This window comes from Pseudomonas syringae group sp. J309-1, from assembly GCF_032582135.1.
Classification (GTDB): domain Bacteria; phylum Pseudomonadota; class Gammaproteobacteria; order Pseudomonadales; family Pseudomonadaceae; genus Aquipseudomonas; species Aquipseudomonas quasicaspiana.
Genome location: NZ_JAWHNU010000002.1, coordinates 1 through 57,671, shown reverse-complemented (window position 1 = coordinate 57,671; position 57,671 = coordinate 1). Strand labels below are relative to the sequence as shown.

Below are 57,671 nucleotides of genomic sequence, written 5' to 3'. Positions count from 1 at the left end.
GTTGTTGGGTGTGCTTAACGAGCGGCGCTTTCGCCGCGGTCATACGCAAATCCAGTGCCCGCTGCGTGTCTGTGTCGGTGCGGCAAATGGCTTGCCCGACGACGAGGCACTGGCAGCGTTTGGTGACCGTTTCCTGTTGCACCTGTTCGTTGAATCAGTCCCTGACAATCAGTTGGAGGCCATGTTGGCGGGTGGCTGGCAGTCGGAGCAGCGCCCGGTTCAGCAATTATTGGGCTTGAGCCAGCTGGACACCCTTGGACAGGCGCTGAAACAGGTTGACCTGACTCAGGTTCGGCCGTCCCTCGCTCGCGCGATCCGGCGGCTGCGTGAGGCCGGTATTCAGCTTTCGGACCGCCGCATCGTCAAGTCTCAGCGACTCATCGCGGCCGCCGCATTGCTGAGCGGCCGCCTTGAGGCCAGTGACGCAGATTTGTGGCCGCTGCTGTATGTGTTGCCTACCAAGGAAACCCAGCAGCATGGTCGCGAAGTCCTGCGGGACATCTTTGCGCAGTCCAGCAACAGTCACTTGTTCAGTGCAGTGGAGGAGGCAACCCTGCAGCCGATGTCACGGCTCAGCCGTCTGCTGGAAACGGCGGAGGACTACCTGGCCCGTAGCGAACCACCGGCTAGCCCTTTGCTTGAAGGCTTGCTTCGCGAGATAGATGCCAACTTCAATACGCAGACCATACCGGCACGCTTGCAGGAAGTACGTGGGCTATTAGCCCAGATGCTGTCGACATCGGCATGAGTGCTTACGCAAAGACCTGGAGTTGGCGGCCTCGTCTGACTCCGGCCGAGCCGCGGGCTGCCGTAGCATGGGGCGAGGCAGCCCGGCGCCTGCACGCACGGTTATTATTGGTTCCGGCTGAGCAGGCTGTACGTCTGCAAGTCACAGCCAATCGCGATGTGATGGTAGTGTCCGGTGCTGTTGGCGAATTGCCGTGGGTCGATGGGGTGGAATACGCGGCAATGGATGAGCGTGCGCCCGGCCTATGGTTACCCACCAGTTGGGAGCCCGATGTGCCAATCGATCTACTGGGGCAGGCCTTGTCGTCCAGTTTTTCGCGCTCACCCCTGCTGCTGTGGCGTGAGCCGTCTGCCGTGGTGCCCCTCGATCGTCAACTTCCGGTCACGTCGGAGCACTTGCTGATCATCCAGGATTATTGGGCGCAACGCTGATGCAATTACCTGATGGCCTTCAACCCTGGCGCCAGTGGCTCGAATGGTTTGCCCCCGAGCATTTACCCATGTTCGCCGACCTGCTGGGGCGTCTGAATCCACTGCTCGGCCCGTTTCGCGGGCGACAGCAAGGCGGGGTGCCCGAGCCCGACGGCCTGGGTGATCTGCAGCGTCGCGGACCTTATGAGCGTTTACTGTCCAGCGAATGGTTACTGGCCGATGAGGTGCCCGATGAGTTTTTGCGGCGAGCCGCAGCTGGCGAACACCTTTTTGTCGCACCGCAATACCATGCGAGGCAAGCAAACCAGCTGATCGTGGTTTTGTTTGATGCCGGTCCCTTGCAGTTAGGCGCAGCGAGACTGGTTCACCTTGCGCTACTGATATTGCTTGGACGACGCGCCCAGGAAGCGGGCGCCCAATTGCGCTGGGGCATTCTGCAGCAAGCGCCCGAACTCCATGAACTCGATTCGCCTGCACAGCTCAGACGGCTGCTCAACGCCCGTACTTATGAGGTGGCGACTGACGAGCATTGGCAGACATGGGGTGACTGGCTTACCGAACAGCAACATGATTCCGGGGAGTGCTGGGTCGTCGGGCAGCGTTTGCCCAGAACCGACGGTAAGCTCTGTACCCACAGAGCTCAGGTTCACCGCAGTCTGGGCGGGGAGAATCTGTTCTTCGAGCTGCAAAGTTCCAGCACCCGTCGCGTGTCGCTGCCCATCCCGGACGAACAACTGGCACTGCAGCTACTGAAAGGTCAATTCGCCGGGGAAACCATTGAGGCTCCCGTACTCAAAGGTAGCGTGCCGCGTGTATCACTGACCTTGCTGCCGGTCATTGCAAGCGCGGGCACTCACATCGCGATGAAAATGCTCGATGCGCCGGGTGTGGTGTTGATCAAGCTGCCAGCAGCCGGGCAAAAAAAACCGCTCGAAATTCGCCGTCAGCTATGGAACCCGGAATGGACGCCTCTCAGCCTCACATTCATGCACAACAAACTCGGCGGCGTGCTGAGTAACCATCAGCAACTTTCATTCTGGAACATGTCAGGACTGGTTTCTGTCCTTAAACCCGAGCCCGATGAGCTGAAATTACCGCTTGGCACGGCCAGTTTTCTACCCGCCGTCTGGTTGCGGAACAGCACTACAGGCCGTCTGTTTTTACTGGATAACCACGGGCATCTGGCTTTCTGGGCGATAGCAACGTCGCGCTCACCCGCCAAACCCAGGTCAGGTACCACTCACTATCTTGCGGACAAGGTGCTGGGCCTGGCCAAAGTCGACAAGGATCGGGCAGCCTATGTGCGCAGTGACGCCGGGCGTTTATACGCTCACTCGATCAATGCTGAGGGCGAGGTTTCGCCGGCTTACGTGGTGGGCGACGCTAACGGCGTCACTCAGGTACTGTTTGCCGGTGGCAAGCAATGGAAGAGCGGTTTCGGCGGCTGTGCGCTGCTTACCGTTACGCTTGAGGGCGAGCGCTGGCAACTGGTCGCTGCGCCGAATGCTTCGATGCCGACGCAGACCCTTCGTCTGTCCGGTGGCTGGAAAGCTGTCGGTGTATGGCAGCAAGAGGGCGATGATTACTGCTCGATGGTTGTGTACAGTTCCAGGCAGCAATCCGTCACGCTGCGAAGTGGTGATGGGCAATCGCGTGTGTTGTTCACGACCTCTAACCCCATCGCCAAAATCAGCTTTTGCCCTGTAAGCGGCCTTATCGCCGCCTTGACCAGTGCCACCCGGGAATTACTGGTTTATTCGTTGCCACTCAATGCTCTGCGCCTGCAGATATTCTGCAACGAAACATCGGACGAACACGGGGAAGGCACGGATGCTTGAGCATGACTCGACACTGATTCGCCGTCCGGTGCTGGTCGGTCATCAGCACATTGAAGGGGTATGGTTCTCCCACGAAAGGTTTGACGAGCAGGAACGTGCAAGACTGATCCTCGATCAATGGCAAACGGGTTCAAGCGCCTATCGTTTTGCCGACGGCGACTTGCTGCGCTTTCGCCAACCCCTGTCTGTGATGTGTGAAACCCAGGTGGGCTGGCCGCTGATACGTCAGGGCGACGCACTGTGCTCGGCTCTTCTGACCCCGCAGGAAGCGCGCAGCCTGCCCGCAGCCGATGTCTGGCTGGTGCGTGCCAGCCACGTCAGCGCTTTGCAATTGCGCGATGCGACGCTCATTAATCCAGCGCAATGGCTCGATGTGAGTGGCTACACCTTGCTGGAGACCTATGACTGTCGGCGCGCATTGCCGGAGCCGGTCGTTGAGCCGCCTGCTATTGCGTCCGACGTGCGGGAGATCCTCGGCGGTGCTCTGCGGCCTGTCAGCCCTGAGCGGGAAGAGGTGATGAAGGCGCTGCTGGAACGCAAAGGCAGCGCGCCTGAAAAAATCCCTGATCAGGCTGCCGGTAGACCAGCGGATAACCCTTGGAAGAGCCCCGAGGTGGCATCGCTACCCTGGCTGAAGCTCGGTATCAGCGGGATATTGGTTGCCGCTTTTATCTGGATGGCCGTCAACGATAAGAAGGATCAAACCATTTCGCCGTCGGCGGCAGATTCCCCGGATGTCGGCGCAGTGATTCTGGGAATCCTGATCAGCGCAACGTTGTTTACTCTGTTGCTGCTGTGGATTCGCCGTTTTTTTGTTGGCCAGCCCTCCGGGGGGTATGGGGTGCCTCAAGCACAGAGCCAGCCGGGGATTGCACCGCGTGCCACGCCCACGAAGCCCAAGGTCAATCGATGGCGTCGCTGGCTGACACGCCTGACACTTCGCTCACCGCTTTCCGCGCTCTATGGCAAGCGCCAGGCAGAGTACATGCGGCGCATGATGGAAATGTTCGAAGACGGCGATCTGGAAGAAGCCCTGCGCCACGCCATTCCACTGGAGGGTGGCCAGAGCACGGGGGAGCAGGCATTTGGGACTCCGCAACGGCGCCAGGAGCTTGTTGTAGGTGAGCGTTCCGGGCCAGCTAACGCGATGCTTTTTGAAGACGACCTTAAAGACCGCCTCAAGCACTTATACCGGAAGTCGTTTGAAAGGCTGGACCGGGAAGGCCGTGTTGAAGAAGCAGTGTTCGTTCTGGCCGAACTGCTGAAAGAGCGCCAGGAAGCGCTCGACTATCTGGAAAAGCACGAGCGGTATCAACAAGCTGCCGATCTGGCCCTGACGTGGGACATGCCCCCAGCGGTGATCGTGCGCTTGCTGTGCCTGGCGGGTAACTGGCAGCGAGCGGTGCTGGTGGCTCGTCGTGACGACGCATTTGCTGATGCCGTGATGATGCTTGAGCAAAAACAGCCTGAAAGTGCCGGGCGGTTAAGGCTTGAGTGGGCCGAATCGCTGCTCGGCAAAGGGCTGTGGTTACAAGCCGTCGACGCCATCTGGAGTTTGCCCGGCGAGCGCGCCCGGGCGGCTCAATGGTTACTTGATGCGGAGGCCGCTGGTGGACGTCTTGCCATCAGGGCACTGGTCAAACGAGCGATCCTGTTACCTGACACGCTGGCCGCCTATGGGGAATGGGTGGAGCAGCTTCGCGATGATCCTCAGCGCTTCGCCGAGCGCGCTGCCCTGGCGGAGGCATTGTTGCAGCACCAGAGTCACGCAAAAGCGCTGGCATGGCTGACCGGCGCGACGATACACGCGATCATTGCGGATGAAGCGGGCGGGCAGGGGCGCTTGACCCATAATCAGCTGCAAGCGCTGGTCATAATGAGCAAGGACAAACTGCTCCAGGCTGACCTTCCTGGCAAAGCGTTGCCTCGCCGGGGTAAACAGCCTCTGGATAGCGTTGAGGCGACGCTTGAATGGTCGGCACCCGCAATGGGGAGCAGGGTCATACTGGATGCCGTGGCACTGGAAGACTCGCGTTACTTGCTGGCATTGGGCGAGGCGGGGGCAGTGGTCGTCGACGCATCCGGCAAGCGTCTTTTTCACTTTTCAGTACCGGCGCAAGCCATCGTGATGGCCCACAGCCGACAAGTGGCGCTGGTGCTGATTCGCCGAAGCGAAGCCTGGCGGATCAGCAAGCTGGACCTGGTTAACCGTACCGCAACGGATCTGGGCGTACATAAGTTCGACGTATTCGCCAGGATCTTCAACGGTTCGTCCTGGACCATTGGGCAAAACCGGCAACTGCGGGTGGTCGACGTGGATCGAGGGTTTGAAACGCTGTGGCATGTCAGTGATCTGCCAGGCCGCATCCTGGGCCTTAAGGATGATGCCCATGGCGAATACCTCTGGCTTTACGACCCTGAGTCGGGCAGTGAGCTGTGGCATTACCGCCTGCCGGATCGTCGCCTGATGAGCCGCGAACCTGCCTCGAAGACCGTCTTTGATGACGGCCGTCAGTTGTTCAGTGCATCCAGTGACGTCGTCGAAATCCGCATCAAGCGTGAAAGAGAAGATGATCCCGTCCTTGTGATCGAGCAACGTGGCAGCCGCAAGGGCTATCGCTTGCCTGGGTGTATTGAAGGGCCTGAAGACGACCCTGTTGAAGTGCTCCTGCTTGAGCACTGGCTGCTCACTGGTTATCTCGTTTCTGACGATGAAACCCGCTGGCAATTCATCCACCGCAATAGCGACCGCCTTTGCGCGACGCTGCAATGGCCTCGACCCGAAGTGAGGACACGCCTGTCAGGAGCCGACTGGCTCATGTTTGACGATCAAGGGCGGTTGAGTCATATCAATGCGGAAGAGGGCACTCAGCGCAATTTGACGATCAACTAAGATTGGATCGGGTGTTTACAAGGCTTGGGCGGGAGTTCCGGTTAAGCCAGTCTGTGGGCGAAGTAAGCTGGAGTATTGCGGGGCGATAAAGTTTGCCCATTTCCAGTCGATAACGCTGCTAGAGAGGGCTCCAATGCGCGAATCCCTCAACTCTAACAACGACAAGCCTGAGTACTCCCCATGTCCCAGTTCCTCAATCTGAAGCTCAAGTCAAAGCTGCTGTCCGCTTTTGGTCTATGTGCGCTCATCACTGTCGGTGTAGCGGCGCTGGGGTACAGCGGGATCTCGACCATCTACGGGATGTTGCAGGACACGGTCAGCAACAACCTGGTATCGATTCAGAAAACTGATTCGGTTAAAGCCAACGTTATTGCCACCCACCGGGACATGTTCAGAGCTATCAACCTTGGGTTACGCAAAGCCACGCCAGAAGACATTAACGCTGTCGTTTTGTCTTTCAGGGACAACCAGGGCGAGGCGGAACAACAATTCAAAGTCTATCGCGCCACTCCTCTGGAAGCTGACGAGCGCGCTGCAGGTAATGACTTCGAGCGGGACTGGCCCGCGTATGTCGCTGCCGCAGAAAACGTTTTCGCACTGTTGAAAAGTGGCGATGTTGATCAGGCCGCCAAGCTTGCTGATACCGTCGCAACCCCCGCGTATCGCAAGACCATTGGCGAAGTCAAAATCATGATCGAGTCCAATGCCCGGCAAGCGATTGGCGTTGCCACCTCGGGGGAGGATACCAACCAACAAGTGACCTGGGCGCTGATTATCGGCGGACTTGTTGCAGCCGTTGCCGCCATCACCCTGGGCCTGGTGGTCACCCGCATGATTACCCGACCGCTCTATCAGTCCGTGGAAAGTGCTACTCGCATCGCTCAGGGCGACCTGACCAAAGAGATCACCTCGAACAGCGAGGATGAAACCGGACAGCTGCTTAAGGCACTGTCCAACATGCAGAAAGATCTTAAAGGCACGGTGCAGCAGATTGCCGATGCATCCGATCAGTTGGCTTCAGCTGCCGAAGAGCTGACCGCCGTTACTGAAGACAGCACACGTGGCCTGGTTCGTCAGAATGACGAGATTCAGCAAGCCGCGACTGCGGTAAACGAGATGACCGCCGCAGTGGAAGAGGTTGCCCGCAATGCGGTCAGCACTTCACAGGTGTCCAGCCAGACCGCAGAAGATGCGATCAAAGGCCAGCATCAAGTCCAGCAGGCGGTGACAGCGATGAACACCATGGCCGTGGATATCAACGATTCCACGCAGCGTGTGGAAACCCTGGCCGGCCAGATTCGTGACATCACCAAGGTGCTGGACGTGATTCGTGGTATCGCTGAGCAGACCAATCTATTGGCCCTCAACGCTGCCATCGAAGCCGCTCGTGCCGGTGAACAGGGTCGAGGCTTCGCCGTTGTAGCCGACGAAGTCCGTGCCCTGGCCCATCGCACGCAAGCTTCTACTGGCGAAATCGAAGCGATGATCAAGGTCGTACGCGCTGGCGCTGACGAGGCCGTACAGTCGATGAGCAAAAGCCAGTCGATGGCTCAAAGTACGCAGTCGCTGGCAACTGAAGCGGGCCTGGCACTGGAGCGAATCAGCGCCGGAGTCAGCGAGATCAACGAGCGCAACCTGGTGATCGCCAGCGCAGCAGAAGAGCAGGCTCAGGTAGCACGTGAAGTCGACCGCAACCTGGTGAATATCCAGGACCTGTCGACCCAGACATCCGCCGGTGCGAACCAGACCAATGCTTCGAGTCAGGAACTGTCGCGTCTGGCGATTTCGTTCAATACGTTGGTGGGCAAGTTCAAGCTTTGAGGGGTATTAATATCTACACATCTTTTCCATGCAGGGATTCTAGTGTACATATCCGTTATCGCGGTCAGGGCTGATATTGGTTGCGCCCTTACGGCGCGTCACTTTTGAACATCCGGAAGCCGGCCCAGACAAAAGTAACCAAAACGCTCTTGCCCCACCACTCGGCACCTCGCTGTCGCTCGGTGTACCCGCCCGCAGATCCTGAACCGTGGGCCGCCGCAACGGGCCATCCATGGCCCAATGCGGCTAACCCGGCGTCCTGCCCCTCTTCAACTCAAGGGCGTCCCACGCTTCAGAATCTGCGTTCGGCCAGCGTGATTTAACGGGGCGCCTCAGATCAAAATCAAAAGCTTGGCGGCCTGAAAGCCGACCTGATTGTGTGAGCTTGCCTGTCTTCTGTAGGAGCTGCCGTAGGCTGCGAGGCGGCGTTCAGGCACTCTGCGATCGGGCAAGAGCTTTTTAACTTACTTTTGGCTGGGACGGCTTCCGGCTATTTTCAAAAGATAGCTATTCTTTCATGGCTCAGCACCCGGATATCGATGGGAGAGTGAGCCGGCTGCGACCATCAAGTTCTCTCCAAACCTTTGAGTCCCATCAATACAACGTATCAGCAATGCGCCCCGGCAATGCCTTGTCATACGCATCGCCATCGATTTCGGCCGCCGAGATTTCCTTCAATATTTTCCCGGCAGTCGGCAGCGTGCTTCTCTCCACGTGCCGCGTTGCATCCCAAAGTCCCGCCCTGATGACCGCCCGGCTGCACTGGAAATAAACGCTGGTGACGGTGATGCGCAGCACTGATTTGGGCAGTTGGCCGTTCACGGCAAAACGCGCCAGTAATTCGGGGTTCACTGATATCTGTGCTGTCCCGTTGACTCGCAACGTTTCCCCGACCCCGGGGATGAGAAACAGCAGTGCCACCCGGGGATCAGTCACGATATTGCGCAGGGTATCGATCCGGTTGTTGCCGCGTCGATCGGGCAAGTAAAGCGTCTTGCTGTCTTCGATATGAACAAACCCTGCCTGATCGCCACGTGGCGATGCGTCAAGTCCATCGGGGCCTGACGAAGCAAGAATCGCAAAGGGTGCCGACTCGATGAAAGGCCGGTAGACGGCATGAATATGGTCCACCTCTTTGACCATCGAGGGACGGGCGATTGGGCCATACAGCTTTTCCAGCGCCTCTGTTGTGGTCACGTACTCGTTGCTGTCCAGTTCCGTAGTCATTTCTTTCTACCGTCTTGTTCTGGTTGTTATACCTGCACTGATGCGGGTTAGCCGTGTTGAGTTTGAGCTATTTTGATGAAGGAAATGTGCTGCTGACAGTCTTGGGTTTCAGCCGCATGATCACTCAGCCTCAAACCATTGCATGAAATCAACTACCGTAAAACCCTGTATTGGGCGGCAGCATTTGCTGCCCGCATCTGGATTCGAACCTGACGACCCCTTCTTGTATAAACTCCTCCCCACCCTGTCGCACCCGACTGAGAATCTGGATTAGCCCGTCTGCGGAGACCCCATGGATAATTTGCCCCCTCTGCGCGCCTTGCAGATTTTTAACATCGTCGGTCGCTGCGGCGGTATCGCCGAGGCCGCACGACGCCTTGGGATATCGACTGGTGCTGTCAGTCAGCAGATGAAGTTACTGGAAGAAAGCCTCGGAATTACCCTGACGGTCAAAGACGGCAAGCGCATTCGGCTTACCACCGTCGGAGAACGTTATCACCGTAACTGTGCAGCGGCGTTTGAGAGCTTGCAGGTCGGAAGGGCCGAGGTGGAGTTGGCAAAAAATACCAGCAACATGCGAGTCAGCGCGTTTCCTTCACTGATGTCAAAGTGGCTCGCACCGCAGCTTTTTGACTGGCAAGACCGCTATCCCGAAATTGACCTTTTTCTGGAAGCTCGCCATGCCGAGCCTTCTACTGGCGGCTACGACATAGACTTTCGCATTACCTACGGCGACCGGATTCCGGACAGTGGAAATGCTATCGAGTTGTTCCGCGATTGCATCGTTCCAGTGTGCAGCCCTGAGTTGCTCAAAGGCCGGGAGCCCATCACCCGTGCCGAACAGATCCTTGACTACCCGTTGCTTTCAGTCGACTGGCTGCCAAGCTTCGCATCACCACCTTCCTGGCACGACTGGTTCACTGCGCAGGAGGTTGACTGTCCGCAGTTACGGGATGGCCATCGAGTGTTTTCCCTGTCGTCCATGGCCATCCAGGCCGCAATCGAAAATCGCGGCTTTGTCCTGGCGCAGTACTCCATGGTTCGCGCGGACATTGAGGCCGGGTATTTGCTCATGCCGCTGGCACGCCCGCTGTTCCTGTTGTCTTCCTATTATCTGGTCTGGAGCAGCAGTGCCTTTGATAAGGCCTGGGGCCGAGACTTTCATCGGTGGCTGGTTGCCCGTGGCAAAGATCAGCATGACTTGAACCAATGCCTCGGGGTTTAGTTTTTCTAAACCGTGAGCCAGTTTTTCTGGCCTTATCTACGCTCACAGAATCCGTTATGTTGACGCCAAGAGTTACACATAAAAAATAAAAACAGTACTGGCACCATCGCTTTTCCATTGTCTGCCAATCATCTCAGGACTTCAGCAGCGTCTATTTTCCGCTGACAGTCGTCCTGTGCCACGAGTGCCCAGCCGGGAAACGCCTCCATGAAAAAACTCATCGCCATCGTTTTACTCGCAGCCGTTTCATCCACGGCCTTTAGTAAAGACATCACGACCATTCGTTTTGGCGTCGACCCCACGTTCGCTCCCTTTGAATCAAAATCGCCTCAAGGAACACTTGAAGGCTTCGATATTGATCTCGGCAACGCTATCTGTGCGCAGCTCAAAGCAAAATGCGTGTGGGTGGAAACCAGTTTCGACAGCATCATCCCCGCACTCAAGGCGGGTAAGTTTGATGCGATCCTCTCGGCCATGAGCATCAATGAAACCCGAGCCAAGCAGGTGACTTTCAGCGACAAGCTGTACAACTCTCCAACCCGGTTGATTGCCAAAGCCGGAAGCGCCTTGCTGCCAACTGCTGAGTCGTTGACCGGCAAAACTGTCGGCGTCGCACAAGGCTCCACCCAGGAAGCGTATGCAAAAGCCAAATGGGCACCCAATGGCGTGAACGTGGTGAGCTATACGAATCAGGATTTGATCTACCCCGAGTTGATCAACGGCCGTATCGACGCGACCCTGACTGACGCCGTGGTCGGTGACTCCGGTTTCCTGAAGACCCCGCGAGGCAAGGGCTACTCATTCGCTGGCGGACCGATCAGGGACAAAGTGCTGTTGGGCGAGGGCGTGGGTATCGGCATTAACAAATCCAATAAACAGATGATCGACGCGATCAACTCGGCATTGCGTGCCATTCACGAAAATGGCACCTACGACGCTATTCAGAAGAAGTACTTCAGCTTCGATATTTATAACGGCTGACAGCCGGTCTGCGAGCGATCCTCATGCCTAATCTATTTCCGACTCATCCCAGCTATCGAGGCCTGCGCGAGCGTTTTGTGCAGTCCGCCAAACAAGCCGGGGCGATCCTGTCCCGCTACGACCACCCGCTGCCCGGGCCTTTCGGGGAGCCGCTGAGCACAGACGTGGCATTGCTCGGGCAGCCGAATGCCAAGCGCGTGATGGTTATCATCAGCGGTACTCACGGTATCGAGGGTTACTACGGTTCGGATTGCCAACGCCGCTGGCTGGATATGCTTGCCACCCAGCAACTGCCAGCCGACACCGCCATCCTGATGATTCACCTGATCAACCCCTGGGGCACTGCGTGGATGCGCCGGGTCAACGAAGACAATATCGACATCAACCGTAATTATGTCGATTTCACACAGTCACTGCCTGACAACGCGGCGTACGCAGCGATACACGATGTATACACCTGCACTGACCTCGACGGAGCAGAGCGCGCAAAGACCGATGCGCGATTCAACTCGCTGATTGATGAGCATGGCTGGCCCGGGCTCATGGGCATCGTCGGCGCCGGGCAATATCAGTTTCCCGACGGCTTGTTCTTCGGCGGTCACGGCCCGAGTTGGTCGAACAATACGCTTCGCCATATCCTTGCTAATCATCTGGGTAGCGCAGAAGTTGCGATGGCATTTGACCTGCACACGGGCGCCGGAGACTACGGTCACCCTATGCTCATGACCATTGCCCAATCTCAATACCCGGCGCTCCCCGACGCGCAGGCACTGTTTGGCCCGTGGCTTTATACGCTGATTACCGGCGCCAATACCCTGAGCGACACCGGAGTCGCAGCGACTTCCACCGGCTATACATCCCAAGCGATGCTGGATGCCCTGCCTGACGTGCACCTGATGCCCTTTGTCATCGAGTGCGGCACCTGGCCCGGTCCTGATGTTCACGACAGCCTGCGTGCCGATCACTGGCTTCATCTACACGGCGACCCTTGCGACGCAACCGGCGAGACCATCAAGCGGGCATTACTGGAGCAGTTTTATCCTGCCGATTGCGATTGGCGCGAGCTCGTGTGGCTGCGAACCCGACAGATCTGGGAGCGAGCATTGGCTGCATTTCCGACGATCAAAATGTTGTAAATGTACCGGCCTCTTCTCGAATAAATCCGGTCCTGCCAGTTCTCTGTTTCCCTCGAAAAGCGTGGTGTCAGCAACACGCTGGCTCCTAAACAACAGCGCGAAGCCCAAGAGGAGTAACGCATATGTACTTACGCAATGCCTGGTACGTGGCTGCCAGCGACAGCGACATTGGCCATAGCCTGTACCCCACAACTTTACTGGGTGAGCCGGTGGTGCTGTTTCGTAAAACAGATGGCGACCTCGTTGCACTCGAAGACGCTTGTCCTCATCGCAAGCTCCCGCTGTCCATGGGCCGTCTGGACGGTAACCAGATCGAGTGCGGATACCACGGACTCACCTTCGACGGCCAGGGGACCTGCACACGGGCGCCTACCAGCGGGAGAATTCCGTCCCGGGCGCGAGTGCATAGCTATCCCGTTCACGTGCGTTACGGGCTGGTCTGGTTATGGATGGGTGAACCTTCCCTGGCAGACGTCTCAAGCGTGTGCGAGGTGCCGGAGTGGGGCGATCCGCAGTGGGGACTCAGCCGGGGTGCGAGCATGACGGTGCAGTGCAATTACCTGTACATGACCGATAACTTGCTTGATCCCTCCCATGTGGCATGGGTGCATCAGTCTTCTTTCGGCAACGCCGCCTGCGCTTCGGAGCCTGTAACCGCCACTGAAACGGCCAATGGCGTTATTGTCTCGCGGTGGATGCGTAACGTGGAGGTGGCGCCGTTCTATGCACAGTTCGTGACCTTTGACGGGCCATGCGATCGTCTGCAGCATTACGAAGTCCAGTACCCTTGCCAGGCAATCATCAAAGCATTGTTCACGCCGGCAGGTACCGGGCGGGATGAAGGTCCGCTGCATGCCGATGTTTTTCTGATGAACTCTTACAACTTCATGACGCCGGTAGACGAGCATTGCACCCGTTATTACTGGTTCCAGATGCGTAACTTCGAGCCAGGCGATGAGGGGGTATCCCGTCGTTTCGATGAAGATGTTCAACACGCTTTCGCCGAGGATCGCATTGTGCTCGAAGCGGTGCACAAAGGCATGATTAATCCCCGCGTTGCGCCAATCAATCTGCCCAGTGATGCAGGCCCGGTAAAGTTTCGGCGAGAACTGGCCAGGCGAATCAGTGCCGAAAGCGCTGAAAGCGAGCACGCCAGGCCCGCATCTACAGAACATCGGGTGATCGAGACGCTTAGCGTTTCCTCGTGATATGGCAGGCATTGCACTGTTTGGCTAAGCCAAACAGTCATTTAGCGAACTGCCCGTTTATCCGCCACCCGCGCAAACCTACAGTTGCCACCTGCAAAGCCAACTGAAGGAAAGACCCAATGACTGTCCGCGACGTAGTAACCCCGCCTGATCGCCATGCACTTTACGAACTGCATCGCTATTCCCCGGCGATCCGCAGCAACGGCCTGCTGTTCGTATCCGGCCAGGTCGGCAGCAGAACCGATGGCTCGCCTGAGCCAGAACTGGATGCTCAAGTGCGCCTGGCATTTCAGAACCTCAACGCGATTCTTGCTGCGGCGGGCTGTAGCTTCAATGACGTGATCGATGTGACGGTGTTCATGGTCGATCCGCACACCCATTTCGAACGTGCCTGGGCGGTGGTGGCGGAATACTGGGGGGAAGCGCCGTATCCGACGGCTACGGCGGTGGGCGTTACCTGGTTATCGGGTTTTCAGTTTGAGATCAAGGTGATTGCCAGGTTGCCCGAAGGCGCTTGAAAGGAAGTTCTGCGCTGACTTTGCCGCCTCTCCGCAGACCGGACTCACTGATCCGCTTTCAAAAAACGGCGGTCATGGTCTGCGGTTGGGGCGCGGCTGGAGTCGTATCTGCCGAACAATCGATAGCGATTCAGGGCGATTTTGTCGTACATCCAGTCCCGCAGGGCTTGCGGGATAACGCGTGCAACCGTCAGCCAGCGCCAAGGCACGCTCAAGCGCCCGAGGATCTCGAACATTGCCCTTGAGCGTATGAACACCTTGTTGTTCGAGATGAGCACGATGGTATTGAATTTGTCCTGAGGCAGCCCGGCCCACCCCAGCAATGCCTGGCCTTCCGGTGATTGCACCGTGGCTAGCTGAATTCGACGAGCCTGATCATTACGGATAACGAATCGTGCCCAACCGTTGCATAGTTTGCATGTGCCGTCGAACAGCACCACCGTGTCGTCTGGATTCAGGAACGGGGCAGGGGTGCTCGCTTGCATACTCATTGAGCCTGCTGCTTCGCTGTTCGAAGCGTGATGCGGGTCAGCTCTGACGGTATGCCCAATCGCAGGGCAAATCCGGGCCACAGGGCGGTGCCGTTGTTGACATAAAGCTGCATCCCGTCGACGTCATAAAAACCGGAAACAAAGCCCTCATTCGCCAAGGCGATCACTCGCTCAAGCCCCAGAATCATGCCGCCGTGGGTATGACCGGACAGCTGAACAGCCACGCCCTGGCTTGCGGAGAATTCTGCGTTTCTGGGCTGGTGGTCGAGCAGGATGATGGGTGTGTCTTTTGGCGCGCCTTGCAGCGCTTGCTTCAGGTCAGGCGCGGGGAAGCCGGTTTTGGGAGCTGTTACGTCCGTGACGCCGGCCAATACAATCTGTGCGCCGTCACGCTTGATCAGCGTGTGGCTGTTCGCCAGAGGGATCATCCCCAACGAAACGAAATGCTGCATCCAGGCTGCATTGTCGAAGAAGTACTCATGGTTGCCGGGAATGACGTACACGCCGTCAGGAGCGCGAAGATCACGCAGGGCGTCAATGTCTCGTGTCCGGTCACGGATCGAACCGTCAATCAGGTCGCCGGTGACGACGATCAGATCGACACCCAGATTGTTCGAGTCCTTCACCACCGCTCTTGTCCACGGCTCATCGAACAGGCGGCTGATATGCAAGTCCGTCAGTTGCAGAATCTTGTAGCCATCGAATTGTGGGGGAAGGTTGTTGATCGCTATCTCGATATCCTTGACGGGCGGAACCCGTATCGCCTGGTTCACACCGAGTGCTGCCAGCAAGAGCGCCGCAATACCAAATCCATAACGCAGGTTGGCTGGAATAGTCAGCCTTTGCCGCCGGATCAGCATCGTTACCAGCGTAATCAGGTCAACAATGATTTGTCCCACCGCGATGAGCAGAATCGAGCCGAAAGCCCAGTTGAACAGCATCACGACAGTTCGCGGAAATTCCGGGGAGAACACGCTGCCTGAGGAAAACCGGGAGTACAGGTGATATTGCGAGGCGAGCACCAGCAGCAACGCGACGGCGATTCTTGCCTGCAATTTCCAGGGCATTGGCAGGATGAAACGGACGATGACATACAGGCACGGCAGGCTGAACATGACATGAAACATTAAACGCGTTTCCTTTGACGGTGATCGTTGCTGGATGCAGCAGCTATTTTCACAGGCAACGCACCTTATCAGTTCCAGCCGAAAACCGTAGGGCGGTGTTAAAGCTGCAGCCTGCAGCCACTGAATTGAAATGCGTACTCACTGAAACAACACGTAACCATCTAAATTTACGCAGAAACCTGTGGGACCGAATTTATTCGGGAAGAGGTCGGTACATCCGCCACATCATCGTCGTCAGGAATACCGTCTCCCGGATGAATCCGGTCCCACTGGTTCTCTGTTTGCTGCAGGACACCGGGGCGGCTCTGATCAAAAAAACCGTCACTATCTGAATTCGCATAAACCTGTGGGATCGAATTTATTCGGGAAGAAGTCGGTACATCCGCCACATTATCGTCGTCGAGAATGCCGCCTTCCCGGATGAATCCGGTCCCACTGGTTCTCTGTTTGCCGCAGAAAAGCGTTGTGTCAGGGTCATTTGATCGGTTCATACACCTTGCGCGTAGCCTCGTATCGGTAATCAGTCACTATTTCCGGCTGATTACCGGCGGCAGGCACCGTCACTCGCAGCAACGGGAGGTCGCTGCCTTTCTGCGCAATGAACTCGAGCTTACCGGTCGTGTCGCCACAAGGAATGGCTCCGGCCGAGTCGGGCCCGCAATTGGCTTCGTTATTGAAACCGGCTTCGAGGGTTGCCAGGTAAGTCCACCATTTGTCGTCGGTATTCGACAGTTCTTGAGGATGGAACAGCAGTATCTCGATCGTTCGAATCCGCTCCCCGGACACCAGATACCATGTCGGCAGCGCCAGCAGCATGTCGCCTGATGGGGTATTCCACGTCTGCGGTTCACGCGTCGTGTCGACTTCGTTGCCTCGCTCGCTGCCGCCAAATTCGCCGATGTACGGTTCTACGCCTTTTAGCAACCACGGCGACTTGCTGCCGGGTTGGCTGGTGACAAACGTGGCATGCGCCATGGTTACTTTGGTATCCGGCGCAGGAAAGTCATTCTCGAGTTCGGCACCGTATTTGTCCGGTGTCTCCCAGACAAACCCTGTGTAATAGAGCGTTCCGTTCAGTTCGAACTGAAAACCGTACCAGTAATTGATCCAGCTGCCGTTGACCGTCGGGTATGACAAATCACCGTTCCCATCCACCCTGCTGATGTAATACATGATGCTGTCGGGGCGCGGTGGTTTTAACTGTAGAGCCGCTCCTGTGGCAGGATCCCTCGCGATGGGCGCAGGCGCCGCGGGTGCGGCGCCGTCGTCATGTGCCAATGCCGGCCCTGCCGCCAGTGCTGCCAGAGCGAGAATCAGTGGAATGGTTTTGATGAACATTGGATGTCCTTGGCCTGAGAGCGGCTACTGGTTTCAACAGCCTGTTTTTTCAAAAGAAGGTTCATGGCCTGCGTCCGCTGCCAATCATCAAGAGTGAAAGCACAGTCAGGAAGATTACGAGAATTGGTAATGCGAAGCTGAAAGGTGCAGCCTCGGAATAAGCCATAAGCTGCGTAATCATGAGTCCAGGCTCAGCGGTTGGAGGACTGACCCCAGCGCCTAAATAGGACAGTGTTGCTAAAGCCAGAATGGCTGAGGCAGCACCAGATGCGGAGAATGTCATGAGTCTTGATGACAACTCAGGCCATACATGTCGGCGTATTACGTAGAGTGAACCGTGCCCTTGCTGGCGGCTGTCTGCCACGTCCGGCGAAGCCAGCACAGTGCGTGACAGCTTTCGTGTCATACGGAAGCATTCAGTCCATAGCACCAGTGCGATAGCGCCATATACCGCCAGAAGATTTCCCGGAAATATCACGACGATCAGTAGCAACATCAGTAATCGGGGCAGGACCAGAAACACTTCGGCCAGCAGGCTGAGACATTTATCTATGACGCCGCCTGTCCAGCCGGCAAGGATGCCAAGCAGTATTCCGGGTACTGCGGCTGTGATGACACTAAACACAGCGAACCCTAGCGATAAGCCTACAGCTGCGGCTAGCCGCGCTAGCATGTCACGGCCCAGTTCGTCTGTGCCCAGGGGATGCCCCTGCACGGGACCTGACAGCAGCGCTGTGCGATCCATTTCCAGACTGCTTACCCCCCACATCAAGGGCACCAACACGGCAAACAGTATCAGCGTTGCGAGAATGGAGAATCCAATGATGCGAGGCAGGGCATGCGTCCTTGGAGAGTTGCTCTGGATAGCGGCTTCGTGGCTCATGAGTTTCTCCGACGAGAATCGATGGAGTGGTTTACCAGGTCAACAATGGTTTTCAGGAGCACGAACATCAGCCCGATAGCCAAAGCGCTACCCTGCATCATTCGTGAGTCGCGTTCGGCGATAGCGCGCACCAGTTCCATGCCGATTCCAGGCCAGGCAAAAACTGTCTCAACGACGATGATGCCTTCCATCAAATACACGAGTTGAGCGCCGAGAGCGGTGACTATCGGGCCCCTTATATCGCGTAAGCCGTGCTGCCTGAATACTGTGAATGCGCTGAGTCCTTCAAGTCGTCCGGAGGCGTAATGGGGCGCTGAAGTGACTGCTAATGTGGCGTCTCGCGCGGCAAGCGAAGACACTGCAGCCAAACCCAAGGCGAGGGTGACAGTTGGAAGGATTGAGTGAGCGAATGTGGCGTGCCCTTGAGTCGGCAGCAAACCCATGGCCACTGCGAAGATCAATATAAGAATAATCGCCAGCACAAATTGCGGAATTGCGCGTATTGCTGTGCTCAAGAGCAAAAGCGCGCGATCCGCCCATCCACCCCTGTGCAAGCCTGCAATGATCCCAAGCGGTGGCCCGATCAATAGGGAAAGTATCAACGCACCGACGGCCAGGGGGATTGAACTCCCCAGACTTTGAACAACCCTGTCCAGTACGGGCTCCCCCGAGACTATCGAACTGCCAAGATCAAAAGTCAGGACGTCACCCAGCCAGCCCAGAAAAAGCCACGACACCGACTGATCAGGGCTCAACGGCGTACGAAGCTGAAGGATTATGGATATGAACGTCAGTGTCCCAACCAGCATTGCAACCATGAATGCATGCAACAGGCGAAGGCTCAACAAGCGAATCATGCTGCGTACTCCTCGGCTAGTTCAGGTTGCGGATTACCAGTGATATACACCTTGTTTATGGAGCGGAAGATACTGTGCTGGCGCGACGGCTTTGACGGTAAGCCCGCTCCAGTGGCCGTATCTGTCACGGCAGGCGCACGTTCGCCGAGGGGGGTATTAATAAGCATTGGATGTCCATGTCTTGTGAATACGGAAGTCTGCTCGAGCCAGGCTCGTGCAAACCGTGCTTATGGGAATCACGGCTCTGCGCTACCACGAAATTAGGATGCGGGGCAGTGCACCCTTCGCCTGGAAGTCTTATGAGTGCATAAAGTAAATCAACGGCCAATATTTGAAATAGTACACCTGTACTATGTTTGCCTTTCCCGGGAAGTGTTAGGTTCAAACCATTGATCGGTGGCACCGCCTGTTACAAGTTCGCACGGTATTAAGAATCTTGATTTACAACAGGTGTGAAGTTCACGGTAAAACTACTGAAGGGAGTTGTTCGCTCTTGAACGGCATAATGAAAGTCTCGGCGGCAGTTGGTCTGGTCGCCTCCGCAGCGTGCATGACACTGCCCGGTTTGGCTGCGGGCAATAATACTGTTCAACCGAGTGCTGGCGAACTTGAAGCTCTATTGAAAGGCGTGATGAATTCGGCGTATGGCGCTGATAATTACGACGCCTCGCGAAAGTGCTGGAAGCACTCTTTTCAGGCAGTTCAGGACTCTTTGGATTACTGCATGCTGGGTACTGTTTCCAGAGTCGTCAGTGCCGAAAACGGCAGCACCGTTTACGTGCAAGCCCACAGTGATCCCGAAGCTGAAATATATTCCCAGGTTGATTCCGGACTGGAAGGGCTTTTTCTGGCTGGGCTGGACGCTAACCAGAATGTGAAGCTACTGGCCTCCAGGCCGGCAATCGACAAAGGGCAGGCAGGCGATTGCGGTTGCCTTGATGCCAAAGTCATTCAGGTCGGGCCTGACCGATATGGCTGGCTGTCTACCACGGGTGGTATCTGGCAGGGCGTGCAAGTAACTCGTTATTCACTTGAGGTTCCTGTCGGCAATGAAATTCGCGATGTTTCGGGGATTCCGCAGATCAGTGAAAACTCGCCGGATGAAACCCACGAACTTAAGATCAAAAGTGACGGCGGGGTGGTGGCAGGTATGTACCCTTTGGAAGTAGTCAGCAAACGCGGCGATAAAGTGCTCGACACACGGCTGGTGCAGTACGACGAAGCCAAACGGATTTACCCGTGGGCTCAATGAGTCGCAGCCGCTAATAAGCCATGCAGCAAATAATTGCCGCATGCCACAGCGACAGATCAGCTCAATGCAGGCGTCGCGTAACCCACGTCCTGCATCTGGTTCATTTTGAAACTCAGCAGTAATGAGCGAAGTTCAGCGGGGCGCACCGGCTTGGACAGTATCGGGATATCCGGATCGTTGAGCGATTGCTGTACATGCTGTAATTCATGACCGGTAATCACGATAGCGGGTATCCGTCGGCCATGCATTTCGCGCAGATAGGCAATGCTGTCAGCACCGGTCGCGGTCCGGTCAAGGTCGAAGTCGGTGACAACAAGGTCGCAATCCACGCGGGTCTGGGGGATCGCTGATGCGGTCTGCACATCGCAGCCCCATTTTCGCAGCAACATTGCGGTCGCTTGCAGAACGTTGTGGTTATCTTCAATCAGCAACACACGCAAGCCACCGAGCAGGCGTTTGTTCCAGTCGATATCAGGCGCTGGAACCACCACGTTGGCGGGTACGATGGGCAAGCCGTCAATGATCACGGATGTGCCGCACTCAGGCCGTGATTTGATGCTGAGTTGCAGTTTCAACAATCGGGCAATACGGCTGACAATACTCAGCCCCAGGCCGACGCCCTCGATGTCTTGATCTCGCTTCTCACGAACCCTATAAAACTCGTTGCACAAGTGCGGCAAATGTTCAGCCGATATTCCGCGGCCAAGATCGTAAACGCCAATGCTCAACTTGCCTTTATGCTGTCGGCAGCCAATCAGTACCGGTTTGTCTGGCGCATATTTGAACGCGTTTGAGAGTAGATTCTGCACCAGCGTGCGTAATAACGCGGCGTCACAGCGAACATGCTGGCGGCACGGTCGCAGTCGGACTTCAACGCCTGCCCAGTTGGCCGCTTCGCTATTCTGACTGACCAGATTGCTCAGTAAAGCGTCGACATCGATGGTTTCCAGATGCGGCTTCATATCGCCCTGATTGAGGGTGTAGATATCCAGCAACGATCGGAAAAGTTGCTCAACGGCGCTCAAGGCCCGGTCGATGTTGTCGACCAGCCGCCGCTCATCATTGCCCAGTTGCCCGTCGCGCAGGCAGGCGGTGAACAAACTGATGGAGTGAATCGGTTGACGCAGGTCATGACTGGCTTGTGCCAGGAACCGTGACTTGGCCTCATTCGCGGCCTGGGTTTCCTCAAGCGCGATATGCAGACGCGAGAGCAGGAAATAAACGAATAGCGGCAGCACCAGCATCGTCAGGATCATCATCACCGCAACGGCAGGGTGTTGCTGCAGGAAAGGTGTGAACTGGATGATCAGCGCCAGGGAGGCGAGGGCAAATCCGGTGGCCAGCAACAGATACGTGCGCCCGTAGCGCATGCCGTAGCCCACCGTCATGCTCAACATTACCGAATAGACGGGCAGCATCGCTTCGCCCCCGACGGTAATGGTGACAATCCCGGCCATATTGTCGACCACCAGGGCAAACATCCTCCGCGGAGTTGAAGCGCCGGGTTTCTGCGCGATGCGTATGATCAACCCCGTGTTGACGATACCGAAGGCCAGGCAATAAGCCAGAATCACCCACATCCGCGTAGCCGTCATATCGTCCATTGCATAGGCGATGAGCGTGTATAACGAGGAGGTGGCAATCACTGCCATGCGCAATAGAGCCTGAATCATCTCCAGGTCTTTGCATTTGGTGAGTATCGATATCATTGACATCGCAGCGCCTTATCCTGGAATTGGCCGAAAGATTGCCAGGCTGGATCACATAATGCGGTTATAACACCGGACTCTTTTGTCTTCCCTGAAGCGGTCCGTATGTTTTTGGTTGCCCATGCATAAACAGGGCGGGGCACTGGTCGTCTGAAACGTTGAGGCCGACGTGGAGTCAGCCCTGCATTACTTGATGACCAGGCTGGAAAACTGCGCGGCAGCGGCTGAGCGTGTTGGCACGCCCAATACCTTGAGCAGACTGGATACATGGATGCGCACAGTAAAAGGGGAAACACCCAGTTCCTTGGCGATTTCCTTATTGGTTTTTCCAGAGGCTACCAGACTCAGTACCTGTTTCTGGCGAGCCGTCAGGTGGCTGAGTATCTTCACGTCAGCATCGTTAAGGATCGAACCGCCTGGTTTGTATTTGACGACAATCTCACCTTCGCGGATAGCGAGGATGGATTCTGCAATTTCCTGGGGATCGATGTTCTTTCCGATAAAACCGTCCGCGCCATGTGACATGACGAGGGAGATGGTCTCCAGATCATCGACCATGGACACCACAATGATGGACGTGCGTTTGAATTCCGCGCGCAGTTCGGCAATGGCCTGCATCGAACTCAAACCGGGAAAATGCAGATCCAGAAACAACGTATCAACTTCAGTGCCGGACCGGGCCAATGCCAGCACCTCATCGAGATTGCTGGCCTGCTCAATGACCGACCCGGGTAGCAGTCGCTCGATGGTCCGAAACATACCTTCACGAAACAGCGGGTGGTCGTCAGCCACGATAATTCTGCACGACATTCGTCTGTCTCCGTAATTCGAGGGAGCATCATACATACGAGGACGCGGTCTGTATCAAAAGTGATACGCAGTCAGAGTGTGGTTTCGTCGCAAAGTTGCACTGACAAGGGAACTTTTCAGGCGAAAGTTTGTGTGCGGTTTCCCTGACGAGGGAGAAGCGAAGGGAATCTGTTGCTTAGGAAGCAGTGGCGCGGGGACGGATTCGGCAATGCCGGGCACTTAAGGTTCGAGTACAACGATCTCTGAGCATAGAACAGCTAGCCCGGCTGCAGACTAATATTTTTTGAAAACCGGATCAGTGCACGCTGAATAAATAACGCTGCATGGCGCGCCCCCATTTACTTGGCAGTCATTCGTTGCCAGATCAATTGCAATCTCCTCGCTTTCCGCCCCCTGGATATAGCTGATTGTTTTTGACGAAATCATGGCAGCACACTGATTGAAGAATACAAAATCCACTTCGCAATCTTTGGCTTCGCCTTGGGCGCATAGACGCATCGCCGACTCTCGCGCCTCGCGTTCAGAAAACTTGCCGACTGCACCGCCCGACTCGCCCGTCGCATCTGATCCCGCAATAGCGCCCCAGGTTTTGATCCATTCACCTGTAGGCCGGGGAGGAGCACTCTGGTTGTACTGAGGGTCGTCCGGCAGGCATTGCATGCTGCCCGCCTGAGCGCCCATCGGGCAGCGTGTCTGTGCTTCTGCATACATCCCGAATATCAACAATGGCAAGCAGGCGAAAGGCGCGATCTTTTTCATCTAAGGACCCCGGTCTTTGATACTTCACGCTTGAACCAACGCCGTCACGGCTGGTGTGCCTGTGACGGCGTTTAACGTCTTATACCTACTCAGCTTTCAAAGCGTACGTCGGGCCCCACGCCGAATCGCCCTGGACTTCGCGGGCCTTGATCTGGATTGGGCGGTAGGTAAGCCCTTTCAGGGTTTCCGCCAGTTTAGGCATGCCCCAGTCCGCAGGGTTGTCGGCTTTCCTGACTTCTTCGAGTTCCCCAAGCATTTGCACAAGGGCGACTTGTTTGAGCTCGCAACGCATCTGCTCCTGATCCGTCTGCTTGCAGCTTTTCTCTTTGAACGTTGCTGCGGGTGGTTCTGCGAAGAAGCCATCAATCAGAATGACTTCGCCAGCGGCGATATCAAAGGCGGCAAATTCCTTGTCCAGTTCGACCTTTACCGCACGGGCTTCGAGGGTCCGCTGCTCCGTGCTGGACACCCAGCCAGCGGCGGAGGTTTGTTGTTTGACGTCGTAGGATGATTTCCCCCAACTGGTGCATTCATTGTTAACAACGCGCCTTGAGGTGCAGTAATCCTCCTGAACTGTCTGATTGCGGTAGCTTGCGTCCTCCCATTTCTGACCGCGCTCGAACTCGTCGATGGTAAAGGATTTGAGCATCGCATGGCCTAGCGGCGATGGACTGATATTGCGTCCACCAGGGGTTTCGAAACCACGCGTTCGTGGCAAGTTGTAGCTCACGCCGCTGATTGAGTAATGACCAGGATCGACCAGATAAATCATGTACATCGTCCGCCCGAAAACCACCTGGAAGTAAGCGTGTTTCGGGTCGTCCTCGTCGCCGCGGTTTTTGGTGTCGTACCCCACCTTGAACATTGAAGAAGCACGCGAAGTATTCGTCCACTCGGTGGTGCCCGAGCGCATCCTCAGGAAGTTGGCGATGGAGTCATTGTTCTGAAAATCAGTGTGCAGGCTATCCAGGCTTGGGCTGGGAACAACAACGATCGCTTTGCCTGCACTTTTGAACTGCGCAAGCATTTCATCTGTTGCGCTATTTTGGGCAAATCGGGAGGCAGGCTGCGCTGGAACTGCCTGAGTAGTGCCGTATGGCGAGTAAGCAGCGTAGGGCGACGATGTCGCCGGTACGCAGCCGCTTAGCGCTACGCCACATATACTGGCGCTAAACAGCAGGAGGGCGTGAGTCGATAGCGTACTCATTTCAGCAACGTCCGGCAGCTTTCAACAATGCATTACAGTTTGCTGGTGCGGCGGCGGGTGCCGGAGTTTGATTGCCGGTCTGCTTTGCAGAACCCTCGACAGGACCGGAACACAGCGTGTCCGAATCAAGGCCGACGAGGGTAGTGTAGTAGCAGTTGTAAACACCCTTGTTTGTCTGTGCTTTGAACTTCACAGAGTCGAGCTCGCCGCGCTTGTCAAAAATCCGCACTTTCTCAGGCGTGGTATTAAGTGTGACGGCTGCCTTTTCCTGCAGACCGCTATCGCTGACCGTTTTCGACGCGATCATTCCGCAACCTTGCAGTAATAACACTGCGGTAACGGTGCCGAGTGCCTGGATGAGTGTCTTATTGGAGATCATGATGTCGCACCTGTTTAATAATGATTATGTTTATGCTGAGCCTCATGCTCGGCAAGGGAGTCCGGCCAAGAATTTTGCACAACTACGTTGATCTGCCACATAACTCAGGAGAGCTATTGTCTGGACGGTTAGGCCATCTAATGGGCACTGTCAGAACTTCCTGAACACAGGTTCAGTGCAATCGGTGTAAATAACGTGGCAACCGATACCGCCTCTGCTTGAACACGACTCAATAGAGTCTTCTTTGGTCTCGGATAGATCGGGGCCAGAGTTTGTTGAGCTGATGGGTGGCTTTGAATTTGATGTTGCGACTGCGACGCACTGATTCCTGTAGGTAAAGTGGGCGACACAACCTTTGAAACCTGCCTCCTGGCATTGGTCCACTGCGTCTTCCTCGGCCAGCTCTTTGGAAAGCATCCCGGTAGACGCCCATGCTTCGTTGGAGTTATCAGCTGACGCAATAGCCCCCCAGGTTTTAATCCATTCACCTGTGTAGCGAGGGGCAGGCGGCTCACCTCTTGAAGTACCTGAGTCAGCCCCGCATTGCGGGCTGCCCGGCGCGACCCCGGCAGGGCACGCCGTCTGACCAAAAGCGGATTGAGACGCTAGAAATGCAAGTAACCAACACAGTCGGGTACGACTCATTACATAGCCTGTTCGAAGAAAGGTGAGGTAAGCGGCGCATCTACAGCGACGGTTCATTATTCAGTTTTGACGTTAACGCCCAGTCAGTCGCCGGGACAATAGTACACATGTGCTATTGATAAGCGCTGACCAAGTGCCCCACTATTTCTGGAGGAATAATCAGGCCGCAGCACTCAAGTGCGCGGGCCCTTAATTGCAGTATTGGACTGCTAGTGAATAACGTGCTGGTTGAATGAGCATGTTGTGCATCTTGCAAGGACAGGATTGAAATAATGTTCAAGATGACAGTGGCGGCTTTGATGTTTTTAGCTGTTTCAGGTTGCGTTAGCCTTAATCCCGAGCGCGAAATGATCAAACAGCTCATAGGCAAGGATGTCAATGAAGCTAAAGGGTTTCTGTTTTCAACCATGGGCAATCCCGTGTATGAGCCAACTCCCGTACCCAGCATCATTGCCGATTCCATTCCGGGCAGTGTCGGGGGGTTATACCAATGGGAAGCGCTGGCTTATTACGAAGATGTGCCGGAGCAAACAGGGTCGTACCAGGATGTTGACTCAGGTCGGCCCGTCATTGTGCACACCTACGACTATAAACGCGTGAATCACTACTGCACGGTCAATCTCCAGGTCGACACTCGAAATATCATTAGAGAAGCGAAAGCGGTGGGTTCAGGGTGCACTCGGATGTCCAAGAGCTGGTATTTCGGTAGCTGACACAGGTCTCAACTGCTCGCACTGAATGAATGACGCCTCAGTACTTCCTGAAGTACGGTTCGGTGCAATCCGTGCCCCTGACGAAACATTGCGCCCCGGAGTCCTCTTGGCATTCTTGCAATGCAGTTCGTTTCGCAATGTCCGCGGTTTCAGCGGTGATGATCTTCCCGCCTGTACGACCTTTGGCTGCCTGTACGACAGCCACACATTGATTCTTATAAGTCATGTTGACCTTGCAGTCCGAATTCCCAAAGTCCGCACAGATTTTTATTGCTTCAGCTTCGGCGTCGTTTTTTGAAAATTTCCCGGTACTGCTGCCGATATCACCGCTTTCCGAACTAGCGATCGCCCCCCAGGTTTTAATCCATTCACCTGTTGGCCTGGGAGCGGCGTTCACTTCTGCCTGAGGATCATCCGGTATGCATTGGATGTTTCCCGCCTGGACTCCGATTGGGCATCGCGTTTGGCCCATGGCGGTGGTGGAGATAATCGAGCCAAACAGAAATACACACGAGAAAGAACGGAGCATTTAACAAACCTCGAGCTGGTATCTATTGGGCGCATTCAGCCCAGGTTGCTGCCACTTAGAATTTCTCGAAAACAGGGGGCGAGCACTCTGTTAACAGAACAGCGCAGGTGGAGTTTGTGCTGCTTTCACATTCCTTGACTGCGAGATCTGCGGCTTTCTCCCTCGGTCCTGTCACGGTTGCTGATTGCCCTGATTCGGCTCGGGCCACCGAGATGCATTGATTATAGAAATAATGCTTCGCCACACACTTGCCTGCACCAAACGCTTCGCACCGAGCGACCGCCTCTGCGGCAGCGTCGGATTTGGATAACTTGCCTGAGGCCAGTCCAATGTCTCCCGAACTGTTTGCGGAAAGAGCCCCCCAGGTTTTGATCCATTTTCCCGTTGGCTGAGGCGGTGAAGAGTCGCCTCTCGATGTGCTCGAATCAGGTCCGCATTGCGGGCTGCCTGGTGCTACGCCGCCTGGGCAAGCTGTCTGTCCTGACGAGGCAGTTGAGGCAAGCAGTGCGAGCAGTGTAAAAAGTCTGAAACGTCGCATTCTGAATGGCCCGGGATGTTTATCTGGGGAATGACGCAATCGACAGCGCGATAACGTGGGTCAGGTAATGAAAGTCGCTTCACTGATAGTTTTAATGGTTATTGCTATAGAGTCGGGTGCATGGGCCTATCGTGAAGTGACTCAGACCGATAAAACATAGTACATGTGTGCTATTGAAAGCCGGGCTGGCCTCCAAGAATAATGGCTGCAATTGCTCCTGCGCTTTATACCCATGTGGGTGTGAGCACTAATAAGATTTATTCGGCATTCCCGTGCCCCATTGCTCAGGAGAGCTGACGTTGCGCGGTATGGACTTAGCGTTTAATTCGCATAAAAAACAGGGTGCTTTCATGCGCGGGACCAGTGACAAGCTGTATGGAAGCGCGCCGGTGCGTTGCGTGATGGCGCTGGTGTTAACGTTTGCCTCGGTGACTACGGCTTGCGCCGAGTCCTCTTCTGCACTCACGGAACCCGTGGGTGGCTGGCGTTACAACGGCCTTCTTGACCGAAGTGAAGCACCGCGAGTCGCGTATCCCACACCTCCCATCGACCGCGGCGCACAGCGCAGTCGCACCATGATCGAGGGCCAGATCAAAGCCCTTGGCAAACAACGCGGCCCCAATGTCCTCTCGGTCAACGGCAACCCTTTGAACCTTTATACGGATGAGCAGGGGCGCTTTGCCCGGCCATACGCCTTTGGTGCGGGCTCCAACAGTGTCGAGGTGCGCAGCGCCGAAGGCAAATCCCTCAAGCGCGTGCAGTTTTATGAAGCCAACAACCAGCGCACGCCAGCACGCATTCGTGTCGTGCTGGGCTGGGATGATCCAAATGCCGAGCTCGACTTGCACATCGTTACGCCCGACGGCCAGCACGCGTTCTTCGCCCATCCAGTGCTGACCAACGGCGGCGGTCTGGATACCGACAGCGTGGATGGACCTGGCCCGGAGATGTTCACCATGACTGCGCCTTTGCAGGGCACCTACCTGATTTACGTGAATTATTGGGGCAACTACAGCAGTGGCGGCGGTTATAACTTCGATGAAACCAGTAACGAAAAAGAAGTGATTACTTCGCAGATAAACCTGGTGCTCAACGAAAACACTGTCAATGAAAAACGCGAGACATTCATCGTGCCTTTGCGTGGCATCGGTGACCTGCTCTTGGTCAAGACATTCAACTATTGATCATCCCCTCCCACGGATGAATTGGGTTTTGTGAACATGAGCGATAACTCGACTTCAGCGACTTCCGAGCCAACCGGCACGCCCGTCGTAAAACCTGTCCGACGCTGGCCATTGCTGTTGGGCGGACTGTGTGTGGTCGCCGGTGTTGCCGGTGCAATGGGTTGGCTGATGCTCAAACCCAAGGGGCCGATGGTCGAAATTGCCAGTGACAAACTGCACTTGAGCCGTCCGGATGGTTTGCTGGAAACCACTTCCTTGAGCCAGTTGCCCAAGGATTTGCTGGCGGTGCCGTTCCTGAAAGACACACTCACCGAAGATTTCGTTTTCTATTACGAAACCCATACTGATCGCCTTGGATTGATCGGTAGCCTGCGCAGAATCATCTACGAATATGACCTGACATTGCAGGACACCCTCATTGAGCAACTCCTCGATCAACCTGCGGACATCGCACTGTGGCGCGGCAAGGACGGGCGACTCAAAGACTTCCTTATGGTCATGGATCGAGGTGGCATGGCCAAGATGCTGGAACAGTTGCTCAAAGTGCTCTACGACCCGCAGCTGAGTGAAATCGGTGTGGTGAAGATCGGTTCCGATGAGGTGCCGCTCTATCTTTTGAATTACAACGCCAGCAAGTCGCTGGCGTTCGCCTCCTATGGCGACAAGCTGGTGGTGGTGTCAAATCCGAACAAAATCGCGGGGCGTGATTCGTCCACCTATGAAAGGGAACCCTCCACCCTGAGTCAGCCTTTGGGCCAGGAACTCGGAAAGTCCGCCCCGGAGTCGGGCAGCATTTCGCCCGAAGCCCTGGCCGCATTACTCAGTGGCGAAAAATTGTTCACCGAAGCATTTGGGCTGCAGCCACGCGCGCCGCAGGTCAAGCAACGGCTGTCGGTCAACGCCAGTGTTCTTGCCATGGGGTATCAGCGCTTCATTCCGAACTTCGCTGGCCTGCGTTTCGAAATGGACGAGAAGGGCTGGCACAGCTTTCTGGCGATGAACGAAACCGAACATCAGCCAGGCTTTGATTTCAAGCCGATCTGGCAGGCGATGCCCATCGGTGCCAGCGCATGTGTGGCTTTGCCCCTTGCGGCCGCGCAACAAAAACCATTGCTGGTAAAACTTGGAGCAGAAGAGCCGGTTGCGCAGGCACTGACTGCGCACATCTCTGATGCAGCGGGTCTTTGCTGGTATGCCGATTCGCGCTTGTACACGCCGTTGCTGGTTGCCCATCTGACCGACAAGAACAGCGCCAGACTGGACGGTGATTTGGGCAAACTGTTCGGTTCCATGGTCGGCTCCTACGAGGCGAATGCCGAGGGGCATGTGTTCCCGGTAGTGGAGAAGCAGCAGGGCGAAACTCATCAGTGGCAGCGACAAGTCAGCACCCGTTTTGGTCCGTATCTGGCCAGAGAGGCGGAAAACCCTGACGCGGTCAGCGGCAATGCGTTCATGAAGGTCAGTCTGGCGCGGCACGGTTCGACGCTGCTGTTCTCCCTGGACGACCAACTCCTGGACAAAGCCGTGGGCACCCTCGACAAACGTTTCCCGCCGCTGGCCGACGTGCTGCCCGGCGATCAACTGGTCCCGATGTATTTCAACCCGGGTGCAATCGCGCAACTTCTGCAGCAAGAAACCCTGGGCAGTCTGCCCAAGGACATGGAACCGGTTTTTTACAACGCCGCGCAGACGCATCTGATCCCGAAATTGCAGAAACTCGGTGGGTACGGCAAGTACGCGCTGACACTGCCGCAAGGTACTGAACCCGATGGTCAATGGCAGTGGTTGCCATTGGAGTGGAAGCCGCTGTGATTGCTCTGGGTCGAGGCCTTGCTCTGCTGGCGATCTTGCTCGGCAGCCCTGCATTTGCCAGTCAGATTCCAGCGCTCGACGCGCAGCAGTCTCAGGTATTTCGTGCCTGGTTCGTACGTATTGCTCAAGAGCAACTGGCCCAAGGGCCTAGCCCACGCTGGTATCAGCAGGATTGCGCGGGCCTGGTGCGCTTTGCCAGCAATGAAGCACTGAAGGTTCACGATGAAAAATGGCTGCGCAGCAATGGCTTGTCCAATCGTTACCTGCCGCCGGAGATGCAACTGAGCGACGCTCAGCGAGGGCTCGCCCAGCAATGGCAGCAAGGCGACGGACAAACCGGCCCCTACGTGAATGCGATCAAACTGATTCAGTTCAACAGTCACCTGGTCGGGCGCGACATGGCTCAGGCCCGACCCGGTGATCTGATGTTTTTCGATCAGGGCGATGACCAGCACCTGATGATCTGGATGGGCCGCTACATCGCCTATCACACTGGCACCACGACACCCACTGACAACGGCATGCGCTCGGCAAGCCTGCAGCAACTCATGACATGGAAGGACACCCGATGGATACCCGACGCTGCCAACCCGAATTTCATCGGCGTCTATCGACTCAACTTTCTCTCCCAATGATCGGTGCCCGCATGCCGCGTATTTGCTCTCTGATTACATTGTCGCTGGCACTGTTGCTGCCTATGACCAGCGTCAACGCCGACGACAGCGTCGAGCCAAGCGGCTACAGCGCAGTACCGGGAGAAAGCTTTTTTCTACTGGCGGACAGCAGTTTTTCCAGCGATGAGCAGGCCAAAGTACGCCTGGAAGCTCCGGGCCGTGACTATCGCCGGTTCCGCATGCAGCCTTACGGCGGCGCGGATATCCGCGTGTATCGCATCGACAAACCCATGGACTTCCTCAAGCGCCAGAAAAACCTGCACCGCGTGGTCAGTGACGGACAGTTCAGGGGCGAAGGGCTTTCCAACACCCTCGCGTATCTCTGGGACAGCTGGTATCGCCAGTCCCGACGCGTCATGCAGCGTGCGTTTTCCTATGAGTCCCGCAAGCAGGTCACCGAGGAAGTGCCTGAGCTGAAGATGGGTAACGCCATGGCTGCGCCTACACCCTACGAGGCCCAAGCGCAGTTCGCACTGATCCCCGGCTTGCCAGTGGTGAGTCAGTTCCGTTACCCGATCTGGGAAGCAAAACCGATCCAGCCACCGGTTGGTGTTGACCTGAACGGCTCGTCCAGCAAGTTCATCAAAGTCGTGCCCGGTAACGTCTACATCCCGCTAGGCAAGTTAAAGCCCGGGCTGTATCTCGTGGAGGCGCTGATCGGCAAGTACCGCGCCACGACCATGGTGTTCGTCTCCAATACCGTTGCGGTGAGCAAAGTTGCCGGTGATGAGCTTCTGGTGTGGGCTGCCCGCAAAAACGAAGGCAGCCCGGCCGAGAAGGTCAATGTGCTCTGGACCGACGGCCTTGGCGTGATGAGCAGTGGGGCGACTGATGCCCAGGGTTTGCTCAGACTGAAACACGTCAGCCCCGAACGCTCATTCGTGATCGGTGAAGACCAGGAGGGCGGTGTTTTCGTTGCAGAGAATTTCTATTACGACAGCGAGATCTACGACACCAAACTCTTCGCGTTCACCGACCGGCCGTTATACCGGCCCGGAGACTGGGTCTCGTTGAAGATCGTCGGGCGGGAGTTCAAGAATGCTCGCGATTCCGTGGCGCCAGCCGCTGCCGATGTTGACGTGACCATCCTCGATGCCACCGGTACTGCGCTGCAGTCGCTGGCCCTGAAGCTTGATTCGAAGGCGGGCACCCAAGGCCGTTTTCAGCTTCCGGACAATGCCGTTGCCGGTGGTTACGAAGTGCGTTTCAGGTACAAGGATCAGGCCTACAGCAGCGCGTTTCGCGTAGCGGAGTACATCAAGCCGCACTTTGAGATAGCCCTGAACCTCGCCAAACAAGACTACAGCATCAACGAGCCGGTGAAAGGCAACCTGACCTTGCTCTATCCGGATGGCAAGCCGGTGGCAAATGCAAAGTTGACCATGAGCTTGCGCGCCCAGCAGCTTTCGACTGTCGATAATGAGCTGCAATACCTTGGGCAGTTTCCGGTGGAATTGAAGAGCGCCGAACTCACCACTGACGCGAAGGGTAACGCGACGCTGGACCTGCCGCCGGCGTTCAGCCCTAGCCGCTACATGCTCACCGTGTTTGCCAGTGACGGTGCGGCGTATCGTGTCCGGACCACGAAAGAAATCCTGATTGACCGGGGCGCCGCCAGCTACCGGATTACCACCCCGCAACGGTTCAGTGCTGTGGGTGAAAAGGTTGTCTTCGGCTATTCGAACGAAGGTGGCAGCGAGCAAACCCGGTCCGTCACACCCGCCAGCTATAAATGGGTGCGACTGGAGGACCAGACCAGTGGCGGTGACAAACTCGTCGCGGGGAATGAAGGTTTCAGCGTTACCTTTCAGCAACCAGGCACTTACAACCTGACGTTGATGGATGAAAGCGGTCGTTTGCTGGGGGCCACCGGCCATTCGGTAAGCGGTGACGGCGTGAAGGCGGTAGCGGGTACTGTTGAAGTCATTTTCGACAAGCCCGAGTACACCGTCGGCGACGAAGCTACTGCGCTGATCACCTTCCCTGAGCCCGTCAGCGATGCGTTGCTGTCTCTGGAACGCGACAAGGTTGAAGCCACGGCGTTGCTGTCCAAGGGCGGCGACTGGTTGAAGCTGGAAAAGCTCAACGATACCCAGTACCGGGCGCGAATTGCCGTGAAGGACAACTTCGCCCCGAACCTGACCTTTTCGGTGCTGTACACCAAAGGCGGGCAGTACAGCTTCCAGAACGCCGGGATCAAGGTCGTTGCACCGCAGATCGACGTAGTCATCGCCACCGACAAAGACGCTTATCGGCCGGGCGACACTGTGTCCGTGGACCTGACGACCCAGTTCGCAGGCAAGCCGATTCCCGCGCATCTGACGGTCAGCGTGGTCGACGAGATGATCTATGCGCTGCAGCCGGAAATTGCGCCTGCCATCGACCAGTTCTTCCACCACCCGCGCCGCAACAATGTGCGCACCAGTGCCAGCTTGTCCTTCATCAGCTACGACGTCGCGTTGCCCGGCAGCCCGACCGCGCCCGGCAAGGCCAATCGCAGCGATCGCAGCGTAAAAGTGCTGGAGCGGCCACGCCGTGAGGACGTTGACACCGCTGCGTGGGAGCCTGAACTGGTGACCGATGCAAACGGCAAAGTGCGCTTCACTTTCAAAATGCCGGACTCGCTGACTCGCTGGCGCATCACTGCCAGGGCCATCGATCAAACAGGGCAGGTCGGTCAGAAAAAGCAATTCGTGCGCTCGGAAAAACCGTTGTACCTGAAATGGAGCGGGCCAACCCGATTCCGCGCCGGAGATAAACCGGATCTCGGCGTGTTCGCGTTCAGCCAGGCCGACCAGCCGGTCAAGTCAGAACTCGTGACCCACTACGCGGGAGCCGAGCAGCGCATACCGGTGACCTTGAACAAAGGCATCAACTACATCGCATTGCCTGCATTCTCCCTCGCAAGCGGCGAGTGGAAGGCCGAGTTGGTGCAGGACGGTAAAACTGCTGATGCGCTGGCCGTAAGCCTGACCGCCACTGGTGAGGGCTGGCAGGTCACGCAGAGCCAGAGTCTGGACGCGGTCAGTGGCGATACACCGCTGACCTTGCCAGCCGATGCCACCGCCATTCGACTGCGTCTGGATGACAGCTCACAAGCGTTGTTCCGCTCGGCACTGGATGATCTGCTGAGCTACCCCTATGGCGGTGTCGAGCAGATAGCCAGCCGTTTGCTGCCACTGGGCATGGCGTATCCAGTACTGTCATCTGATCCGCAAATCAGAGACCGCTTGCGCTTGATCATGCAAAACAGCCGTTTACGTCTGGTGCATCTGGCGGGGCCGTCGGCAAGCTTTAACTGGTGGGGCTACGGCGGTGAGCCGGACGCGTTCCTCACGGCTTACGCTTACTATGCCGACTGGCACGCGAGCAAGGCGCTGGAATTGTCGCTGCCGCCCGAGCACTGGCAACGCGTGCTGAATGTCTATGCGAAGCAGGCCGGTAAAACGCCGCTGTTGCAACGCGCGCTGATCCTCTCGTTTGCCAGACAAATGCAATTGCCGGTCAATACGCTGCTCAGTGGCTTGATGGATGACCTGGCTAAAGCCGGCGAGGGTGCTCAGGCCAATGTGATGGACATGGATGAGGGCAGCATCGTCATGAATGCTCCGGATTCTGCTTTGGGCCTCGCAGCCGCGCGGGTCATGACGGCTTCGCTGGCCAGGCAGAACAAGGTGATCATGCCAGAGGCGTTCAGTCGCCAGTTGCCGGGTGCCCAGCAGCGTCTAGATGTCAGTTCCGAGCCATTCGCCGAAGCCTTGAACCTGTCGCTCAAAGCTTTTGATCAAGAGCGTGCGCGTGCGTTGTTGCAGCGTTTGCTGCCTCAGCAATCAACCCTTGAGCGTGCTCTGGCGTTGAGCTGGTTGCAGCGCAGCATCGAGCAGGCGTCGCCGACTATCGCGCTGGCGCCAGGCGAAGGCTGGAAGAAGCGCTACGGTGCCAGCGGTGAAATGTACTGGACATGGGAAGGTGCCACTCCCGTCCCTTCATCGTTGTCATTGGCCGGAGCCCAGGAACGCCCTCTGCGTGCATTGCTCAGCTACCAGACCCGACAGCCTGCGGTGGAGCCAATGCCTGTGACCGTCACTCGCCGACTTTCTCGTCTTGTGCCGGGCACTGAAGCGTTCACTTTCAGCCTCGAAGCCGTCGACGGCAAACCGCTGTCCAGTGACAGCCTCTATCTGGATGAAGTCATCATCACCAGTAAGGCTGCCAAGCCACTGCGCTACGGCATGATCGAAGTGCCATTGCCGCCCGGCGCTGATATCGAGCAAACGACCTGGGGTATCAAACTCCAGGGCAAGGCGGGCACGGAAGCGGCGGCGCTTGAGAAAGCGCGTTTCGAGCCGGGCCAGCTGGGCTACGCGATTCCGGTGGATGCCTTGAGCGGTGAGTTGCGCATGCGGCATCTGGTGCGTTTCTCGCAAAAAGGCCAGTTCAATCTGCCGCCAGTGCGCTTCACCCAGGTCTACGCACCGCAGCATCAGGCCCTTGAGCAGAAACCAGCATACGGCCAGATCAAGGTCAATTGACGTGCGTTCACGCTGGCTCTGGCTGGTGCTGTTTCTACTCCCTGCGCTGGCCTCGGCGCAGGAGGACCCGATTCAGGTCGCGTTGAAGGGAGAGCTGTTGTCCCTAAACCGCACCGGGCTGGTTTCGCGAGCACCGTTGCCCGATGATTTACAGGCCCCGCTGGGCAGTCTGTGGAAGTTGTTTGTCTACGCCTGGTTGGTAGACACCGGCGCCACCGAGCCCGCCTATGAGTGCCGAGGGCAGTCCAAGGAAGAAGTTTATTGCTGCACGGCCGGTGGCAGCATCGGTCGCGATCAGGCATTGGTGAAATCCTGTGGCTTGTATTTTGAGCCTCAGCGTCTCGGCATCTCCGAGTCGGACTGGCGAGCTTATTGGCAAGCGCGCAAAGCACCGCCATGGCTGCTCAGCACTTCCACACTGCAGCCGCAGACCCAGGTTCCCGTGGCGCAATTGCTGGAAACTCTTGGCACGCTTCCGGCACAGGATCAGGCGCGACGGGTGCTGCTTGATGTGGTGCTGGGTGCGGCGGACAGCAATGTCGTTGGCACGTTGGCTGGCCTTCTGCGGATCAAAACCTGGAGCTGGTTTGCCGATGACGCCGCTGCGCAACGGGAGGGCGGCTTTGCCGGCTGGACCGTGGATGGCACGCCCATCTGGGCGCAGGGGCGCGGCACCAGCCAGACGGTCTTGCGCAATTACAGCGAGGCCCTGGCGTCGGTCCTGCCCGCAGGCTGGCCAGCCGATCCGGGACGTTGCGTGGAGGTCGACCTGTTTTCACGTTACCCGATCGGGTACGTGCTCAAGGCGGGCCGCGCCGTTGAGTCAGGCCCCTTGCTGGGCGACTATCGCGTCGAGTTTTTGAATGGCAACCAACTGGACATCCACAGCGACGGCGAACTCTTTCTGGTGAAGGACAAACTCGTCGCCCGGCTGGACCGCGAAGAATATGTGGCGCGTGTGCTGCAACGCGAAGCCAGGGCAGAGCCCGCCGAGGCCGCCAAGGCGCTGGCCGTCGCGATTCGCACTTACCTCCTGCAAAACGCCGGCCGCACGGGTGAATGTCTGACTATCGATGACAGCAGCAACCGACAGCGCGTAGCGCCGCGCCCGGCGAATGCCGAATCACGCGGTATAGCCGCGTTGACCAGCGACCTGATCCTCGTGGGCACTAATGTCACCTATCACTTGACGCAACCGGATGCCGACAAATTGTCCTGGGAGCAAGCGGTAGAACAAGCCAACGCGGGCCAGCGTTACGACGCCATCCTGTCCCACGCCTATCCACGCGCAAGCCTCAGTCGCTGGGACAATCCGGTCGCGTCCTGCACAGCATTGCCCGACGCTCAGGAGTGGCTGCAAAAACAGCGCCGGGTCTGGCGTCAACGGCTCGAAGGGGAGGTGGGTTACAACGAAGTCAGTACGTTTGCCGTATGCCGTGTGGCCTTCGGTAATCCCCATGTCGACCGCGAACGCAACCGGATCTACGTACGCGGCGTGCTGTCGCTTCAAGACCGTCTCGACCTGACCCACGAGTATCTGCACCTGGCGTTCGAGGCGCATCCCAATGGTCAGGATGAAGCGTATATCGAAGGGCTTGCCCGGCGTCTTTTGCTGGAGTAGTACCCGTTAACTTACTGGCAATGGCAACACAAACTATCCCGCTCTGATTACTGGGCGTTGGCCACGACGAGTAAGCGGATAGTACACCTGTACTATCGAAAAACTTCAGAGCGTCGAATATGATTTTTTCACGATTCCACCCATTCCAGTAATTTTGAACGAGACGGTGTATGACAAGCATGATGAATGAAAGGTCTGAGCCGATGGTAGAGCTTTCCGCCCAGCCAGCCGCTTTCAGAGTTTTAAAAAGCGCAGCCACAAAACATGCGCTTGTCGCCGCGCTGCTGTCTTCATTGGTGGGGTGTACTTCGATCCCTAGTCAGGAGCTCAGTAGTGTAAAAGATGCCCAGGGTAAAGATGTCAATGAGGCCATCGCAAAACTTGCGCCTCTGATGGGCGAGCCTAGCGCTGTACAGCCTGACCGTAAAAATCCGGATAACACCGCTTATTACTGGAGTCGGTATAAGGGTACGTTTTCAGAAAACAAGTACATGGGGTCTACTCATGACCGGAGCGCAGGGTATCTTCAGATTACAGATCAATACCAACAGAATACGTGGACGGAACACTGCTACGTCAAGGTCGTGGCTGACCCTCAAGACATCGTAGTGGATTACGAAGTGGAGAACTGTGGTTTCATGGACCCTTTTTTTGGAAGTGGTGAACTCAAAAAAGATTGTCTTGTGTGTAAGCTGGCTGAGTAATAGTTAGTTCAGGGTTGAGGTCTCAGGCCCGCGAATACTGCACTGTAAAATAGCTCTATGTGTCATACAGTTTTTCACTGATTCATTTATTCGACGTGCTGTTCAATTTTTCTTTCATCTCGTTTGCTACCGCTGTAAGGACACTGAATGAATAACGTGCAACGCTGTGTGTTACTGTCGTCAATCGCGCTGCTCGTTGCATGTGGGCCTGACTCCGATACTTCAGGATCGAAATCCGGAGAGTGGGTCAGTACCTGGGGCGCGGTCATGACCTCGGACCAACTCGACAAGGTCTGGACGACCACTAAACAGCAAAGCGCGGACTACGCCAAACAGGATGTTCTTGGCAGGTGCGAATCAGCGGGCGCTACGGATTGCTTTCTCGTCGCGACCTATTCCGATCAGTGCGTGGCAGCGGTCCAGTCAGAAGACGGGAACGTAAATGCTGTTTTCACCGCTGACGATCCCTTGACGGCGCAAGAGAAGTCGATGGGCTACTGTAAGCGCAATGCCAAAAAATCAGAATGTAATCTGGTATTCACGGAATGTACTCAGCCGAGGTACAAAAAAAATTAAATGTTGCGCTTGATTGAATCTGGAGTAGCACCGTGAAGAAGACTACCCTGTTTTTACTCGCATCGTCTGTCCTGCTGACAGCCTGCGGGCCCGACAAAATCGTTTACGATCTTCCTTCACCCAATGGCAAATATCACGCCCAGGTTCGAAGCTGTCCTGAGACCGGATCCATTACGTGGGGCGAGCAACTGGAGGTCAGCATTCTCGAAGTGGGCGTAGGGGAAGAATGCCATTCAGCGGTGAAGTCCCTCACAGGATTCAAAGCGGGCCCGCCCGGATTGGCAGTCGAACAGTTGCAACTTGAATGGCTATCGGACACACAGTTCAGGGCGTGGTACCCGGGTTTGAAACCGAACGTGGATCCCACGGGGTCGTACACAAAACCCAACACGCCGGTCCAGATAATATATCTGCCGAAGCCGTGACATTTGATGATTGCTTCCGCTTTGAAAACTGCAGCTCTCAGGGCAGCGACTGCTTTGCTGCTGACAGGTGCGCTGAACGCACCACTGGCTACGGCAGCCGAAATAACAGAGCTGTGCGACCTGACATTCACCGGAAACATCAAGCTTGCTGGCGTACCGGTCGCGCGTACCTGGCCGCAGCAATCCAAAGGGCTGTCTTATCTCGATGATGTGGGCCCCGGGATGCTGTTTGCCTACGACTCAGCGGGAACACTCTCATTCTGGATGCGCAATACATGGGTGCCTTTGTCCGTCGCTTACATTGGCGAGGATCGAAGGGTGTTCAAGATGGAGGACATGGAGCCGGATTCTGCGGACTATCACTTGTCCGGGCAGCCTGCCAAATATGCGCTGGAGGTCATGCAGGGGCAGTTTGAGCGAAAGGGGATTGCGGTGGGTTCAAGGCTTGAAAACATAGAGTGTCGAGCCAAGCGTCAAGCCGGATAGCGCAGCTATTAGGACACGAAGAACCATAATTCGTTAAGCAAATAACAGTGGAGATCAACTATGTTTGCGGGCGTCCCCGGCACTGCACGGCGCAGAACAGCGTGTGTCTTGACTCTATGGCTAAGCAGCGCACTTGCTCCGGCTATGGCGCTGACGCCCGTAGAGCAGCCCATTGATCCCATGGCAGCACTGGAGGATTTCCGCTCAGAGGATCTTGCGTGGACATCGCGTAAAATGCGCGACTTCATGGAGCTGTGGTTCGACGTCACCGAACTGGACGAGCTGCCTTGTGCACCCGCTGACATCAAGTTATCGCCGATCACGACTGTCTGCGAATATAAACCAGACAACCAGGCTGATCATTCAAAGCCGCCACGGTTATTGGTTGGCCTTGTCGGCAAAGACGCGAATACCGCCCGCGTTGTCAGTGTCGTAAGTGAGCGGGCGCTCAGCGAAGCCACCTGGAAGTGCCGTCCTTCGCAACTGAATACGTTTGTGTGCTCGCCTGTTGGTGGTGGCAGTGCTGAGGATGACCGGTTATTTACCCAATGGGGTAAATGGCTGCCCCCCACGGAACGTGAGTGGTTTGCCTGGCACGCGACAGATCCGGAAATGAGGTACATCCAGAGTGCAGTCGCGTCAGGCGGAACAATGCCGGCTGATGTTCAGCGATTGCTCTCGTGGAAAAACTGGCAGGGCGAAGCCACGAACGCTGTACGGATCGAGCGATTGGTCATGATCGGTCAGTTATGTCGGGTGCTGGATCAGGCTGACGCTGACACCATAACTCGCAATGCTCACGCGCAATTGAACTATAACCGGTACGCATTGGCTGATCAGGACAAGCGCCGTGCCAAAGAATGGTTGAAAGCGCTGCGTATCGGTGCAACCCAGTCAGCGAGGTTGTCTGACGCGACCGATGAGGCATCCTGCAAGCGTTTTGCTGCGCCCTATGGAACGCTCTCAAAACTGCTGACCTGGACAGACAAACCGCAGGAGGCGAGTCCGGGCGTACGAGCAAGTCCCAGGACTTTTCCCTGAGAAACGGGAGACTCTTGCAGAGTCTACGTTTGGTGCGCGAGCGCGCGGCGTCTTGGCGACTCTAATGAAGGGAAAGCAGTTTTTCAGTTGGAGCGTGGTTTGCCCGCGAACCAGTCGACTCGGTAGGTCAGAAGCACCACATTATCGTTCTTCGCGGGCAAGCCTCGCTCCTACAGATCCAATGTTTGCTCCACGTTATTGTGGGGCCTCGGCTACTGTGGGACGCCTGCTGGGATAAGCGGTTTTTCTGTCGCAGCGATAGACGCCGGGATCTTCAGGACAGCCGTTATTCAGAACAACCCTGCCTTTATCTTCTGCTCAATGATCTGACCTAACTCACGCCCAGGGGATTGATAAAGCAATGAAGAGTGCGGGCAGTGTGGTGCATGTTTGAACGGGTGTGGATCAATCAGATGTTGTGAATAACCACAATGCTGGCAGTACACCGACTCGCCCCTGAGTCTCCAGTGCTTGTTCCATGCCTGCAGTGGGAGATAAGGTATGGTCATCAGGGCCTACCGTATATTGAAAGGTGAGTCGTATGCGTTTAACTGAGTTCATACGGTTGGCCGTCTCCTCAATGTCGACATCACGTGTGGCCGGTATTTAGCTCCGCCGTCAATGTCTGCATAGAAGACGCCATCAGGACTGTATCAATTTGCTGCTGATCAAACGGAAACAATTCGTTTGTTTATGACTGTCAGGTTAAGTTTCATCTCATCAGTCGCGCAATAGTACGGATGTACTATGCGCTATTACACTGATGCAATCTTGAATAGGGCGGTATAGGTAATTTCCCAAAGACCCGCCAAGGATATCGATTACAGCGACTCATCCTGAATGCGGTAAAGCGTCCAGCATGCTTCTCGCTTGAAGAACAATGAGAGTTGATAGCCCGTGTCGGCTTTGGTCAGTTTGATCACTGCCTGATCCGTCCCTTTGAGCCGCTTGGCAAGCGTCAAACCTTGCTCGTGCTGCTGCTGATCGCTGGGCATCAGTGGAAACTGCAGTTGGGACTTGTCCAGTCGCTCAGAGACAGGACGAGGTTCCGGTTGAGCCTCAGGATCGATGTACTCGCTCTGCAGAGGCGTACTAACGAAGGCTTTCTGTACCTCAATGTCGTTGGCGAAGCGCTTCAGGAAACCATCGAAATCCTGAGCCGGACACGCCGCCGTGCTCGCCTGCGCAGGTGGTTGAGTGTTTGCGGCGAGTGAGGGCGCGCTGTAAAACGTGGCGGCCGAGATCACCGACATTGCCAGCAGAACGGCTCTGCGGGTTCCCCGATAAGCAAGCGTATTCATCAAAGCGCCTCCGACCATTCTTTGTGGATTGCCGCGATGCGTGCTGCGTAGGCCACGGAGAGGCAGACGGCATCCTTGCACGCGCGGGCCAGGGCATCGCGCCACTCTTTCTGTTGCGCGCCCATGGGGTCCAGCGCCTTACCGGTCTCACCATCGACCCCTTTGGTTTCTGCCCTCACGTCGTCGACCAGATTCAGCATTTTGGTTTCCTGGGCTCGCAGGCTGTCACTGGAACAGGCGATATCCTCGAGCGTGGTCAACTTTGCACTTTCATCGTCGCAGCGCTCGGCAAACCCAAAGTCGGAATAGCCGGGCGGAATATCGTCGGCTCCGGCATTTGCGTGCAGGGTCAAGACAAGGAGAAGGGCGCTTGTCACGCACAGGCCAATCCTTTTTTTCATCTGTCTGCCTCTTTCTATAGTGATCGACACAATAAAGGGGCTTTCGACGCATTAGAAATACTACACCTGTACTATTGAAAAGCCTTGGGCTTTGGGAAAAGCTTGATTGCTGAAACCTCTCATTGAACCGGATTTAAATCATGATGCGATGCCTGGCTGTATTGTGCGCCGTTGTATTCTCCCTGCATGCATCTGCGGAGGACAAATACTCTGCGGAATATGATGCGTGCGTCGAGAAGTCTGAAGGTATTACCTCCAATCTGAATGACTGCAATAACAAGGAGCTGGCGTTACAGAATGCCCGCCTGAATGAGTCCTACAAAGCCGCGATGGGTGCACTCTCGGACGAGCAAAAAACACAACTGCGCGATGCGCAACGGTTATGGGTCAAATACCGAGACGCCAATTGCTTCATGTATTACAACTTTTCGGGCGGCACCATGGACCAGATCAACGGCGCTGGCTGCATGTTGACCATGACCATCGACAGAACCGGGGAACTCAAGTGGTTTGCTGAAACTGGCGAGTGAACTGAAATGCCCTGATGGCGTGTCGAAACGGGTGCGAAGGCCCCATTCGGGGTGGGGCCGATGTTCATCAAAGAGAAGACAGCTCTTTCGGCACTGGATAGTGGCTGCCGTCATATTCCAGCGTGAAACGGGTAATCACCGGTTTGGCTGAGATCCTTTCACACTCTTCGCCCTTGGGCCGGTTCTGGGTGTCGATGACTTTCTGCTCGATTTCCAGGGCCGCGAGACCTTTATTGCTTTTGTCCGAGATGGAGATCGTGCGCTGCGTCTCGGTAAATTCGCCAGCACAACGAGTGTCCCATTCACCGTTGCTTCTTTTGACCTCCAGCCCACTCACCACCGGCTTCAATTGAGCGCCTGGCAGCGCTGCGTACAAGGTCAGGACTTTACTTTCGAACGGATTGGGACGCGACGAGCCGCCGTAGGTCACTCGCACACCAAACGCTCGCAGCTTCGGTGCCAACTGATAACGGGCAGTATCCAGTTCCAGTCCGGAAAAATAGATGGCGTCTGAGCTGATCGCGGCTGCTTGATAGTGCTGCGAGATGATCTTGCCATTGCTGGCGTTCGCGACGATTACACCGAGGCCATAGTCGCCCTGGCCATCCTCGGTGACATTTTCGGCGAAGGGCAGAGCGGCCAGAACCTGGCTGGAGTTGGCCGGATTGATTTTGCACACCGCGTGCTCGCTGTCGAGCTTCAAGTCCGGGCGCAGCGTCTCGGCCCATCCCCGAATGTTGTCTACACACCTGGCCGATGCAAACACTGGTAACGCAAGCAATGGGAAGAAAAACAGGGGTAAGACGGTAAGTTTACGCATCGAGCTGTAGTCCGTTAGTAAGGGGACGAAAAATGAGTGCCAGCGGAGAATGTCCCGTTAGTGCTCACATCTTGAAGTTGCTCGGACCTACCGATAAGGCATTCTTGTCTGTGTACCCGCTATCAGCGTAAACAGGCGGAATGACACCACCACGACCAGTATTTTCAAAACAAAGCTCTCGCTCCATAACATAATCATGCTGGGTGCCGCTCCATGTTGGGGGGCTAAAATATCTTCATGGAGCAAACTGACATAAAGGCCGGGCCACTGAAGCATAATAAAATAGGTGGCCAGTAGATACGGAATGAATACCCACAGGATACAGCCCACCACTCGCCAGAACTCCCCCTTCATCAGGAGAAAACTCTCACGTATCGCGGCGACACAGTTACGACCCCTCAGCAATACCAGGCAATGGCAGAGGGTCAGTCTGATCATCAGCCAGATTGCGAAAGGGTAAGGCAAATATCTGACTGTTTGCCAGAACTGGGTAGGCAGGTAGTCAAAGGTATTGAACATGAGCTGCCTCCACTCGTGCTCCCCCATGAACGGCAAATCACCGAGTATGTACAGCAACTCATTGAGCGCTGAAAGCGCCGCCAGATAGGGCCAACGGCGTAGCGCGATGGACAGTAACTCGGCCTTGCCTAACTGTTCGTCGCGGCTGCGGGCTTCCAGAGTGAGAATCACAAATGCCGCGTAGAGCGGTATAACGCCTGTATTGATCAGCGCGCTCCATGCCCACGCAGTGTCGTCCCCCAGTTGGCTTCTAATGAGCTGTCTTAAAAGCATCTCCACTAACAGCACTGGCAGGCATAACACGGCGATGCTCAGGGCATTTTGCCGTATCAGGCCAAATGAAGATTTTATAATGTCCAAAGGCGCCATACGGATCACTCCTTATTGACTGGTCGTTCGGCGACCACTGTGAAAAAGCGAAATACCACAATGGTCGTAAACAGCCGGATAAAACCCGCGAATATCGAATAGGCCGTGACGCTAGCTGGGCTGTCTTGCTGAAGAGCAATCATGACGTCTGCCGCCCAGTCGGGCTGCGGAATGAATACGATAAGAATAGCCAGCAACACCGGGGCCAGTAGTAACGCAAGGCAAGCCACTACCGGCCATAGCAGCCCTCTGGACAGGATGATACTTTCGCGTATTGATGCTTTTATCGAGAGTCCTCGAAATATCACCAGGCACTGATTAAACATCAGTCGCATCATTGCCCACAGTGCCAGGAAAAACACTGCCCACTTGAATGCCGCCCATACCCCGGGAGGGATGAACTGAACGGTGGCAAGGATGATCTTTAGCCACGTATCAGCCGAAACGAACGCCAGACCGGCAATGACGATCAGTATCTGGTCGAGCGCAGACAGCACAGCCAGCGCTGGCCACAGGCGTATTACTTTGGACAGTAAGCCGGCTTTGGCCAGTGGCTCGTCCCGGCCGCGCGCATCGAGAATGAGCAGCAGCAATCCGGTGTAGAGCGGCGGGATGACTGTGCCGATTATCGCCTGCCATGCCCAGTCGTTATCGATACCCAATAAGCTTCTACTGATATCTCTTATGAACATCTCTACGACCAGAAGTGGAACGCACAGCAATGCGATACTTCCGGCGTTACGGAATAGCAGGCGAAATGACGCTGTCAGGATCTTGAGCGGATTCATTCAAATTTCTTCACAGAGGATAAAAGCTCTATCCGGTTATTTTTCTGCGGTGAATAACGCCTAGGGCGTTGTAACAGCGCGACTGCATTAACTGATCCACTGAACCAGGAACCGGGTTACGGCCCCCAGCGATCGAACACGGTATTTTGTATCGCAGGGTCATACACTATCTTAACGTTCTCGGTCTCACTAACCGCCTTTGCCAGCGCAAGGAATATCGTGTTGCATGTGTGATGACCCACTCTTAACTGGCCGAATTCAGGCTCTGCCCCCAGTGTCCACATATGGCCACGAACTTCATTGTCATGGCTCAATTCTGACCAGACAAAAACCGATGCTTCCGGTTTGCCATTCACATTGAGGTAGACGTTACTACCCACGCGCGCGCCCTCAAATCGCGCCTGATAATAACCCTCAAGAGCTTCCCATTCACCCCATGGCGCTCTTGTGAACAGCAGAGGAGGGGATTCATCGCCAGCAGTGCCTGCTCTGGCCTTTGACGGCGAAGCGCGCAGCGTACTGAATGCCATCCAGCCGAGCAGCATCACGCCCAGAACCAGCACTGACCAGAGCCCGACACGTTTCCAGTCAATCCCTGATCCGTCATCCGGTGACATCGGGATCAGTTTGACCTGCGTATTGTCGGCGTCAGCGCGGCCCAGGCTGTTCATTTTCTGAGGGGTGAAGTCCGGGATCAGCGTCGCAATCGGCAGATCGGCGGGTTTTGCTGCAGCGTTGCCAATAGCCAGGGTAAACGGGCCGTCGCCCCGGGCCAGGAACACTACTTGCGGCGCGCGTAACCCGAAACGCAAGGTGGGCGACGAAGAGCCGAGTCCGCCGCCGCGCTCGTCGAGTTCGAGTTTGACCTGACGCACGATTGTGCCGTTGGTCTCTACTTCATTCTGGACAACGTCCTTACCGTCTTGCGTCAGCCGGTAAAGCAGGCCATTGCCGATGGCCTGCCAGGGTGCCTTGCTGTCCGTTCGACCGTAAAAGCGGCCCGGGGCGACGCTGTTAGGCTGAGCGATGTCGACTTGCAGGCGCTCGACGGGCAGGCCATTCGGTAATTGCCAGATATAGCTGCCTGCTTTTTCAACGCTGCCAGTCAAGGGTTCCGACCAGGCAAGCGGTAACGGTGGGGTGTCGGTATTCACCGTCACCAACTGCGCCGACGTGAGCATTGGTGCTTCGGCCGAGGAGCTCCATATCAGGCGCAGATAACGTGCGGTGCGACCGGGCAGGGTGACTTCGCGCTGTTCTACAGTTTGGTCGTCGAATGACAGACGAGCTACCTGGCTCGTGCCCCATGGACTCCAGTTCTGCAAATCATCGCTGGATTCGATGCTGAAACGCTGAAAGCCGTCTTGAGCGCTATCCCAGTCAAGAATCAGTTTTTGCAGAGGTTGTTTGATGGTGCTGGTGTCCAGCAGCCAGCCTCGCAAGACCTGCTCATCCGGGGATGCGCCATCCTGAGGTTGAACCTCCACGAGCGTACCCGTGGCGCTGCGCTCGACCTTGATCCTGGGCGCTCTGTCGAGCTCGTCCGCCCGGTTGTAAAGAGGGAACCACTTCACCATCGTCGGCGCTTGTGACTGCTTCGCCTGAGGCGGATTACGGTCGAGGGCATAGGCCTGAGCCTGTCCTTGGGCATTGAAAATGCGCAGATCACCCAGATCCTGCTGTCGAGAATTGAGCTGCACATTCATGGGCAGCTCAATGCGATACCACGGGCCGTTACCGCTTAGTTTCAAGGGGGTCTGGCTGGCGAAATCTGCCTGGTTGTCATCTGCGCTGGCAAGTGTCGAGCCAAGCAATGCGACACCACACAGGGCTAGCCGGAACAGCTGCTTATAACTCAAGAGTGTGCTCCTCATAGTGACAGGTCCGGTTTGCCGGCAACTGAATCAGCTTTTTGCGTGTTGGTCTTTTTTGGCGGCAGAGGGGCGAAGTAGCCCACCACCAATAGCAGGATGCCGACCCCGATGAAGGAGATGACCCGCGCCATACCGCCACGGTCGCTCAGCTCTACCAGGAACAGCTTGGCAACCACGACCCCGATCAGCACTGCGCCGGTAATCCATACTTCACGCTGCCTGCGAAGGTGGCCGCTAATCATTAGCGCCAGTGCTATCAGCGTCCAGACGATAGAGAGTGCCGCTTGCAGGAGCGTGGGATCGATGGGACTGCGAAACACCATCCCGGTGATCAGGGCGAACAACGAAGCACCGCCTGTAATGATCGCCAGTCTTTCGGCATGTTTAGCCTCAATGCCAATCAGCGGCAGGTTATGACGGATCCAGTTCACGATCCCCAGCAGGGCAAACAACAGGCCCAGATCCAGAGGGTTGAGCAGTGGTATGTAAGGCAGCGGGTCGGCTTTGACGTTGCTGTAGTAGTTCATCATCCAGAACCACCCCAGCGACCAAAGGACAAAGGGAACGGCGGCCCAAACGCGATAAGCCTTTGGATACGCGTCAACCGGCCATGGCCAGCGACGGCTCGCGGCCATGGCAATCAGGTAAAGGCTGGGGATCAGCGAGCCCGCAAGGGAAAACCAGGTGCTGTAATCAGCATTGGAATCGAAAAGGTTATCCAAGCCGTATCTCAGCTCAAGGCTGAGCAGCACTATGTATAACAACGCCCCCAGAATGTGGGCGCCAGTCACTGCCCTGCGAGGCAGCAAGTCAGCCAGGCGATGCAACGAGAGCATGTGCACCATCAGCAATGCGGTCCATCCCACCCACGCCCAGTGTGCAAACGGGTGTGTGTACTCGGTCAACGAGAAGACAAGTACAAGCCAACTGACCGGTGTCAGCCCCAGGCATAGCGCAGCCAGGCCGGGCCAACGCCAATGTCTCGCCCCAAAAGTCCACAGACCGACACTGATCGCGACTGACAGCAGTAGCAGCGAAGCGAAAAGGGTATGAGGTGCCAGGTGCATGTTCGCTACGAGTAACGACGTTCCCCACCATGCACCGCCCCAGACCAGAAATATCGCGGAAAGTGCTTTCTCGTTCATGTAGCGCAAAGTCTTGATGCGGTGCACCTGCAGGGCGCTGAACAAGCCGGAGAGGGCGATGATCATTGGCGTCCAGAAATCCCCCCCTTTTGTTGAGGGGAAGTACCAGGTGGTCATCACGCCGATGAATGCCAGACCTGCAGCTATTTGCAGCAGCACCCCAAAGCCACGAGCCAGCAGACGTTGCTGACGCATACCTAGCCAGAAGATTGCCGCACCTTCGATGGCCCAGGCGCTGGTGGTCCACTTCGCGCCCAGTCCCAGCGGAATGGCGAGGGTGGCAAACACGATGCCGAGTGCCAGGCATGTTTCAACCAGCAGCAAGGCACGTCCCGGTACCCGGCCAGAAAGCAGGCGGGCGATTCCCATGTAAAGCAGGCCCAACGCCAGGGCGCTGAACGCCGAGCCGAATTCGAGATCGGCTGTCAGTGCGTATTGCAAACCGAAGCCCACGAGCGGCGTACCCAACAGCAGCGTGCCGTCGACGTAGTCACCCTGACGTCGGGACCATTGCAGCATCGCCTCGCGGCCGGTGTCTGTCGGGGCATCGCTGAGCTCCTGCAGTTTGCGTCGGGCAAACAGAAGTCCGATGGCCAGATACATCAGGAAGAACAGAATCAGGAACGGCTCGACGCTCCAGAACAGATCCGGGGTGTAGGAGCGCAACCCCCATGCCACGCCAATCCCGAACGTGCCAAAAAAACCGATCAGATTGAGCAGACGCCAGGTCTTGAACCAGGCGATAGCGAAAATCCCGACGTTGAGCAAAGCGAAATAGCTGAACAGCGTGACATGACTGCCCTGGCCCGTGGAGGAGAGAATCGGCGCGGCAAAACCGCCCAGTGTCGCCGCACAGGCCAGCGCCAGGGAGTTCTGAGTAATCGCGAGCATGGCGGAGAACAGCATGATGACCACCAACAGCGCAAAGCCCAGCGTCGGGTCCAGTAACTCATGCACGCGAATGGCACCGCTGACGGTCAGGTACAACACGCCGACGCCGGTGCCTTGCATCATCAGCGCGAAGGCTGGTTTACGATGGCGCAGCCACCAGCCCAGGCCGAGCAACGCGATTGCGCTGCCAGCAACCCCTGCGTATCGGGTTTCGATTGGCACCACAACGCCTTCGGTGGCGTAACGCAACAGAAAGGCGAGCCCCAAAAAGAGCACCACAGCCCCTATTCGCAGCACAGTATTGCCACCCAATAACCAGTCACGCGCAGCCATGAAAGCGACGTTTACAACGTTCGGCATGGCGGGTTTTGGTGGGGCAGGTCGAGTGGGCGGCTGGCTGGTGAAGGGCGACGCTGCGGGCTTTATGGGTAAGTCCGGGGTTTGCGAAGGAAGCTCCCAGACGAGCTCCATCTCAGGCGCCTGGCTGACAGAAATGGAAGTAGTGTCGGAAAGCGGCGCAGATGCTGCGGCTTGCCCTGGCGAATCCGATGCCTGCACAGGCATCGACTCCAGCAGAGAGAGGCGTGCTTGCAAGGTTCCAATCTGCTGCTGCGCTTGCGCCAGCTGTTCGCTTTGCCGGGCAGAATCCAGGCGCAGCGTCGTTACTCGCTGATTGAGCCAGACGCCCAGGCCCAGCAGTAGCAGAGGAGCGCCAATGACCCAGATATAAGCCGGATTATCATTGAGAAAATCGGCTATCCCCAGACCCATTTCCAGAAGAAGAGACAGCACTCAATAACATCCTTTTTGATCAGCAACAGGGGCGCATTGATCGCTCACTATTAAGCGTCAGTGCGTGACGAGGCAGTCAAAAATCTGCCAGCCGTCGCCTGAAAGTTATGAATAAGTCTGAAGTTTGAAATCTGCACTTATTTTCAATAACTTAAAGTGTTTCGAGCGCGTAAAAAATAGTACACCTGTACTATACCGCCGTGCGGTAATCACCCCGTATAAGTGTCAATACAATGATCTTCTCTAAACGGAATTTGAATGCACACTTCACCGCTGGCTTTGCCCCCAAGGCGTGTGACCATTCTCGGTTCCGGCCATGCGCTGCCGGACAGAATAGTCACCAGTACCGCCCTCGATCATGAGTTGGGCCTGGCGGCGGGCAGCGTCGAGCAGATCAGCGGGGTTGTTCATAGGCATGTTGCGTCCAGCGCGGAAACGGCTGCAAGCCTGGGCGCGGCTGCCGCGCGAAATGCCCTGGCGGCCGCCGGCATCAAGCTGGACCAGATCGACTTGATCGCCTGCGCCAGTGGCACTATGGATCAGGGCATGCCCTGCAACGCCGCATTGTTGCAACGAGAGTTGGGCATGGGTCACTCAGGCATTCCCGCCATGGACATCAATGCCAGTTGCCTGGGGTTCATTGCCGCCGTCGACACCTTGTCATGGCCCCTCGTTGCGGGCCGCTACCGGCGCGTTCTGCTGGTATGCTCCGATATCGCCTCCTGCGGGTTGGACTGGCAGCAAGTCGAGGTCAGCGGCATTTTTGGTGATGGCGCAGCGGCTGTTGTTCTGTGCGCCAGCGAAGGCGGGGCAAAAATTATCGCCTCGAACCTCAAGACGTTTTCCGAAGGTGCGCATTTATGCCAGATCCCGGCCGGTGGATCGCGCTTTCACCCGCGGCGTATCGATATCCCGTTCGAACCTCTGACCAGTTTTTCCATGCAGGGCAAAGGCGTATTCCGTCTTGCCGCGAAGCACCTGCCCACGCTGGTGAACGATCTGCTGGATCAGGCTGGCCTGAATCAGGATCAGATCGACTGGGTAATCCCTCATCAAGCCAGCCAGCAAGCGATGCAGCATGCGGCCAGACGTTTGGGTTTTGCCCCGGAAAAAGTCATCAATGTATTTGCTCACCACGGCAACCAGGTGGCCGCATCGCTGCCGACAGCGCTGGACATTGCGATTCGTGATAAGCGCATTCAGCGCGGGCAGATTCTGATGTTGATCGGAACCGGTGCCGGGTTATCGATCGGCGGCATGATCCTGGAGTATTGATGAAAGTTCTCGTGACCGGTGGCACAGGTTTCATTGGTCGGCATATCGCCTGGCGACTTGCCTCCCAAGGCTGTGAAGTGCTGTTCAGCGGCCGCAACCCGGTAGCAGCGGCGGATGTCATTCGCCATAGCCCTGGCGCGATTCAGTGGCTTGCGCTTGAGCACGGTTCTCCAGCCGGGGCGAGCGCGCTGGTTGAGGCGACGCATGGCTGTGCGGCAGTCGTCCATTGCGCGGCGTTGTCCTCGCCCTGGGGAACAACAGAAGCGTTTGCCCGGGCCAATCTGCTGGCCACCGAAGAGGTCCTGAACGCCTGCCGCGTCAATCAGGTGAAGCGCCTTGTACACCTCTCGACGCCCAGCCTGTACTTTGCCTTTCGCGACCGGCTCGACATCCATGAAAGCGAACCTTTGCCTGCGCCGGTCAACGAGTACGCGCGCACCAAAGCGCTGGCCGAAACCATGGTGAAGGAAGCGGGTCTTGCCGAGGCGGTGATTTTGCGCCCGCGCGCGGTATTCGGCCCGTGGGACGGTACGTTATTGCCGCGCCTGTTGCGTGTCATGCAGCGTGGACACATACCGCTGATGCGCGGAGGCAGGGCTCAACTGGACCTGACCTGCATCGACAATCTGGTACACGCCGTGGAACTGAGCCTCAATCAACCGTTGCCGCGCCCGGTCTGCACCTACAACGTGAGCAACGGTACGCCGCTGGCCGTTGAAGATCTGCTGCAACGCATTGCCGAACAATTTCAGCTGACGCTGCGAACCCGACGCCTGCCATGGCGGGTCGTGGATGCCGTAGCGCTGGCGTTCGAAACCAGCGCTCGCCTGCGGCAAAGTGGCGAACCTTTACTGACTCGCTATGGTGCTGGAGTGCTTGCATTCAGCCAGACCCTTAATCTGGACGCGATACGCAACGAGTTGGGTTACCGCACGGTGATCACTCAGGAGGAGGGCATTCGCCAACACGCTCAGTGGTGGCTTGCGCAACAGGGCATCAAACAATGAGCCGGACGGTCAGCCTCAACGTTTTGCGTGCCGGTTGGTGCCGACATCTGGCATGCATGGCAGATCGCAGCGCTCGTTGGGCGCCGACGCGTTTCCCGTCATTGTGCGGGCTGATTCGCCATCCCGTCGCTGGCTGGATCCTGTACGACACGGGCTACGCCGAACATTTCTTCAAGGCTACCCAGGACCTGCCAGAGCGTTTGTATCGCACCGCGGTGCCGGTGCAGTTGCCCGTTCAGGAGCAATTGCTCGCCCAACTGAAGGGCTTTGGCATTCAGCCGGAGGATATCCGCACAGTGATCATTTCGCATTTTCACGGCGATCATGTCGCCGGGTTGCGAGACTTCAATCAGGCTTCATTCATTGCTCTTGATGCTGATCGGCAGCACATTGAAAGCCTGCGCGGCTCGCGTTGGCGGGCCACCCTTGGCGGCCATTTGCCTGGATTGTTGCCGGATGATTTCGCCAGTCGGCTGACCCTTGCCGATCAATGCAGGCAAGCAACCTTACCGGAATGGATGGCCCCCTTCACCCATGGCCTCGACCTGTTAGGTGACGGCAGCCTGATCGGTGTGCCGCTACCGGGACACAGCCATGGCCAACTGGGTCTGTTTATCCCTGATGCGCAAGGGCGTCCGGTGTTTCTGGTGGCCGACGCTTGCTGGTCGGTGCCCGCGTGTCGCGCAGAACGACTGCCAGCGGCGCCCGCGCTGTGGTTTGCCGGTCACGACGCCAGACAATACCGACAGACCTACGCCAGCCTTGGCACGCTGATCCGGCGAGAACCCGCCGTGGCAATGCTGCCTTCGCACTGCACGCATGCCTGGGAGGCGTTCAGCAATGAGCAATGAACGCTTGATCGGCAAGCTGCGCAGCGCACTGAGTTTTCTCAACAGTCGCTATCGCTTGCGGTTCACTCGACGAGAGCAACTGGAGGCGTGGCAAGCTCAACAGTTGAAGCATTTCCTGAAAGATGTGTTGCCGACAGCCGAGCGCTTCAAAGACCATCAGTACACGCATCTGGCGGACTTTCCGCTGATGGACAAAGCGACAATGATGAGCGACTTTGCTGCTTACAACACTCGCGGTCTTGGTCTGGATCAGGTCTTGCCAGTTGCGCGGCGGGCAGAAGAATCGCGCGACTTCAGCCCCACGCTGGGCGATATAACTGTGGGGCTTTCAAGTGGCACGTCCGGTAACCAGGGCGTGTTTCTGGTCAGCTCCCTTGAGCGTCAGCGTTGGGCAGGGATTCTCCTGGCGCGGACCTTGCCGGGCCGCTTCCTTCCTCGTCTGCTGTGCTTCTGGCAAGCGCCTCTGCGGATCGCTTTTTTTCTGCGTGCCAACAGCCGCTTGTACACCACGTTGAGCAGTCGCCGTATCGACTTCGCCTTTCACGACCTGACACTCGGGCTCGACGCATCACTTGAACGTCTGCAGGCACAGAATCCCGATGTGCTGGTGGCCCCGGCGACCGTGTTGCGGGGTCTGGCTGAAGCCTCATTGAACGGGCGTTTATCGATACGACCCACGCATATTCTGTCGGTGGCCGAGGTGCTTGAAAGCACGGATGCAGATGCTGTGCTCAAAGCCTTCGGGGTGATGCCGCAGCAAATTTATCAGGCCAGCGAAGGCTTTCTCGGTTACACCTGCGAGCAAGGGACTTTGCACCTCAATGAAAGCCATCTGCACATTGAGCCGGAGTGGCTGGACGCCGAACACACCCGTTTTCAGCCCATCATTACCGACTTTTCAAGACGCACGCAGATGATCGTGAGGTATCGCCTCAACGACGTGCTGCGCATCAGTGAAGCCCCTTGTGCTTGCGGACGGGTCGAACGGGCGATTGCCACTATCGAGGGGCGTGCCGACGACATTCTCTGGCTGCCTGATGTGGCGGGACGTCAGTTGCGGGCGCTGTATCCGGATGTCCTGCGCCGTACCTTGCTAATGCATGGCGCTAAGCTGCAGGAATATGAGATCCATCAGACCAGGCTGAACTGGCAAATCAACATTCAGGCCTACGGCGATCATGACGCGCTGTGCAAGGCGATCAGCGAAACCCTTCACCAGTTATGTGCCGGGCAGGGCATGCGTCCACCGGAGTTCATCTTCGGGCACTGGCAAGCGCCGCCCCCGCACGTCAAACGCCGACGTTTGAAACTCCTGCAATTGCCTGAGGGGCTGCCATGCGCGTACTGATTCTGGGGGCTCGTGCACCGGCCTGCCTGGAGTGGGCGAGGGCCTTCAACGAGGCCGGCTGGACCGTGAGCGTGGGGGACTCGCTGGGTCAGCCGCTGAGCCGTTTCAGTCGTTCAGTACATTACTTCGTTCGTTTACCCGAGCCCAGACTCGACCCCGCAGGCTGGATCGAAGCGCTGGCCAGCGTGATCAAGGCAGAACGTATCGACGTGTTGCTGCCAACCTGCGAAGAAGTGTTCTATCTGGCCCATGGCCTGGAGCGCCTCAGGCCATTGTGCCGGGTGCTGACCAGTGATTTTGCGCTGCTGCATCGGCTGCATCACAAGGGCCAGTTTGCGGCCATGATACAGGGCTGGACGTTGTCGACACCCGAAACCCGGCTGCTGACGGATTACCCGTCTGTGTTGGCGTTGAGCGCGGAGACTGAGGAGTGGGTGTTCAAACCGGCTTATTCGCGTTTCGCTTCGCAAACCCTGATTCAGCCAAACGTGACGCAGTTGAGTAAAGTCCAGCCCAGTATTGAAGCGCCCTGGGTTGCGCAGCGGTTTATTCAGGGGCGGGAGTTTTGCAGCTTCAGCGTGTTGATCGATGGCCAGTTGCGCGCTCATAGCGTTTACCAGCCGCGCTACCGTGTGGGCCGGGGTTCGGGGATCTATCTTTCCCCTGCGACGCCGGAACCTGTGCGTCGATTCCTGGAGCAGTTCGGCCGTGAAACCGGCTATACCGGACAGGTCGGCTTTGACTTTATCGAAGATCAAGCAGGCCGTTTCCATGTGCTGGAGTGCAACCCGCGGGCCACCAGTGGCGTGCACCTGTTCGACAATCAGCGTCAGGCGCTGGTGAACAGCCTTGGCGAAGCATCCAGCGGCATGATTGAGCCTACCCAGGAACCGCGCATGATCGCACTGGCGATGCTTTTACTGGCTGCGCCTTCACGGTCGTTGAGCAGGACGTTCTGGCGTGATTACCGTATAGCCCGCGACGTGATCGTTCAGCAAGGTGATGTCCTGCCGCTGGCCGCCCAATGGTTGAGCCTTGGGGAAATCATCTATCGCGCTGCCTCCCGCCGCTGCGGGGTGCTGGCCGCATCCACCGCGGACATCGAGTGGAACGGGCAGGCATTAGGGGAGCCGCCCCAGTGAAGCTGTTGTTTCGGGAGCAACTCCTTCAGGAGCCGGTGACCCCCAATGACAGTCCAGCCCGACAATACGTCCGCGGCTGGACCGAGGCAGGACTGATCGCCAATGTCAGCACTCGGATGGCACTGCTGGACACCGGGACGCAGCAGCTTGCGGTGAGCATCAATGATGGACACGACCCTGAAGACAACTGCTATGTGGTGTCGCCCCGTACCGCCTACAGCGGTTACGCCCGCGAAGAACTCAACCGCATTGGCCGTCCGTGGCTGACCCGACCACTGAGCGCCCTGACCCAAGGCGTGGACGCCTTGTTGAGCGCAGCCAAAGTCGACAAGCTGGTTCATGTCAACAACTGGCTGCTGTCGACCAATCTGTATCCCGCTGACTGGGATCTGAACGAGCTGCCGCAGATCAGCGCTTTTTTGCAGCGAACATTTCCCGATCACGCTCTTTGTTTCCGCTCGATCAATGCGTTCAGCAACCGCGAACTGAAACAGCGTTTGAGAGGGCTCGGCTTCCTGAGTATCCCTAGCCGACAGGTGTATGTATTCGACGGCCGGAGCGGGGCAGATGCTCCGTTCCTCCGGCATCACAACACCCGACTCGACCGCACTCTGTTGCGACGCAGCGCCTATGAAGTGGTGCCTGGCTCGGCCCTGAGCGACAGCGATTTTGTGCGGGTAGAGCAGCTGTATAACCTGCTGTATCTGGACAAATATTGCAGGCTCAACCCGCATTACAGCGCCCGCTGGATACAGCGTGGTCAACGTGAAGGCTGGCTGGAGATACGCGTTCTGCGCACCCCGGATGGCCGTATCGATGGCGCGTTGGGCTGGTTTGCCAATGACGCTACCATCAGCACCCCGATTGTGGGATACGACACTGCATTGCCACAGAAAACCGGCTTGTACCGGCAATTGACCTGTCTGTGCCTGCTGGAAGCCGCCGAGCGCCGCACCGTGCTGAATTTCAGCTCCGGCGCTGCCGGTTTCAAACGCTTGCGCGGGGGCCAGCCGCAGATCGAGTACAGTCTGATCAAGGTTGCACATTTGCCCTGGCGGCGTCGCTGGATATGGCGATTGCTCAGCGTTCTGCTGCATGGAATAGGTGTGCCCCTCATGAGAACACTCAAACTGTGAATCGCCTCGCTCAATGGTGGCCGGTAGCGCTGAGCCACGAACTGAAAAAAGACCCGATGGCGTGTCAGGTTCACGACATGCCACTGGTGCTGTTCCGCGCCGATGATGGACGCGCCGCCGCATTGCCGGATCGTTGTCCCCATCGTTTTGCGCCATTGAGTCAGGGCAAGGTTCGCGATGGACATATCGAATGCCCTTATCACGGTTGGCGGTTTGCCGCAGACGGCCGTTGCACCCGGGTACCCGGCACTGATCAGTGCCCCTCCAGCAAAGCATTGCTTAACAGCCTGGCCTGCTGCGAAGCCCACGGCCTGGTGTGGGTCTGCCTGAATGACCAGCGTCCAGCTGAGGCGCCGGTTGCCCCGGCCCAGCAGGGGCAGAAACTCGATACGTTCTGGATGACGGATCAAGTGCAGTGCTCATTGCAGGACGCAGCGGAGAATTTCCTGGACGGATTTCATACTCATTTTGTTCATGCGGGCTGGATTCGCCACGATAAGCAGCGCCAACGCATCTCGGCCCGGGTTCGTCCGCTCGATGACGGTATCGAAGCGATTTACAGCGAGGAGGGCAAACAGTCAGGGCTTATCTCACGGTTGTTCGAAGGGCAGCGGGGCGAGAGCATGGGGCGTTTTCGTCTTCCCGGGCTTTCGGAAATCGAGTACCGCGATGGCAACGATCACCTCAATCTGCTGGTCAGCGCCTGGATGACTCCGTGTGCTGACGGGCAGTTGCGGGTCTTTGCGCGAATCGCGACTGCGCGGGGCAAAATTCCCGCCGTACTGAAACGTGCCGTATTGCGGCAGGCGTTCAAGGTCATCCTGCGCCAGGACCGACAGATTCTGGAACAGGTCAGTGCCAACAGACGACGCTTCCAGCAATACCCGGCCACGCCCCTGGACGGTCCGCAAGACTTGCTGGGGCCTGGCATCCGGCATCTGCTTGAGCAGGGGCAGCCGCTGGTTTTTGACGAGCGCTCGTTTGATATCTCGCTGTGAAGCAACCCAATCTTCGCGAATGAATTCGCTCCCACGGATTTGCGCACAGCTTCAGGTTCATGAAGAGCCTGTGGGTCCGAATTCATTCGGGAAGGCAGTATTCCTGACGATACAAAGGCTGCGGATGTACCGGCCCCTTCGCGAATGAATTCGCGCAGATAACCGT

At 56.8% G+C, this 57,671-nt stretch carries 50 protein-coding genes and 2 pseudogenes (1 of these 52 running past the window's edge); 31 read left to right on the top strand and 21 right to left on the bottom strand.

Annotation, left to right across the window (positions count from 1 at the left end; all coding sequences use genetic code 11):
• From RX972_RS01435 to RX972_RS29365, 6 genes and pseudogenes are all read left to right on the top strand, one after another.
• A protein-coding gene (locus RX972_RS01435) for an AAA family ATPase (protein WP_316872273.1) crosses the window boundary here: on the top strand, positions 1 to 748 show its 3' portion. 374 nt of this gene lie to the left of the window's left edge; the window shows 748 of its 1,122 coding nt (coding positions 375–1,122); its start codon lies off the left edge, out of view; it ends in the stop codon at positions 746 to 748.
• Positions 745 to 1,179 (top strand): hypothetical protein, encoded by a 435-nt coding sequence (locus RX972_RS01430; RefSeq protein ID WP_027899610.1) that lies wholly within the window; start codon positions 745 to 747, stop codon positions 1,177 to 1,179. The genes RX972_RS01435 and RX972_RS01430 overlap by 4 nt, the downstream gene beginning before the upstream one ends.
• A complete protein-coding gene (locus RX972_RS01425; RefSeq protein ID WP_316872272.1) occupies positions 1,179 to 3,017 on the top strand; it encodes a hypothetical protein in 1,839 nt (612 codons plus the stop codon). Before RX972_RS01430 ends, RX972_RS01425 begins: the two co-directional genes overlap by 1 nt.
• Entirely contained in the window at positions 3,010 to 5,910 is a 2,901-nt protein-coding gene (locus tag RX972_RS01420) for a bpX6 domain-containing protein (protein ID WP_316872270.1), read from the top strand. The genes RX972_RS01425 and RX972_RS01420 overlap by 8 nt, the downstream gene beginning before the upstream one ends.
• A 180-nt stretch (positions 5,911 to 6,090) precedes the next feature.
• Positions 6,091 to 6,873: pseudogene (locus RX972_RS29370) on the top strand (MCP four helix bundle domain-containing protein); the annotation flags it as partial.
• On the top strand, positions 6,868 to 7,731 hold the full coding sequence (locus tag RX972_RS29365) for a methyl-accepting chemotaxis protein (RefSeq protein WP_406643937.1): 864 nt from the start codon (positions 6,868 to 6,870) through the stop codon (positions 7,729 to 7,731). The pseudogene RX972_RS29370 and the gene RX972_RS29365, both read left to right, overlap by 6 nt.
• A 594-nt stretch (positions 7,732 to 8,325) precedes the next feature.
• Here RX972_RS29365 and RX972_RS01410 read toward each other — a convergent pair.
• Positions 8,326 to 8,958 carry a pyridoxamine 5'-phosphate oxidase family protein gene (locus tag RX972_RS01410; RefSeq protein ID WP_316872269.1) on the bottom strand — a complete coding sequence of 211 codons (633 nt, stop codon included), beginning with the start codon at positions 8,956 to 8,958 and terminating at the stop codon, positions 8,326 to 8,328.
• Between the two features lie 292 nt (positions 8,959 to 9,250).
• On the opposite strand from RX972_RS01410, the gene RX972_RS01405 reads away from it, so the two are divergent.
• From RX972_RS01405 to RX972_RS01385, 5 genes are all read left to right on the top strand, one after another.
• A complete protein-coding gene (locus RX972_RS01405) occupies positions 9,251 to 10,183 on the top strand; it encodes a LysR substrate-binding domain-containing protein (RefSeq protein WP_027898240.1) in 933 nt (310 codons plus the stop codon).
• Between the two features lie 207 nt (positions 10,184 to 10,390).
• Complete coding sequence (locus RX972_RS01400; RefSeq protein ID WP_316872268.1) at positions 10,391 to 11,164, top strand: ABC transporter substrate-binding protein; 774 nt, start codon at positions 10,391 to 10,393, stop codon at positions 11,162 to 11,164.
• Between the two features lie 23 nt (positions 11,165 to 11,187).
• Positions 11,188 to 12,300, top strand: a complete 1,113-nt coding sequence (locus RX972_RS01395) for a DUF2817 domain-containing protein (RefSeq protein WP_316872267.1) — start codon at positions 11,188 to 11,190, stop codon at positions 12,298 to 12,300.
• A gap of 122 nt (positions 12,301 to 12,422) precedes the next feature.
• Positions 12,423 to 13,508 carry an aromatic ring-hydroxylating dioxygenase subunit alpha gene (locus RX972_RS01390; RefSeq protein ID WP_316872266.1) on the top strand — a complete coding sequence of 362 codons (1,086 nt, stop codon included), beginning with the start codon at positions 12,423 to 12,425 and terminating at the stop codon, positions 13,506 to 13,508.
• 119 nt (positions 13,509 to 13,627) lie between these two features.
• The gene (locus RX972_RS01385) at positions 13,628 to 14,026 is read left to right on the top strand and encodes a RidA family protein (protein WP_255877230.1); all 399 of its coding nucleotides are present in this window, start codon (positions 13,628 to 13,630) and stop codon (positions 14,024 to 14,026) included.
• A 44-nt stretch (positions 14,027 to 14,070) separates the two neighbouring features.
• Here the strand turns inward: RX972_RS01385 and RX972_RS01380 are convergent, their stop codons facing one another.
• The 5 genes from RX972_RS01380 to RX972_RS01360 form a co-directional block, all read right to left on the bottom strand.
• Entirely contained in the window at positions 14,071 to 14,511 is a 441-nt protein-coding gene (locus RX972_RS01380) for a thiol-disulfide oxidoreductase DCC family protein (protein ID WP_316872411.1), read from the bottom strand.
• A gap of 2 nt (positions 14,512 to 14,513) precedes the next feature.
• A complete protein-coding gene (locus RX972_RS01375; protein ID WP_316872265.1) occupies positions 14,514 to 15,644 on the bottom strand; it encodes a metallophosphoesterase in 1,131 nt (376 codons plus the stop codon).
• Positions 15,645 to 16,118: 474 nt separating this feature from the next.
• Complete coding sequence (locus tag RX972_RS01370) at positions 16,119 to 16,982, bottom strand: hypothetical protein (RefSeq protein ID WP_316872264.1); 864 nt, start codon at positions 16,980 to 16,982, stop codon at positions 16,119 to 16,121.
• A 61-nt stretch (positions 16,983 to 17,043) separates the two neighbouring features.
• A complete protein-coding gene (locus tag RX972_RS01365) occupies positions 17,044 to 17,865 on the bottom strand; it encodes an ABC transporter permease (protein WP_122808126.1) in 822 nt (273 codons plus the stop codon).
• Positions 17,862 to 18,683 (bottom strand): ABC transporter permease, encoded by an 822-nt coding sequence (locus tag RX972_RS01360; protein WP_316872263.1) that lies wholly within the window; start codon positions 18,681 to 18,683, stop codon positions 17,862 to 17,864. The genes RX972_RS01365 and RX972_RS01360 overlap by 4 nt, the downstream gene beginning before the upstream one ends.
• 532 nt (positions 18,684 to 19,215) lie before the next feature.
• Here RX972_RS01360 and RX972_RS01355 point away from each other — a divergent pair.
• Positions 19,216 to 19,974, top strand: coding sequence for a hypothetical protein (locus RX972_RS01355; RefSeq protein WP_316872262.1), 759 nt, complete (start codon positions 19,216 to 19,218; stop codon positions 19,972 to 19,974).
• 56 nt (positions 19,975 to 20,030) lie between these two features.
• On the opposite strand, the gene RX972_RS01350 is transcribed toward RX972_RS01355, so the two are convergent.
• From RX972_RS01350 to RX972_RS29360, 6 genes are all read right to left on the bottom strand, one after another.
• The gene (locus RX972_RS01350; RefSeq protein WP_316872410.1) at positions 20,031 to 21,647 is read right to left on the bottom strand and encodes a hybrid sensor histidine kinase/response regulator; all 1,617 of its coding nucleotides are present in this window, start codon (positions 21,645 to 21,647) and stop codon (positions 20,031 to 20,033) included.
• Positions 21,648 to 21,869: 222 nt separating this feature from the next.
• Positions 21,870 to 22,493 carry a response regulator gene (locus tag RX972_RS01345; protein ID WP_027898257.1) on the bottom strand — a complete coding sequence of 208 codons (624 nt, stop codon included), beginning with the start codon at positions 22,491 to 22,493 and terminating at the stop codon, positions 21,870 to 21,872.
• Between the two features lie 273 nt (positions 22,494 to 22,766).
• The gene (locus RX972_RS01340) at positions 22,767 to 23,252 is read right to left on the bottom strand and encodes a DUF4189 domain-containing protein (RefSeq protein WP_122395255.1); all 486 of its coding nucleotides are present in this window, start codon (positions 23,250 to 23,252) and stop codon (positions 22,767 to 22,769) included.
• Between the two features lie 85 nt (positions 23,253 to 23,337).
• On the bottom strand, positions 23,338 to 24,279 hold the full coding sequence (locus RX972_RS01335; protein WP_316872260.1) for a hypothetical protein: 942 nt from the start codon (positions 24,277 to 24,279) through the stop codon (positions 23,338 to 23,340).
• Positions 24,280 to 24,460: 181 nt separating this feature from the next.
• Positions 24,461 to 24,838: a hypothetical protein gene (locus RX972_RS01330; protein ID WP_122395253.1), complete on the bottom strand. Its 378-nt coding sequence runs from the start codon at positions 24,836 to 24,838 to the stop codon at positions 24,461 to 24,463.
• A 150-nt stretch (positions 24,839 to 24,988) separates the two neighbouring features.
• Positions 24,989 to 25,483 (bottom strand): DUF4189 domain-containing protein, encoded by a 495-nt coding sequence (locus tag RX972_RS29360; RefSeq protein ID WP_122808122.1) that lies wholly within the window; start codon positions 25,481 to 25,483, stop codon positions 24,989 to 24,991.
• 272 nt (positions 25,484 to 25,755) lie between these two features.
• Between RX972_RS29360 and RX972_RS01325 the strand changes: the two genes are divergently transcribed.
• Positions 25,756 to 26,196: a hypothetical protein gene (locus RX972_RS01325; protein WP_027898261.1), complete on the top strand. Its 441-nt coding sequence runs from the start codon at positions 25,756 to 25,758 to the stop codon at positions 26,194 to 26,196.
• 37 nt (positions 26,197 to 26,233) lie between these two features.
• Here the strand turns inward: RX972_RS01325 and RX972_RS01320 are convergent, their stop codons facing one another.
• Positions 26,234 to 26,725 carry a DUF4189 domain-containing protein gene (locus RX972_RS01320; RefSeq protein ID WP_122808121.1) on the bottom strand — a complete coding sequence of 164 codons (492 nt, stop codon included), beginning with the start codon at positions 26,723 to 26,725 and terminating at the stop codon, positions 26,234 to 26,236.
• A gap of 55 nt (positions 26,726 to 26,780) precedes the next feature.
• Entirely contained in the window at positions 26,781 to 27,263 is a 483-nt protein-coding gene (locus RX972_RS29355) for a DUF4189 domain-containing protein (protein ID WP_410478184.1), read from the bottom strand.
• Positions 27,264 to 27,664: 401 nt separating this feature from the next.
• Here RX972_RS29355 and RX972_RS01315 point away from each other — a divergent pair, with 401 nt between their 5' ends.
• The 10 genes from RX972_RS01315 to RX972_RS01270 all read left to right on the top strand — a co-directional run bounded on the left by RX972_RS01315 (position 27,665) and on the right by RX972_RS01270 (position 40,318).
• Positions 27,665 to 28,447, top strand: a complete 783-nt coding sequence (locus RX972_RS01315; RefSeq protein ID WP_316872409.1) for a YfaP family protein — start codon at positions 27,665 to 27,667, stop codon at positions 28,445 to 28,447.
• Between the two features lie 36 nt (positions 28,448 to 28,483).
• Positions 28,484 to 30,259, top strand: coding sequence for a DUF2138 domain-containing protein (locus tag RX972_RS01310; protein WP_316872258.1), 1,776 nt, complete (start codon positions 28,484 to 28,486; stop codon positions 30,257 to 30,259).
• A complete protein-coding gene (locus tag RX972_RS01305; RefSeq protein ID WP_217664448.1) occupies positions 30,223 to 30,894 on the top strand; it encodes a DUF1175 domain-containing protein in 672 nt (223 codons plus the stop codon). The genes RX972_RS01310 and RX972_RS01305 overlap by 37 nt, the downstream gene beginning before the upstream one ends.
• Positions 30,891 to 35,465, top strand: a complete 4,575-nt coding sequence (locus RX972_RS01300; protein ID WP_316872408.1) for an alpha-2-macroglobulin — start codon at positions 30,891 to 30,893, stop codon at positions 35,463 to 35,465. The genes RX972_RS01305 and RX972_RS01300 overlap by 4 nt, the downstream gene beginning before the upstream one ends.
• A gap of 1 nt (position 35,466) precedes the next feature.
• Positions 35,467 to 37,086: a DUF2300 domain-containing protein gene (locus RX972_RS01295; protein ID WP_316872257.1), complete on the top strand. Its 1,620-nt coding sequence runs from the start codon at positions 35,467 to 35,469 to the stop codon at positions 37,084 to 37,086.
• A gap of 170 nt (positions 37,087 to 37,256) precedes the next feature.
• Positions 37,257 to 37,790: a hypothetical protein gene (locus RX972_RS01290; RefSeq protein ID WP_027899978.1), complete on the top strand. Its 534-nt coding sequence runs from the start codon at positions 37,257 to 37,259 to the stop codon at positions 37,788 to 37,790.
• Between the two features lie 147 nt (positions 37,791 to 37,937).
• On the top strand, positions 37,938 to 38,366 hold the full coding sequence (locus tag RX972_RS01285; protein WP_122395244.1) for a DUF4189 domain-containing protein: 429 nt from the start codon (positions 37,938 to 37,940) through the stop codon (positions 38,364 to 38,366).
• A gap of 32 nt (positions 38,367 to 38,398) precedes the next feature.
• The gene (locus RX972_RS01280) at positions 38,399 to 38,791 is read left to right on the top strand and encodes a hypothetical protein (RefSeq protein WP_316872256.1); all 393 of its coding nucleotides are present in this window, start codon (positions 38,399 to 38,401) and stop codon (positions 38,789 to 38,791) included.
• Positions 38,792 to 38,797: 6 nt separating this feature from the next.
• The gene (locus tag RX972_RS01275; protein WP_122395242.1) at positions 38,798 to 39,277 is read left to right on the top strand and encodes a DUF192 domain-containing protein; all 480 of its coding nucleotides are present in this window, start codon (positions 38,798 to 38,800) and stop codon (positions 39,275 to 39,277) included.
• A gap of 108 nt (positions 39,278 to 39,385) precedes the next feature.
• A complete protein-coding gene (locus tag RX972_RS01270; protein WP_147471339.1) occupies positions 39,386 to 40,318 on the top strand; it encodes a hypothetical protein in 933 nt (310 codons plus the stop codon).
• A gap of 821 nt (positions 40,319 to 41,139) precedes the next feature.
• Here RX972_RS01270 and RX972_RS01265 read toward each other — a convergent pair.
• Complete coding sequence (locus tag RX972_RS01265; RefSeq protein WP_316872254.1) at positions 41,140 to 41,619, bottom strand: hypothetical protein; 480 nt, start codon at positions 41,617 to 41,619, stop codon at positions 41,140 to 41,142.
• A complete protein-coding gene (locus RX972_RS01260) occupies positions 41,619 to 42,020 on the bottom strand; it encodes a hypothetical protein (RefSeq protein WP_316872253.1) in 402 nt (133 codons plus the stop codon). Before RX972_RS01260 ends, RX972_RS01265 begins: the two co-directional genes overlap by 1 nt.
• Before the next feature lie 140 nt (positions 42,021 to 42,160).
• Here RX972_RS01260 and RX972_RS01255 point away from each other — a divergent pair, with 140 nt between their 5' ends.
• A complete protein-coding gene (locus RX972_RS01255; RefSeq protein ID WP_027899973.1) occupies positions 42,161 to 42,550 on the top strand; it encodes a lysozyme inhibitor LprI family protein in 390 nt (129 codons plus the stop codon).
• A 67-nt stretch (positions 42,551 to 42,617) separates the two neighbouring features.
• Here the strand turns inward: RX972_RS01255 and RX972_RS01250 are convergent, their stop codons facing one another.
• The 5 genes and pseudogenes from RX972_RS01250 to RX972_RS01230 all read right to left on the bottom strand — a co-directional run bounded on the left by RX972_RS01250 (position 42,618) and on the right by RX972_RS01230 (position 49,748).
• The gene (locus tag RX972_RS01250) at positions 42,618 to 43,370 is read right to left on the bottom strand and encodes a hypothetical protein (protein WP_316872251.1); all 753 of its coding nucleotides are present in this window, start codon (positions 43,368 to 43,370) and stop codon (positions 42,618 to 42,620) included.
• 87 nt (positions 43,371 to 43,457) lie between these two features.
• Positions 43,458 to 44,258: a hypothetical protein gene (locus RX972_RS01245; protein ID WP_316872250.1), complete on the bottom strand. Its 801-nt coding sequence runs from the start codon at positions 44,256 to 44,258 to the stop codon at positions 43,458 to 43,460.
• 5 nt (positions 44,259 to 44,263) lie between these two features.
• Complete coding sequence (locus tag RX972_RS01240; RefSeq protein ID WP_049826887.1) at positions 44,264 to 45,046, bottom strand: hypothetical protein; 783 nt, start codon at positions 45,044 to 45,046, stop codon at positions 44,264 to 44,266.
• 503 nt (positions 45,047 to 45,549) lie between these two features.
• Positions 45,550 to 46,920, bottom strand: a pseudogene (locus tag RX972_RS01235) (DUF3999 domain-containing protein); the annotation flags it as partial.
• Positions 46,917 to 49,748 carry a DUF2339 domain-containing protein gene (locus RX972_RS01230; protein WP_316872249.1) on the bottom strand — a complete coding sequence of 944 codons (2,832 nt, stop codon included), beginning with the start codon at positions 49,746 to 49,748 and terminating at the stop codon, positions 46,917 to 46,919. The pseudogene RX972_RS01235 and the gene RX972_RS01230, both read right to left, overlap by 4 nt.
• A gap of 258 nt (positions 49,749 to 50,006) precedes the next feature.
• Here RX972_RS01230 and RX972_RS01225 point away from each other — a divergent pair, with 258 nt between their 5' ends.
• The 7 genes from RX972_RS01225 to RX972_RS01195 are packed head-to-tail and all read left to right on the top strand — an operon-like array spanning position 50,007 to position 57,505.
• Positions 50,007 to 51,023 carry a beta-ketoacyl-ACP synthase 3 gene (locus RX972_RS01225; RefSeq protein ID WP_316872248.1) on the top strand — a complete coding sequence of 339 codons (1,017 nt, stop codon included), beginning with the start codon at positions 50,007 to 50,009 and terminating at the stop codon, positions 51,021 to 51,023.
• Positions 51,023 to 52,030 (top strand): NAD-dependent epimerase/dehydratase family protein, encoded by a 1,008-nt coding sequence (locus RX972_RS01220; RefSeq protein ID WP_263267057.1) that lies wholly within the window; start codon positions 51,023 to 51,025, stop codon positions 52,028 to 52,030. Before RX972_RS01225 ends, RX972_RS01220 begins: the two co-directional genes overlap by 1 nt.
• Complete coding sequence (locus tag RX972_RS01215) at positions 52,027 to 52,881, top strand: MBL fold metallo-hydrolase (RefSeq protein WP_316872247.1); 855 nt, start codon at positions 52,027 to 52,029, stop codon at positions 52,879 to 52,881. Before RX972_RS01220 ends, RX972_RS01215 begins: the two co-directional genes overlap by 4 nt.
• Positions 52,871 to 54,229 carry a F390 synthetase-related protein gene (locus RX972_RS01210; RefSeq protein WP_316872246.1) on the top strand — a complete coding sequence of 453 codons (1,359 nt, stop codon included), beginning with the start codon at positions 52,871 to 52,873 and terminating at the stop codon, positions 54,227 to 54,229. The genes RX972_RS01215 and RX972_RS01210 overlap by 11 nt, the downstream gene beginning before the upstream one ends.
• Positions 54,217 to 55,371: an ATP-grasp domain-containing protein gene (locus RX972_RS01205; RefSeq protein WP_316872245.1), complete on the top strand. Its 1,155-nt coding sequence runs from the start codon at positions 54,217 to 54,219 to the stop codon at positions 55,369 to 55,371. Before RX972_RS01210 ends, RX972_RS01205 begins: the two co-directional genes overlap by 13 nt.
• Entirely contained in the window at positions 55,368 to 56,507 is a 1,140-nt protein-coding gene (locus RX972_RS01200; RefSeq protein WP_316872243.1) for a hypothetical protein, read from the top strand. The genes RX972_RS01205 and RX972_RS01200 overlap by 4 nt, the downstream gene beginning before the upstream one ends.
• Positions 56,504 to 57,505, top strand: a complete 1,002-nt coding sequence (locus tag RX972_RS01195; RefSeq protein ID WP_316872242.1) for an aromatic ring-hydroxylating dioxygenase subunit alpha — start codon at positions 56,504 to 56,506, stop codon at positions 57,503 to 57,505. Before RX972_RS01200 ends, RX972_RS01195 begins: the two co-directional genes overlap by 4 nt.
• Positions 57,506 to 57,671: the final 166 nt, after the last annotated feature.

Bases quoted from the DNA above. Each gene is read 5' to 3' on its own strand.
- RX972_RS01320 (WP_122808121.1), bottom strand. From the start codon at position 26,725: ATGCTCCGTTCTTTCTCGTGTGTATTTCTGTTTGGCTCGATTATCTCC.
- RX972_RS29355 (WP_410478184.1), bottom strand. From the start codon at position 27,263: ATGCGACGTTTCAGACTTTTTACACTGCTCGCACTGCTTGCCTCAACT.
- RX972_RS01375 (WP_316872265.1), bottom strand. From the start codon at position 15,644: ATGTTTCATGTCATGTTCAGCCTGCCGTGCCTGTATGTCATCGTCCGT.
- RX972_RS01245 (WP_316872250.1), bottom strand. From the start codon at position 44,258: ATGGCGCCTTTGGACATTATAAAATCTTCATTTGGCCTGATACGGCAA.
- RX972_RS01205 (WP_316872245.1), top strand. From the start codon at position 54,217: ATGCGCGTACTGATTCTGGGGGCTCGTGCACCGGCCTGCCTGGAGTGG.
- RX972_RS01315 (WP_316872409.1), top strand. From the start codon at position 27,665: ATGGCGCTGGTGTTAACGTTTGCCTCGGTGACTACGGCTTGCGCCGAG.
- RX972_RS01390 (WP_316872266.1), top strand. From the start codon at position 12,423: ATGTACTTACGCAATGCCTGGTACGTGGCTGCCAGCGACAGCGACATT.
- RX972_RS01275 (WP_122395242.1), top strand. From the start codon at position 38,798: ATGATTGCTTCCGCTTTGAAAACTGCAGCTCTCAGGGCAGCGACTGCT.
- RX972_RS01430 (WP_027899610.1), top strand. From the start codon at position 745: ATGAGTGCTTACGCAAAGACCTGGAGTTGGCGGCCTCGTCTGACTCCG.
- RX972_RS01400 (WP_316872268.1), top strand. From the start codon at position 10,391: ATGAAAAAACTCATCGCCATCGTTTTACTCGCAGCCGTTTCATCCACG.
- RX972_RS01265 (WP_316872254.1), bottom strand. From the start codon at position 41,619: ATGAATACGCTTGCTTATCGGGGAACCCGCAGAGCCGTTCTGCTGGCA.
- RX972_RS01335 (WP_316872260.1), bottom strand. From the start codon at position 24,279: ATGCTTGCGCAGTTCAAAAGTGCAGGCAAAGCGATCGTTGTTGTTCCC.
- RX972_RS29365 (WP_406643937.1), top strand. From the start codon at position 6,868: ATGCAGAAAGATCTTAAAGGCACGGTGCAGCAGATTGCCGATGCATCC.
- RX972_RS01305 (WP_217664448.1), top strand. From the start codon at position 30,223: ATGGCAGTGGTTGCCATTGGAGTGGAAGCCGCTGTGATTGCTCTGGGT.
- RX972_RS01340 (WP_122395255.1), bottom strand. From the start codon at position 23,252: ATGAAAAAGATCGCGCCTTTCGCCTGCTTGCCATTGTTGATATTCGGG.
- RX972_RS01290 (WP_027899978.1), top strand. From the start codon at position 37,257: ATGACAAGCATGATGAATGAAAGGTCTGAGCCGATGGTAGAGCTTTCC.
- RX972_RS01420 (WP_316872270.1), top strand. From the start codon at position 3,010: ATGCTTGAGCATGACTCGACACTGATTCGCCGTCCGGTGCTGGTCGGT.
- RX972_RS01255 (WP_027899973.1), top strand. From the start codon at position 42,161: ATGATGCGATGCCTGGCTGTATTGTGCGCCGTTGTATTCTCCCTGCAT.
- RX972_RS01330 (WP_122395253.1), bottom strand. From the start codon at position 24,838: ATGATCTCCAATAAGACACTCATCCAGGCACTCGGCACCGTTACCGCA.
- RX972_RS29360 (WP_122808122.1), bottom strand. From the start codon at position 25,483: ATGAGTCGTACCCGACTGTGTTGGTTACTTGCATTTCTAGCGTCTCAA.
- RX972_RS01345 (WP_027898257.1), bottom strand. From the start codon at position 22,493: ATGTCGTGCAGAATTATCGTGGCTGACGACCACCCGCTGTTTCGTGAA.
- RX972_RS01310 (WP_316872258.1), top strand. From the start codon at position 28,484: ATGAGCGATAACTCGACTTCAGCGACTTCCGAGCCAACCGGCACGCCC.
- RX972_RS01250 (WP_316872251.1), bottom strand. From the start codon at position 43,370: ATGCGTAAACTTACCGTCTTACCCCTGTTTTTCTTCCCATTGCTTGCG.
- RX972_RS01370 (WP_316872264.1), bottom strand. From the start codon at position 16,982: ATGTTCATCAAAACCATTCCACTGATTCTCGCTCTGGCAGCACTGGCG.
- RX972_RS01285 (WP_122395244.1), top strand. From the start codon at position 37,938: ATGAATAACGTGCAACGCTGTGTGTTACTGTCGTCAATCGCGCTGCTC.
- RX972_RS01360 (WP_316872263.1), bottom strand. From the start codon at position 18,683: ATGGTTGCAATGCTGGTTGGGACACTGACGTTCATATCCATAATCCTT.
- RX972_RS01240 (WP_049826887.1), bottom strand. From the start codon at position 45,046: ATGAATCCGCTCAAGATCCTGACAGCGTCATTTCGCCTGCTATTCCGT.
- RX972_RS01350 (WP_316872410.1), bottom strand. From the start codon at position 21,647: ATGATTCAGGCTCTATTGCGCATGGCAGTGATTGCCACCTCCTCGTTA.
- RX972_RS01425 (WP_316872272.1), top strand. From the start codon at position 1,179: ATGCAATTACCTGATGGCCTTCAACCCTGGCGCCAGTGGCTCGAATGG.
- RX972_RS01215 (WP_316872247.1), top strand. From the start codon at position 52,027: ATGAGCCGGACGGTCAGCCTCAACGTTTTGCGTGCCGGTTGGTGCCGA.
- RX972_RS01405 (WP_027898240.1), top strand. From the start codon at position 9,251: ATGGATAATTTGCCCCCTCTGCGCGCCTTGCAGATTTTTAACATCGTC.
- RX972_RS01365 (WP_122808126.1), bottom strand. From the start codon at position 17,865: ATGAGCCACGAAGCCGCTATCCAGAGCAACTCTCCAAGGACGCATGCC.
- RX972_RS01210 (WP_316872246.1), top strand. From the start codon at position 52,871: ATGAGCAATGAACGCTTGATCGGCAAGCTGCGCAGCGCACTGAGTTTT.
- RX972_RS01380 (WP_316872411.1), bottom strand. From the start codon at position 14,511: ATGCAAGCGAGCACCCCTGCCCCGTTCCTGAATCCAGACGACACGGTG.
- RX972_RS01395 (WP_316872267.1), top strand. From the start codon at position 11,188: ATGCCTAATCTATTTCCGACTCATCCCAGCTATCGAGGCCTGCGCGAG.
- RX972_RS01300 (WP_316872408.1), top strand. From the start codon at position 30,891: ATGATCGGTGCCCGCATGCCGCGTATTTGCTCTCTGATTACATTGTCG.
- RX972_RS01260 (WP_316872253.1), bottom strand. From the start codon at position 42,020: ATGAAAAAAAGGATTGGCCTGTGCGTGACAAGCGCCCTTCTCCTTGTC.
- RX972_RS01325 (WP_027898261.1), top strand. From the start codon at position 25,756: ATGTTCAAGATGACAGTGGCGGCTTTGATGTTTTTAGCTGTTTCAGGT.
- RX972_RS01410 (WP_316872269.1), bottom strand. From the start codon at position 8,958: ATGACTACGGAACTGGACAGCAACGAGTACGTGACCACAACAGAGGCG.
- RX972_RS01220 (WP_263267057.1), top strand. From the start codon at position 51,023: ATGAAAGTTCTCGTGACCGGTGGCACAGGTTTCATTGGTCGGCATATC.
- RX972_RS01385 (WP_255877230.1), top strand. From the start codon at position 13,628: ATGACTGTCCGCGACGTAGTAACCCCGCCTGATCGCCATGCACTTTAC.
- RX972_RS01225 (WP_316872248.1), top strand. From the start codon at position 50,007: ATGCACACTTCACCGCTGGCTTTGCCCCCAAGGCGTGTGACCATTCTC.